Below are 54,777 nucleotides of genomic sequence, written 5' to 3'. Positions count from 1 at the left end.
CCGCGCTGGTGGTGGGCAATACCGTGGCGGCCAAGCCGGCCGAGCAAACCCCGTTTGTGGCCCAGCGTTTTGTGGAACTGCTGTACGCCGCCGGCCTGCCGCGCAATGCCTTGATCTTGCTGCACGGCGCGGGTGAAACCGTGGGTGCCGGCCTGGTGGCCGATGCGCGCACGGCGGGTGTGTGCTTCACCGGCTCCACGCAAGTGGCGCAGATCATCAACCAAACCCTGGCGGCCAAAGAGGGTCAGGTCGTGCCCCTGATTGCCGAAACCGGTGGCCTGAACGCCATGATCGTGGACTCCACCGCCTTGCCTGAGCAGGTGGTGGACGCGGTGGTGCAAAGCGCCTTCCGCTCGGCCGGCCAGCGCTGCTCGGCCCTGCGCCTGCTGTGCGTGCACGAAAGCATTGCCGACGGAGTGATCGAAATGCTGCGCGGCGCCCTGCAAGAACTGTGGGTGGGCCAGCCTGCCGAGTTGAGCACCGATGTTGGCCCGGTGATCGACGACGAAGCCTTCCAGGGCATCGCCCAGCATGTGCAGCGCCTCAAGCGCGAGGCCAAGCTGATCGCCGAATGCCCGGTGCAAGAGGTGCTGCCGCGCCTGATCGCGCCGGTGGCTTTCGAGATCGGCAGCATCAGCGAGCTGCGCCAGGAAATCTTCGGCCCGGTGCTGCATGTGCTGCGCTGGGGTGGTGATGTGGACGCGGTGCTGGAGCAAATCAACGCCCTGGGCTATGGCCTGACGCTGGGCATCCAGACCCGCATCGACAGCCGCGCCCTGCGCTTGGCGGAAAAGGCCCGCATCGGCAATGTCTACGTCAACCGCAATGTGATCGGTGCGGTGGTGGGCGTGCAGCCTTTCGGCGGCGAAGGCATGTCGGGCACCGGCCCCAAGGCGGGCGGTCCCAACTATCTGTACCGCTTCAGCGCCTTGCCGGCCATCGCCGTCGAGGCCAGCCTGGCCAGCCCAGCCGCTGGCACGCCGCCGGCCAGCCTGGCTGCCTCGGTGGCCGCGCTGAGCGTGGCCCATGCGCAATGGGCGGACGTGCCCCTGGCCGAGCGTGCTGCCTTGCTGCGCCGTGCGTTTGAGGGCCTGGCCAGCGCGCCAGCCCTGTCCAAGCGCCTGAGCCAAGCTCAGCAAAGCCTGGCCGAGCTGAGCCTGCCCGGCCCCACGGGTGAGAGCAATGAGCTGCGCCAGCATGGCCGTGGCGTGCTGGCCCTACTGGCCAATAGCGCTGCCGAAGATCAGCTGGCGCTGGCCCTGTGCGCCGCCCTGGTGGCCGGCAATAGCGTGGCCCTGGTGGTGACGGAGGCCACGCAAGTGCACGCCGCCGCCCTGCATCAGGCCCTGCAGCGTGCTGGCCTGGCGGCGGAAACGTTGCAGCTGCTCTCGGGTGGCGAAGCCTGCCTGCGCGCCTTGCTGGACGATGAGCGCATTGCCGGTGTGGTGTTGGCCGGCGCCGGCGCCGCGCTGGAACGCCGCCTGTGGCGCGTGATGGCGGCCGACAAGGGTGCCATTCGCCCCCTGATCACCGCGCAGGAAGTCAGCGCCGCCAGCCAGCAATACCGCTTCAGCGCTGAGCAGACGCTGACCATCAACACCGCAGCCGCTGGCGGCAATGCCGCCCTGCTGGCCGGCATGCACTGAGGCCTGGCCAGGCCGCCGCAGCGCGACCGACTAATCGGCGTTGCGGCTGAGCTGGCTTGTTGGCGCGGGCTGTAAGCGCTGAATCAATCGCTGAATCAAGCGCCGCAGCATGTGCACGACCAGCCGCCGCCAGCGCGCCTGTGCCGGGCTGCTCTGGCGCAGCGTGTACAGGCAGCTCGGGTCGCGGCTGTCCAGCCTGATCCAGCCCGGCGCTTGCGCCACCCAGACCGCGCCGGCTGTGAGCTGCTGCCTGGCTTGCCAGACGGTGTCGCTCAGGCTCAGCGCAGTTTCCAAGGCGAGAGGCAGGCGCAGCAGCAAACTGCCGCGCTGCACATGCAAGACCCAACCGACCTGAACTTGCAGCAATTGCTGGGCCCCGCTTGGCAAAGCGCGAGGGGCGGGCGGGGGCGTGTGGGCAGAGGTCATGGCGAGTGGCCCTGAGGGCGCTGGGGAAGACGGCTTCAGTGTGGCCAGGGCCGCCGCTTCGGAACAGGGACAGAAAGGGCCTTTGTGCTGCAGAACAGCGGCTTTTTTGCGCTGTTCTGCAAGGCCGCGGGCGCATCTGTATCGGCCCCGGGGCAGGCCCAGCGTCGACAATCCCACCATGCCGCTTTACCTCCAGCTCGCCAGCCATTACCGCCAAGCCATCCACAAGGGTGCCTTGCCGCCGGGTGCGCGCATGCCCTCGGTGCGCGGGCTGATGGGCTTGCATCAGGTCAGCATGTCCACCGCCTTGCAGGCCTGCCGCTGGCTGGAGGCCAAGGGCTTGTTGGAGGCGCGCGCCCGGGCCGGCTACTTTGTGCGTGCGCACAGAACGGCGGGTTTGCCGCCGGCGCATGAGCCTTCGCCCATGGCGCTGATCGATGAGGCGCGCTATGTGGGCGTGCATCAAAAAGTCTCATCCGTGCTGGCCAAGGCGCTGGCCCAGCCGGTGCGGGTGAATCTGTCGGGCGCCCAGGCGGCGCCCGAGTTGTATCCGCTGGAGCGCCTGCGCCAGTCCAGCCAGCGCGTCTTGCGTCAGCATGGCGCCTGCCTAGTGACACCGCCGCCGCCCGGCGGCGAGCCCAGCTTGCGCAGCGCCCTGGCACGGCTGGCGCTGGAGCAGCAGCAACTCCAACTCAGCCCGGACGAAATCGTCATCACCCACGGCTGCACCGAGTCGCTCACCCTGGCCTTGCGTGCCGTGACCCAGCCCGGCGATGTGGTGGCCGTGGAGTCGCCCACGTACTACGGCTTGCTGCAGATTCTGGAAAGTCTGTCGCTGCGGGCGCTGGAAATCCCGACCAGCCCGCACACCGGCATCTCGCTGCCGGCCCTGCAGGAAGCGGCGGCGCTGACGCCGGGGCTCAAGGCGGTGGCGGTGGTGCCGCATCTGCAAAACCCGCTGGGCGCCGTCATGCCGGATGCCGCCAAGCAGGCTTTGCTGGCTTGGTGCGAGCAGCAAGACCTGGCCCTGATCGAAGACGACAGCTACTCCGCCCTGTGGGATGGGCCGGCGCCGCTGCGGCCGATCAAATCGTTCGATCGCAGCGGCCGCGTCATTCTGTGTGGTTCGCTGCACAAGATTTTGGCGCCAGGCATGCGCCTGGGCTGGATGAGCGGTGGGCGCTGGCAGCAGCGGCTGGAGATGCTCAAGTACAGCCAGTCGCGCCCGAATGAGTCGCTGCCCCAGTTGGCGGTGGCGGACTATTTCAATGCCGGCCATATGCCCCGCCATCTGCGCAAGATGCGCGCCCAGCTGGCGCTGCAGCGCGAGCAAATGGCCGAGGCACTAGCCCGTTACTTACCCGCCGAATCGCGCCTGAGCGTGCCCGGTGGCGGGCTCAATTTGTGGCTGGAGTTGCCCGAGGGCGTGTCCTCCATGGCCTTGTTTGAGGCGGCCTTGGCCCAAGGCATTCGGCTTGCGCCGGGGGCGATGTTTTCCAACACCATGCGTTTTGATGCCTTTTTGCGCATCAATTGCGGCCTGCCCATCGATGAGCCGGTGCGGCAGGCGGTGCAAAGCCTGGGGCAGTTGCTGCGCGGGCGCAACTGAGGCGCGGCTGGCTTTGTACCTGTTTTCAGGGGCGAGATGGCGCGCCGCATCGCAGCGCAGGGGTCAAGCCCGAGCTGCTCTTGCGCTTTGATGCCGCTTACCTGCGCTGGCTGCGCGGGGGCGCTTGGCCACAGCAGTGGCAGGCACTTGCACCGCCGACTTGGCAGTTTCACAAAATACCGGGCTAGGCTTGCTAGGCTAGGGCTACGATGAAACGTCTTCGCCAATCACAAAAGGAGATCCTGATGCTGCGTCGAAAACTGCTGTTGACCCCCGCCGTGCTGGCCATGTCTTTGGGCCTGCTGTCGGCTTGCTCGACCAACGAGACTGCCAAGGAAACCCCGGCGCAGCAAAAAGCTGCCATCGAAGCCGGCTATGACGCCACCATGGCGACCTTGTACAAGAGCGTGCCGGGCTCCCGAGAGCTGGCCAGCAAGGCGCGCGCCATCTTGGTGTTCCCCAAGGTCTATGCCGCTGGCTTGGTGGTGGGTGGTGAGTATGGCGAAGGCGCGCTGCGCGCCGGTGGCCAGACGGTGGACTATTACAAGACCACGGCCGCCTCCTTCGGCTTCCAGGCCGGCGCCCAGTCCAAGGCGCTGATCTATTTCTTCATGACCCAAAAGGCCTATGACGACTTCCGCAAGAGCAGCGGCTGGACGGCCGGCGTTGATGGTTCCGTGGCCCTGATTCAGGTGGGCGCCAATGGCGGCATCGACACCAAGAGCTATGACAACGCCGTCAACGCCTTCGCCCTCACCAACGGTGGCCTGATGGCCGCCGCTAAGGTGGCGGGCAGCAAGATTGCCAAGCTGGAGTTCTGAGCCAGGCCTGGCATAACTTCTCATCTCACTGGTAATAAAGAGGGGCTCCGCAGGGAGCCCCTTTTGTTTTGCTTCAGTCTGGATATCTCCGCACTTGAATCGGCAGCCCAAAAAAAAGAGCCCCAAGGCACCGACCCAGCCTGCACGCTCTCCCCATGCAGACTGAGTCGGGCCCGGGACCCGAGGCGGCGCGGCGCAAAGGTGGCGCCCGCCAAAACTTGCTTAGAAAGCCAGTGACTAGGGCACTGGCTGCGCTACTGCGTGCTTAGCGGATCACCGCCAGCGATTCGCGGTTGCCGGCCTTGTAGGTGTACAGGGTCAGGGCACCGTTCTTGATGTCACCCTTGGCATCGAAGCTGATATTGCCCGTCACGCCCTTGTAGCCCTCGGTCTTGGCCAGCACCGGCAGGTACTTGGCGGGATCAGCCGAGCCGGCCTTGACCATGGCGGCGACCAGCACGCCAACGGCGTCGTAGGAGTAAGGCGCGTAGACCTGCACGTCGAGCTTGGTGGTGTTGCGGAAGCGGGCGCGGAAGTCGTCCATGGCTTGCTTCTGCGCAGCGTCAACACCGCCGGCTTCGGCGCAGTAGACCTGGTTGTCGTCGATGGTGCCGGCGGCCAGCTTGGGCAGCTCGCTGGTGCAGATGCCGTCGCCGCCGACGAACTTGGCGGAAATGCCCAGCTGCTTCATCTGGCGCAGCATCGGGCCGGCCACGGCGTCCATGCCGCCGAAGAAGATCACATCGGGCTTCTTGGACTTCAAGCTGGTCAGGATGGCGCTGAAATCGGTGGCCTTGTCATTGGTGAATTCGCGGCCAATGATCTTGCCGCCGTTGGCCTTGACGCCTTTTTCGAACTCATCGGCCACGCCTTGGCCGTAGGCCGTGCGGTCGTCGATGACGGCGATGGACTTGCCTTTCAGATCCTTGGCGGCGTAGCGGCCCAGGGTGCCGCCCAGATGCACGTCATCGGCCACCACGCGGAAGGTGGTCTTGTAGCCGCTGCGTGTGAACTTGGGGTTAGTGCTGGAAGGCGAGATTTGCGGCACGCCGGCTTCCGAGTAGATCTTGGCGGCGGGGATCGAGGTGCCCGAGTTCAGGTGACCGACCACGCCGTTGACCTTGGAGTCCACCAGCTTTTGCGCGGCTTGCGTGCCTTGCTTCGGATCGCCAGCGTCGTCTTCGCCCAGCAGTTCGAGCTTGACCTTCTTGCCGCCGATCACCACGCCCTTGGCGTTGAGTTCGTCGATGGCCATGCGGGCGCCGAGTTCATTGTCCTTGCCCAGGTGGGCGATGGCGCCGCTGGTCGGGCCAACGTGGCCGATCTTCACAACTTCTTGTGCCAGGGCGGCGGTCGAGGCCAGGCCCAGCAGGCTCAGCGCAGCGCAAGCAATGGCGTTCATCTTCTTTTGCATCAGTGAAAAATCTCCGTGAGTGGGAGCCGTGCGTTAGGTTGGCTCAGGGTGTGGACAATGAGAGGAGCCACTGGGCGATCAGCTCGGCCTCGGCCTCGCTGATCTGCACATTGGCCGGCATGCGGGCGACACCCCAGCGCCCGCTGCTGCCTTCGAGAATGCTTTTCTTGAGCTGCTTCGCTGCCAGAGCGGGGTCCCGAATGCCGCGGTAACGCGCGGCAATCTCCCGGAAGGCCGGCCCGGCCTGCGCCTCCTCCAGGCTGTGGCAATAGATGCAATGTCTGGCCCAGGCTGGCGGCTCTTGTGCCGACAACTCTTTGGGGCTGGACAGGGCAGCAATGGCGCACAGCAAGCAGGCAAGCAGCGGGCGTTTCATGGGTCGGCGCATTCCGGAGGCAGGCGAGTTGCTTCAGATCACTTCTTCAGGTCGAACTTCGGTGCGCCCAGCAAGGAGCTGGACACCGCGTAGCCGCCGTGATTGGTGAAGACCCAGATGATGTTGCGGTCCCATTCAATGAAGACGCCGTGAGTCTGGTCACCGAAGTGCTGGTTCACCTTGGGGTCCACTGTGGGCGGCACAAAGTAGCCGGCGATCTTGGGCTTGGCGGGGTTGCTGACGTCGAAGATCTGCGCACCAGCGTTGTAGAACGCGTAGATCAGGTACTTGTCGCTCGGCGTGCCGGGCTGATGCCAATAGCCACTGCGCTTAGGCCCGAAGCTGCCGCGGCGCTGGCAGTAGTCGGTGAACGGTGCGCCCTTGGGTGGTGTGGGGCGGGGCAGGGTGGCCAAGACCTTGGGCTGAGTCGGGTCCTTCACGTCGACGGCGTAGATGTCCTTGTAGGGCTCGTAGCAGTCTTCGTTGAGGGGGTAGCCGCTATAGTAGATGACGCCGGTCTTCTCGACCTTGGTGACGTCGATGTTGTCGCCTTCGGTGCCGGCTTGGCTGACGGGCATGTCCAGCTTACCAACACGCTTCATCTTGGCCGGGTCCGACACGTCGATCACGTGCAGGCCCATGCCGCCCATGGCCGCATAGCCGTACTTGCCGCCCTTCTCGGGGTCTTTGGGAATGAACAGGGGCATGCGCGCGCCCATCCATGAAGTCTTCTTGCCGACGCGCGGGTTCTTCTTGTATTCCTCTTCCTCACCCAGGCGCGAGCCGGGCACCCACCAAGTGCTCAGGCGCTTGGGGTTGTGCGGGTCGGACAAGTCAAATGCCATCTGGGCCTGGTTGTAGAGGAAGTTGGCGTACTCCTGGTTGGCGAAGGTGTCGTCCGGTGCGCCCGACACGAACAGGTACTTGCCACCCCAATACACCGGCACATCACCGCAGCCCGAACCTTGTTGCGGGTACTTGTCGGGTGAGCTGTAGGCGTCTAGCGGCAACTCGGAGATCTTCTTCCATTGCGCCGGATCGGGGCTGTCCACCTCGAAGACGCGGAAGCCGCGCAGCAGCGGCTGCTTGCGGATCACATCGACCTTGGCCTGGTCAGCCGGGTCGTACTTATTGCTCAGAATGCCGAAGCGGGTGACTTCGTAGCACTGCACGGCGATGTTCTTCTTGAGCTTCTCGTTGTACTGGATCGTCAGCGGCCCGAAGGGATGCTCGCTGCTGCCCCAGCCCCACTTCTTGTTGGCGATCAACTCGACCTTGCGGGGGTCGGTGATGTCGAACACTTTGTAGAAGGACTTCTCATGCACCACCATGTAACGGTGGCCGTTCATGTCCACCGTGGTCTGCCAAGAGTGGTATGGGCTGCCCAGCATCTCGGGGTGCTGGCCTTCGACCTTGGTGTTGAGCTGGTACTGGTTCAGGTCCAGATGGTCGAGGCTGCCTTTGAAGGGGTGGGTGCCGCCAATGCTGGGCGTTTCGGCCGGGTGTTTGTAGACGCCGGTGACCGGGTCCAGGCCGAAGCTGGCCGCATCGGGGCGAGCCGGCTGGCCCGCAATGGCTTTGGGTTCTTCCCGGTCTTCTTTGACCGGCAAGCGCGCCGCGCCGGGTGCCGGCGGGGTGATGGTTTGTGCCGCGGCCAGCTGGTTCAGGCCGGTGGCGATCAGAAGTGCAGTCAGTGCAAGTTTCATATTATGTTTCCCTCAGGCTCAGAACTTGTGGCGCAGGCCGATTTGCAGGCCGCTGGGGTTTTCGTTGGAAAGGGGCGAGGCATGGTTGAAGCTGACCGGGAAGCGCATCTCTGAGGCGCGTGCATGCTTGACCGAGCCATAGACGGTGTACAGGTCAGTGCGCTTGGAGAAGCCGTACAGATAGCCCAATGTCCAGCTGGTGGCATCGGACAGCGCGGTTTCATCCTTGTCGTCCTTGTGCACCACGCTGGCGAAGATCCGGTGAGTCGGGTTGATCTCGTAGCGCAGGCCCAGTTGCAGATCCGTGCCTTTGGCATTGAAATCGGCGTAGGGCGGGTAGGCGTAATAGCCGCTGTAGCGGTGGTACAGCGCCGTCAGATCCAGGTTGCCCAGGGTCAGCACGCCGCCGACGTAGATGTCGGTGGACTTACCAAACTGCTTGGAGTCGGACAGGGTGCGGCGATGCTGCTGGTCCACGCCGGCCATCAGGTAGAAATCGTTGCCGTAGTAGTCCAGCGCGGCGCTTTGCACCTTCGCGTCCTTGCTGCCATCTTCGCGGCCAGCCGTCATAGCCACGCGTGCCTGCACATTGGCGACTCGGGGGCTGGTGTAGAACACACCGTTGCTTTCGCGCCAGGGCGCGTAGTACACGACGGTGTTGCTGATCGGGCTGTAGTCAGCGTTGAACGTGGGGTCGATGTAGCCATACATCTCGGCGGTGGGGGTGTCGCGACGGCCGGCGCTGAGTTCGCCCCATTGCTTGGACGCCAGCTGGATGTAGGTGTGACGCGGCGATCCCATTTGACCGCTGTCCGCCTTGAAGGCCAGTTCATGCACGCCCGTGACGCTCAGGCCCTGCCCCAAGTCTTCATGGGCCTTGAACTGGAGCCGTGATGTGTTCATCCCGCCCGAGCTCATGCCCTTGACGGTCTTGCCGCCGGACTTGGCGAGCTCCAAATTGACATCGAAATAGCCGCTCAAAGTGACTTGTGCCAGTGCTGGCGTGCAGGCCATCAGCGCAGCAACGGTCAGAGTCAGGGGTTTGCAAAGCTTGGACAGGTTCTCTCGCACGGGGAATCTCCTTGGAAGGATGGGAACGTGGGGGCTGCCGGGGGAGCGGTAGTGGACTAGGGAAAAGGGGGGAGTGAAAGCAAGCGAAAGCAAGCGGCTGCGCGGGCGGGCGGGCGCAGCAGCGGGCCTCAGGTCACGGCCTTCTTGGCCATGAACTCGGGGCTGGACCAAATGCCGCTGGCCATCACGTCTTTCAGAATCGCGACCGCCTGCCAGACATCGGCATGGCTGAGGTAGAGCGCGGCGAAACCGAAGCGCAGGATGTCGGGGGCGCGGAAGTCGCCGATCACGCCGCGTGCGATCAAGGCCTGCACGATGGCGTAGCCCTGTTCATGCGTCAGCGAAACCTGGCTGCCGCGCAGCGCGTCTTCACGCGGCGTGGCCAGGCCGAAGCCGTAGCCGGCCAGTTCCTGATCGACCAGGCGGATGAACAGCGAGGTCAGCGACAGGCTCTTGGCGCGCAGCTGCTGCATGTCAACGCCGTCGAACACGGTCAGCGCCGCTTCCAGCGCGAACAAGCCCATCTGCGGCGCGGTGCCGACCAGCATGCGGTCGATGCCGGGCGCTGGCACATAGGTCTGGGTGAACTCGAAAGGCTTGGCGTGGCCGTGCCAGCCGGTGATGGGCTGACGCAGGGCCTCTTGGTGGCGGCTGGCCACAAAGGCGAAGGAGGGGGCGCCGGGGCCGCCGTTGAGGTATTTGTAGCCGCAGCCGACTGCGAAGTCCGCCTCGCAGCCGTTCAGATCGCAAGGCATGGCGCCGGCCGTGTGGGCCAGATCCCAGATCACCAGGGCGCCTACTTCATGCGCACGGCGGGTGATGGCTGCCATGTCATAGACCTGGCCGCTCTTGTAGTTGACATGGGTCAGCGTCAGCACGGCCACGTCGTCGTTCAGGGCGGTCATCACATCGGCGGGCGCCACGGCGCGGTGCTGGGCGCCGGTCAGCTCGGCCACGCCGGAGGCCACATAGGCGTCGGTGGGGAAGTTGCCGTTCTCGCCCAAGATGATCTTGCGGCCGGGGCGCATGCGCAGGGCGGCGACCAGCAACTTGAACAGATTCACCGAGGTGGAATCGGCCACGATCACTTCATTGCCTTGTGCGCCAATCAGGCTGGAGATGCGCGCACCCACCCGCTGCGGGGCGGGGTACCAGTCGGCATCGTTCCAGCTGCGGATCAGGCCAACGGCCCATTCCTGCTCAATGGCCTGCTTCATGCGGGCCGGCACCGCGGCGGGCATGGCGCCCAGCGAATTGCCGTCCAGATAGATCACACCCTCTGGGATGGTGAACAGGGCGCGGCGCGCGGCCAGCGGGTCTTGGGCGTCCAGCGCCAGGCAATGCGCCTCGCTCAGTGCCAGGGCTTGCGTTTCGATCGGAGGGTGGGAACTCATTTTGGGGACTTCTGTCTGTATATGGTCACGTGTATATGTATACACAGAGGTCACTCTATGTTCTGTGTGACGCATTTGTTACCTTGCTAACCCTACCCACCGCGATTTGGGGTAAATTCAACCCGCAAACATTTGAAAAACGGATTTACTTATGCAAATCGAGATCGACGCGACCGATCGGCAGTTGCTCAAAGCCCTACAAGACAACGCACGCCTCACCACCGGCGAGTTGGCTGCGCTGGTGGGCATGTCGCAATCGCCCTGCTGGCGGCGGGTCAAACGCCTGGAAGATGCCGGCTTGATCGTGGGTTATCAGGCCCGCTTGGATCGCCGTGCTTTGGGTTACGGCGTGATGGCTTTCGTGACCATCAGCATCGACAGCCAGAACGAAGACCACTCGCTGGAATTCGAGCGCGCGGTGCGCGACATCCCCGAGGTGGTGATGTGCCACGGCGTCTCCGGCCCCGAGGACTTTGTGCTGGTGGTGGTGTCCCAAGACCTGGACAGTTATTCGCAGCTGATGCAAACCAAGCTGCGCCGCCTGCCGGGCGTGAAGATGATGCGCACCAGCTTCTCGATGCAAGAAGTCAAGGGCCTGGACGGCATGCCCATGCCGGGCTGAGCGCTGCCCGGCCCCGGCGCCTTAGTGCTCGGCCCTGAACACCCCGATGGCTTCGGCCAGGCGCTGGGCCTGCTCCCGCAGCGATTGCGCAGCGGCCGCTGATTCCTCCACCAGCGCCGCGTTCTGCTGCGTCATCTGATCCAGCTGCGTGACCGCACCGTTGACCTGCGAAATGCCGTCGCGCTGCTCCAGCGCGCCCGCGGCGATCTCCGCAATCAAGTCGTTGACACTGCGCACGCTGCCGACGATGTCTTGCATCGCCGCCCCGGTTTGCGCCACCAACTGCGCGCCGGTTTCGACCCGCTCCACCGAGACGCCGATCAGTGCCTTGATCTCACGCGCCGCGCCCGCACTGCGCTGGGCCAGCGCCCGAACTTCGGAGGCCACCACCGCAAAGCCACGCCCCTGCTCGCCAGCGCGGGCCGCTTCCACGGCCGCATTCAGGGCCAGGATATTGGTCTGGAAGGCGATGCTGTCGATCACGCCGATGATGTCGCCGATCTTGCGCGAGCTCTCGGTGATCTGGCTCATATTGCCCTCCACCTGCGCCACCACCTCGCCGCCACGCGTGGCCGCTGCCACCGCCGATGTGGCGAGCTGATTGGCCGCGCGCGCCGTGTCGGCGGAGTGGCCGACGGTGGCGGTCAGCTCTTCCATTGAGCTGGCGGTTTGCTGCAGATTGGAGGCCGTCTGCTCGGTGCGGGCGCTCAAGTCATGGTTGCCGGTCGCAATCTGGCTGGAGGCGGTGGCCACCGATTCGATGCCTTGCTTGACCTCGCCCACTACGCCGCGTAACTGCAGCACCATGCGGTCCATCGCGCCCAGCAAGAGGCCGAACTCGTCACGCCGCCGCGACTGCGCCCGCGCGCTCAGGTTGCCGCCGGCAATCTGCTCGGCCACCGCCATGGCCTGCGCCAGGGGGCGCTGGATGGAACGAATCAAGACCAGCGCGCCGCCCACCAAGGCCAGCACATTCAGCGCCACAAACAGCCACACCAGGCGGGTCATGGTTTTGTGCTGCGCGGCTTCAACGGCTTGCGTTTCACGCTTGGCGCTGGCCTGCTGTTCGGCAAATGCGCGCAGCGACTTCATGTACACGGCCACGGCGGGGCTGAAGCCCTCCGTCATCTCCTGCCGCGCCGCATCCGCATCCGTGCGCTTGAGGGCGCGCAGCTTGGCCAGTGAGTCCAGCATGGTCTTGCGCGTGGCGGCCACCTCGGCCAGCAGGCGGCGGTCTTGCTCATTCAGCGGCATCGCGTCGATGCTCTTTTTGACCTCGATCACTTCGGCCGTGACGCTGGCGATCTCGTCTTTGAACAAAGCCTCCAGCGCGGGCTCGCTGCTGGCTGCGCTGGCCTGGATGCGCACCACATTGGCGGCGGTCAGCGTGAGCCAGCGGTTAGCGGCCGCCTGCTTGGCGTCCATCAGCGCGGTGGCTTCGTCCGAGGCGGCTTGCAGCTGAGCGCTGCGCAGGGCGGAAAAACCGGTCGAGGCCAACAAGGCCAGGATGGTGGCCGCCACGGCGGCCCACAGCCGGAAGGCCACGCTGTGGCGGCCTAGCTTGGCAGTCAGGGGGAGGTCAGAAGAGGTCATGGATGGATTTGTATTTGTATCCGAAGTGCAATATATGCATACATGAGCATAGTTCATGTTTATGTGTGGAAGCGTCGGCCTGAAGCGCTGGAGCCCGGCCGAGCGGGGACGCACAGCGTGAAGTGGCCGCTTTCCGGTAATCCTGCGCAGACCGATGGCCGCGCTCCCGCGCGGCTGTTGCCAAATCTGCCTCAGGGTAAGTACGTGGCGCAGCAGCAGTAGTTGCCGCCGCTGCTGCCGCGCCCGCTGGCGCTCAGGCCAGCAAGCTCCACAGCATGCGCAGGCCCAGGCCCAGCAGCAGCAGGGCGAACACCTGCTTGAGCCGCGCCACCGGCAAGGCATGCGCCAGCTTGGCGCCCAGCGGCGCGGTCAGCACGCTGGCACCCGCCAGGCCCAGCAGCGCGGGCAGGTAGACGTAGCCCAGGCTGAACGGAGGCAAGACCTGACCCTGCTGCGCCGCATGCAGGCCGTTGAGGATGTAGCCCGCGCTGCCCGCCAGGGCGATCGGAAAGCCCAGCGCTGCCGAGGTGGCGATGGCGCGGTGGATGGGCACCGAGCACCAGCTCATGAAGGGCACGGCGACCGAGCCGCCGCCTATGCCCACCAAGCTGGAAAACACGCCGATGGCACCGCCGGCCGCATGCAGGCCGGCTGGCCCGGGCAGCTCACGGCTGGCCTTGGGGCGTGCGTTCAGCAGCATTTGCACACCCACGTAGAGGCTGAAGGCGACGAACACCGCCTTCAGCGCCGGGGTGGACAAGCGGCTCGCCACCACGGTGCCGGCCAAGGTACCCAGCAGCAAACCCGGTGCCATGCGCCGCACCAGCGCCCAGTCGACGGCGCCCCGCAGATGGTGAGCGCGCACGCTGGAAATCGAGGTGAACACGATGCTGGCCAAAGATGTGCCCAGCGCCAAGTGCGCCAGATGCGCCGCACTGGCCCCCTGCGCGCCGCCCCAGGGCAGGGTGGGAAACACCAGCAGCAAGAGTGGCACGATGACGATGCCGCCGCCCACGCCCAGCAGCCCAGCCAGTACGCCGGCGCCGGCACCCATTGCAAGATAGAGGGCGAGTTCCATCACAACACCTGGCAGGCTTCGGCGAAGTTGAGGCGCGGCAGGCGTTCGAACACGCCGGCGGGGTCGCCGTAACCCAGATTGCAGATGAAGTTCACCGTCACGTCTTCGTCGGCAAAAGCGGCTTGCTTGGCGAAGAATTCGGCGCTCACCGCCGCCGCGTTGAAGCCCGACATGGGCCCCACATCCAGTCCCAGGCCGCGCGCTGCCAGCATCAGGTAGGCGCCTTGCAAGGTGGCATTGCGTTGCGCGGTGCTGGCGGTCAGATCCGCATCGGCATCAAACATATTGCGGGCCTCGGGGCGGTGGGGAAAGAGCTGGGGCAGGCGCGCCTGAAAGCGCTGCGCCGTGCCGATCAGCACCGTCACCGGCGCGCTGCGGGTCTTGTCCACATTGCCGGGGGAGAGCAGGGGCAGCAGGCGCGCACGCGCTGGCTCGCTGCACACAAACACCAGCCGTGCGGGCGAGCAATTCATGCTGGTCGGGCCCATCTTCATCAGCTCGTAGAGCTGCGTAAGCAGAGTCGGCGCCACCGGCTTGTCCAGCCAGCGGTTCTGGCTGCGTGCCTGGCGCAGCAGCAGGTCCCAGGCATCGTCATTCAAGGTAGGGCGGCTTGTCGTCTGATTCATAGCGCAGCTCCCAAGCAAGCAGTGGCGGTGATCTCAACGCGCATATGCGGGTGCGGCAACTGGTGCACGGCCACGGTCGTGCGGGCCGGGCCGCTGCGGGCGTCGAAGAACTCGGCATAAGCGGCGTTGTAGGCGGCGAAGTCGCGCATATCGGTGAGGTAGCACGTCAGGCTGACGCAGTCCCGCAAGCTAGCGCCCTGGCTGAGCAGGGCAGCGCGAATCTTCTCGATCACGACGCGGGTTTGCAGGGCCACGTCAATTTGCAACTCGCCATCGCCCGAGCGTGTGACGCCGGCGCAGCTGCCGTCGGCCTGGCGGGCGCTCATGCCGGAGACAAACAGCCAGTCGCCATGGCGGCGCAGCATTGGGTAGGCGCCCAGCGGCGCCAGCGGCTCGGCCTGGGCTTGTCCTTGCTCGGTGGACATGGTGGGCGTGCTCATGCCAGCTTGAAGTCAATCGCCTGCAGCGCCGCATGCAGGGCGCTGGACTGTTCGGCGCTGAGACCCGTCAGCGGCGGGCGCACGCGTTGCCAGGCCGGGTCGTCCAAGTCTTTGGCGATCACTTCCTTGAGTGCCGCAATCATCGGGAAGCCTTGCACGATCTTGCGCAGCTGGTCCACTTCCGCTTGCAGGGCGGGGCCTTCGGCGCTGCTCCAGGCCTGTACCAGCTGGCTGATGCGGGCCGGGTTGATATTGACCGTGGCGGAGATGCAGCCGCGTGCGCCCAGCGGCCGGGTGCGGGAGATGAAGCTTTCGGAGGCCGGGAAGATTTCCAGCTCCGGGAAGCGTTCCAGCATGGCGGCCAGATTGTCCCAATCGCCCGAGCTGTCCTTGATGCCGACCACGGTGCCGGGGAAGTCCTTCAGCAAGCGGGCGATCACGCCATGGGTGATGGGCACGCCGCTCAGCGCGGGGATGTGATACAGATAAACCTTCAGGCGCGCGTCGCCCACGCGCGCAATCACATCGGCATACCAGGCGTAGAGCCCCTCGTCGCTGATGCCTTTGTAGAAGAAGGGCGGCAGCATCAACACGCCGGCGCAACCGAGCTCCACCGCATGGCGGCTGAGTTCGGCGGCCTCGCCGGCCGAGCAGGCGCCGGTGCCGGGCAAGAGCTTGGCGGGCGGAATGCCAGCGGCCACCAAGGCCTCCAGCAGCGCGCGGCGCTCGGCCAGGGTCAGGGAATTGGCCTCGCTATTGGTGCCGAAGGGTGCCAGGCCTGCGCCTTGGGCGACCAGCCAGCGCGCATGGGCGATGAAGCGGGTGGTGTCGGGGCTGCCGTCGGCAGCGAATGGGGTAACGACAGGCGCAAACGCGCCGGTCAAGCCGGTGGTGACCATAGTGACTCCTGAGAGTGGTGGGATGTGTGGGGGCGGCTGCAGTGGCCCTAGCCACTCAGCGCCGCGCGCCTTTCTTGGCGCGCAAGACGTCGCTAGGACGGCCTGGGCTGCGCCGGTGAGAGCCGGCGGGCAAAGTCCAGCAATTGCTGGCCAAAGCGCTCGTCATCGCTGCCGCTGTCGATGTGGGCAACGATGGAGGTGTGGTTGTGCGCGGGCACGCAAATCAGCGGCGGGATGCGGCCATGCGCCTGGCCCACGCGGTGGCAGAACTCGGCGGCGTAGACGTCCAGCCAGGGGTTCTCGAACTCCGCCACGGCCAGCAGCGTGGGCACATCCAGGCGTGCCGCATGGCTGACGGGCGACTGCGCCTCCAGCGTGGCCGCGTCCTCGCCGAAATAGGCGCGCACGCCGTGGGCATTGGGGTTGTCGGCCCGGGTGTCGGCGCGCAGGCGGGCGCTGATTAGCACGGCCGCGGCCACCGGCGGGCGTTGGCCTTGCAGGCGCGGGTCACACAGCAGGCTGGCCACATGCGATCCGCCGGCGGAATGGCCGATCAGCAAGAGGCGCTGCGGGTCGGCCTGCCAGTCCGCGGCCAGTGCATGCACCTGGCGCAGCGCTGCGGCCACGTCTTCGGCGCCGCCGGGAAAGGGTGCTTCGGGGGCCAGGCGGTATTCCACATTGACGCCCACAAAACCATGGCGGGCGAAGAAGCGCAGCACATTGCCGTAGACCTGCTCATTGCTATTCATCTGCCCGCGCACAAAGGCGCCGCCATGCACGAAGACCACGATGGGCCGCAACGCAGTGCTCGCGTCAGACGACAGATCAGGCGGCAGGTACACATCCATCACCTGGCGCGGGTGTGGGCCGTAAGCGATGGCGCGCTCAATCTGCAGGCCGGGCAGCGGCCGGGCCGCCAGCAGCGGGGTGTAGCAGCGCACGACGGCGTCGCGGTGGGCATTGATGTCCTCGGCCCAGCGCGGGCCGATGCGGCGCAGCAGCTCGGCCGCGGAGAGGCCCTCAGTGATCATCTTTGAAGACCCCCATCAGGCTGGACAGCTCGGCGATGTACTCGCCGTAGCGGGGGTTCTCTTTGATCGACTCGGGGCGGCGCGGGCGTGGCAGGTCGATGGTCAACTCCTTCACCACGCGCCCGGGCCGGCCCGACATCACCAGCACCCGGTCCGACAGAAACACCGCCTCGGCGATCGAATGCGTCACCAGCAGCACGGTCTGGCGCTGCTCTTGCCAGATGCGCAGCAGCTCGACGTTAAGGCGGTCGCGGGTCAGCGCATCCAGCGCGCCGAAGGGCTCGTCCATCAGCAGGATTTCGGGGTCCAGGGCCAGGATCTGGCCGATGGCCGCGCGCTGGCGCATGCCGCCGGAAAGCTGGTGGGGGTGGTTCTGCTCAAAGCCCTTGAGCCCCAGCATGCCGATCAGCTGGGCCAGCTTGGGCGCCCACACCGACTCCGGCACTTTGCGCAACTTGGCGCCCAGCGCCATATTGTCTTGAACCGTGAGCCAGGGCAGCATATTGCTGCTTTGGAACACCACGCCGATCTCCGGGCTGGGCCCTTGCACTGCGCGGCCGTTGACGGCTACCGTGCCGCCTTGGTAAGGCGTTAGGCCGGCGACGATGCGCAGCAAAGTGCTCTTGCCGCAGCCGCTGGGGCCGAGGATGGAGACGAACTCATGCGCGCCGATGCTGAGGTCCACCGCTTCCAACGCCTTGACCTCGTGCTTGCCGGCAAAGGTCTTGAGTACCTGGCGGACTTCTATGACCGCACTTGACGAATCCTTGGACATGACAACCCTGTGTTGAAGCGTTCAGTAGGAAATGCCGCGCCACCAGACGGCGCGCGCCAGCCGCTCGACCATGCCGTAGAGGAACACCGACAGCGCGGTGATCACCAGAATGGCGGCGAACATCAAATCAGTTTGGGCATTGGCCGTGGCCAGGGTGATCAGATGGCCCAGGCCCGCTTCGGCGCCGATGAACTCACCCACGATGGCGCCGATCACGGCCAGCGGCATGGCGATCTTGATGCCGTCAACAAAAGCGGGCAGGGCTGAGGGCATTTGCAAGCGCCAGAAGCGGTCCCAGCGCGAGGCGCCGAGGGCATGGAAATGCTCATCCAGATGGATGGGCACATTCGACATGCCGCCCAGCGTGGCCACCACCACCGGGAAGAAGGCGAACAGAAACGTCGCCGCCACCTTGGAGCCCAGGCCGTAGCCGAACCAGACGATCATCAGCGGCGCCAGTGCGATCTTGGGCATGCTTTGCAGCGCCGTGATCAGTGGGTAGAGCGTGCGGCGGGCCAGCGCGCTGAGGTGAATCAACACGCCCAGCAAGATGCCACCCACCACCGCCAGGCTGAAGCCCAGCAGCACCTCGACCATGGTGACCCAGGTCTCGGCCAGCAGCATCTGCCTGGCCTCCCAGCCGGCGGCCAGCACGGCCGACAGCGGCGGTAGCAAGTAGCGACGCACGCCCAGGGCGCTGACGCCGTATTCCCAGAACGCGGCCAGCAGGCCCCAGAAGATCAAGGACTCGAGTGCGCGCTTCATCTCACTCGCCGTCCTTTTTCTTGCTATCGGCGCTGGCGCCTTGCTTGGCGGCGACCACGGCGGCCGGCGGCGGCACCACGAAGCGGGCGAAGCGCCATTGGTCGAAGGAGTCGATATTGCGCTCCCACACCTTGGCCTCGTAGGGCTGGCTGGGGCTGATTTGGGTCATCTCGCAATACAGCTCGACGTTATTGCCGTCCGGGTCTTTGAAGACCAGGAACAGGTTCTCGCCCGGGCCATGCTTGCCGATGCCGCGCACGATCTCCACGCCATGGGCTTGCAGCACCTTCACGGCGCGTTCCATCTCGGCCAGGTCATCGACCAGGTAGGAGAAATGCTCCATGCCGGGCCGGTCATAGCGCGGCGCTTCGTTCATGCCGGCCGAGCCGGCGGGGATCTGTGCCAGCGCCAGATCATGGTGATCGCTGCCGGCGCGCAAAAAGACCATCTGGTCGCTGATCCAGTCAGACACCTCCAGGCCCAGGATCTCGGTGTAGAAGTGCACGGACTTGTGGATGTTCCGCACCATCAACACCAGGTGCCCGAGCTTGCGCGGTTTGATCTTCTCGATTGTGTTCATTGCTGCTCCTGCGGGGCGCCGACTCAGTCGACGATGAAGCGGTTGGTGTAGACCTCGCCGCCACGCACGGCGGCGGTGACGTTGAAGGCCTTTTTGGAGAATTCGATGGTGGCGTGCATGCGGTCGGCGCGGATGTAGCCGAGCTTCGCGTTGTCGGCCGCGGGGTCGCTGATGATCTCCAGCGTCTCTTTGATCTGCTGCAACAAGATCGGTTTGGCGATCAGCTTGTTGCTGGCGGCGATCAAGTCGACGGCCTCCTCGGGGTTCTTGCGCATGTAGTCGTAGCCTCGGTAAGTGGCCGTGACGAAGCGCTTGACCAGATCCGGGTTGCTCTGCACCAACTGCTCGCTGGTGACGATGCCGTTGCCGTAGATGTTCAGATTGAAATCACGGTAACGCAGGGCGGCGAGTTGCTTGCCTTCGCGCCGCACCAGGGCTTCCAGCAAGGGCTTGTTGGCACCTTCCCAGCATTCGGCCAGGTCAACCTTGCCTTCCAGAAAGCTGGGGTTGATGACCGCCGGGTCCAGGCGCAAGAGCTTGAGGTGCGTGGCGGGCAGGCCGTTGGCCTGCAGCCAGGCGGGCACCAGGTTTTGCAGCGGCGAAGAAGCGCCGCCGCCCACGCTCATGCCTTTGATGTCAGCCAGCTTAGGCGTCTTGCTGAGCTTGCCCGGCACATAGCAAAGTGCGCCCGGCCACTGGGTGTTGATGGCGCCCACCATCACCGTCTTGCCGCCGTTGGCGCGGTTGAGCATCACGCTGATCGGGTCGCCGTAGCCGAACTCGAACAAGCCCTGGTCAATCTCATTGACCGTGCGCTGGCCGCCGTAGCCGCGCTGGGTTTGCACCTCCAGGCCGGCCTCGGCGTAAAAGCCCTTGGCGGCGGCTACCAGCACCCCGCCGGTGCTGCCTTGCGGCAGCCAGGCGAGGTTGAACTTGACCTTGTCCAGGGCATGCGCGGCATTGCCGCCCAAGGCCGCACAAAACACGGCAGCGGTGGCCGCGAGGCGGCGCCAGAGAATCTTGGCCATGGTCGATAAGCTCCTGAAACGAGGGTTGGATCAGCCCGCTACCACCCGGTTGCGGATGCTGCCGATCTGGTCAATGCTGGCCTGCATCACATCGCCGGCCTGCAGAAAGCGGCCGCGCGCCATGCCCACGCCGGTGGGGGTGCCGGTGGCGATCAAGTCGCCGGGCTTGAGCGTCAGCATCGAGGAGAGGTAGGCGATCTGCTCTGCGATATTGAAAATCATCCCCTCGGTGCTGTCGTCTTGCATGGTCTCCTCGTTCACGGTCAGCCGCATGCGCAGCTTCTGCGGCTCGGCGATGCATTCTCGCGGCACCAGCCAGGGACCCATGGGACCGAAGGTGTCGAAGCTCTTGCCGCGGAACCAGTCGTGGGTGAAGGGGAAGTCGCTGCGGCGGTTCAAATCGCGGGCGCTGATGTCGTTGAAGACGGTGTAGCCGGCGATGACCTCATAGGCCTGCTCGACGCTGACATGACGGCATTCCTTGCCGATCACCACGCCCAGCTCAACCTCCCAGTCCAGCTTCTCGGTATTGGCGGGCTTGACCACATCTTCCTCAGTGGCCACCACGCTGGTATCGGCCTTCATGAAGACATAGGGCGCGCTTTCGCTGCGCGGGGCCAGCTTGGTGCCCATCTCTTTGGCGTGCTCGGCGTAATTGGAAGCGGCACCGAAGATGCGGCCGGGCCGGTAAGGGGTGCACAGGCGATAGCTCTGCTCCGCCAGGGGCTTGATCTCGCCGCTGGCGGCCAAGCTCAGTGCCTTGGCGGCCAGCGCGGCAATGGCGGGGGCGCTTTGGGGCCAGTCCGCAATGGCGGCTTGCGTGCCAGTCAGAAAAGGCTTGAGTTCAGGCGCCTCACTGAGGCCGCTGGCTTGGGCCACCACGGTGGCATCAAAAAGCCGGTCATTCAGCACCAGGGCCGGGCGTGGGCCGTGGCCGTTGTCATAGGAAGCAAGGGCGTACCAGGTCACAGGGATTCCTTTGTCATTTGACTGCAGCCAGCGAGGTGTTTGCTAAGCTATGTGCATACAATATCACCATCATGTATACATAACAAGTGATCCAGGGTAAGTCCTCGGATGCACTGTTTGTTCACCCCGGAGCGCCAAGCCATGACCGCGTCAACCCCGCCTCTGCGTCCTCATCTTCTGGTCTTGATTCCGCTGCCGCCGGCCTTTGTGCAGCGCCTGGCCGAGCAGTACGAACTCAGCTATGAGCCCAAGGGCCTCAGCAGCGCGCGCTGGGAAGAATTGGCGCAGCGCCACACGCCTGCCGTGCTGACCAATGGCAGCACCGGCTTGAGCGGGGCGCAGATGCGCGCGCTGCCGGGCTTGGGCCTGGTGTGCTCCTTTGGCGCAGGCTATGAGTCCATTGATCTGGCCGCAGCCAAGGCCCTGGGCCTGGCCGTGACGCATGCGCCGGGCGTCAACAACGCCACCGTGGCCGACCACGCCCTGGCCTTGATGTTGGCCCTGGCGCGCGGCCTGGCGCCGCTGGACCGGGCCGTCAAGGCGGGCCTGTGGGAGCAAAGCCGGGCTGAGCGGCCCACGCTCAACCGTGGCCGCTTGGGCCTGGTCGGCATCGGCAATATCGGCCAACAAATCGCCCGCCGCGCAGCGGCCTTTGATATGCAGATCGGCTATCACAGCCGTCAACCTCGGCCTGAACTGCCGTACCGCCACTTTGCTGATGTGCAAAGCCTGGCCGCTGAGTCCGACTTCCTGGTTCTGGCCTGCCCGGGCGGCGCCGCCACGCGCCATCTGGTCAATCGCACTGTGCTGCGCGCGCTCGGGCCCCAGGGCTTTGTGGTCAATGTGGCGCGCGGGAGTGTGCTGCACACGGGGGATTTGATCGAGGCCTTGCGTGCCGGCGAAATCGCCGGTGCCGGACTCGATGTGCTGGAAGGCGAACCGCAGGTGCCCGAGGCCCTGCTCACCCTGGATCAGGTGCTGCTGAGCCCGCACATCTCGGGCCGCTCACCCGACGCGCAGCGCGCGCAGATGGCTGGCCTAACAGCTAATCTCGACGCCTTCTTTGCGGGCCAGCCTTTGCCCACGCCGGTGCCGGAAATGACCCGCTAGGGCAAGGCAAATGCCAGGGCCGGTCATACCGGCTACGCAGGCCACGCAGGCCAATTCATTCAAGCGCTGGCCTCATAAATCACAAAGCGCTTGCAGGAGGTCTCAATCACCTCCCAGCTGCCCACAAATCCGCGCGGCATCACAAAGCTATCGCCCGCCTTGACGGTGACGCTGTGGCCCTCATCGCTGCTGATCACGCTCACGCCTTCGAGCATGTGGCAGTACTCTTCCTCGGTGTAGCTGACCCGCCATTTGCCCGGCTCGCTGCGCCAAATTCCGGCCATGAATTGCCGGCTCGGGTCGGTGTACTGCAGCCACACCGTTTGCTTGGGGTTGCCGGCAATCAGCTTCTCGGGCGCGAGGTAATACTCTTCAGCCTTCGTATCGGCCGGGGCGCTGGTGTTGTCGAGCTTGAGGACTTGGGGCTTGGACATGATGGCTTAGCGAGCGTAATCGATGAATCAGTGGAATCCGTTTGAATGCGGATTTAGGCCGCAGGTTCACGCAGCTGGAACACATTGCCTTCGGGGTCGAAGCCGTCGCAGGCCCTGAAACCCCGCGCCGTCCATTCCTGCGCGGCTGGCCCCAGCTGGCCGCCGAGCGCCGCGGCCTTCGCGCGTGCTTCTGCAAGGCTGGTGACCGGCAGGCAGATCTTGATGGGGGTTTGGTCCCTGATCTCAGGCGGCTGGCTGATCGTGAAGCTCTCGGCAATGGATTGGGGGATGCCGTGAATGACGAGCTGAAAGCCCGCTTCGTCCAGCACCACATGGGCGGCGTCGCGGTGCACTTCCCTCATCGCCACCACTTCGCGGTAGAAGCGCGTCATGGCTTCAACATCTTTGGCGAAGACGACGGCACTGGGTTTCGGGCGTGTGTTCATGAGGGTATGGTCTGAAAGAGAGGGTGGCTGAGCACGAGGGCCTCAAGGCTTGTCTGCATCAGCTTTCGCCTTGGCTTTTGAATCAACAAAGGCCGAGGCGCCGAAATAAAAGGCCACCACCACGCTGGTCACGGTGGTGAAACTGCTGAGCATGGTCTCGGTGATCGGCGGCAGCTTCTCGACGCTGTTGATAAAAAAGGCCACCAGGCCGACCAGCACGAGGTACTGAACAATCACGGCAGCGGCGATGGCCTGGCGCAGGCGCTCGTTGTAATCCCCGGCCGCGCCGGCCAATCCACTGCGCCTGTCGGTGAGCAGCGCAAAGAATGTGATCACGCCCGCCGCTGGCGTGCAAAATGCCAGCGGCGCGGGGTTGCCGAGATAACGCACCAAGGCCAGGGACCCCACGATCATGATCAGAATGATCGACGCGACGATGTAGTTCCGGTGCAGCTTCATGGCGACTCCTGAGGGGCATGGCAGGCCGAGCGTGACCGCGCCGCGATGAGCGCGGGGCTAGCGACGCGACGCGTCCTAGCCATCACAGACACCCGATAGTATCGGCAGCCCAAAGTCGCGGTCCACTTGGGTGAGTGCCAAGGCATTGGCAAGCCGCTTGAATGCATGATGAGCCTGCATCCTCACAATGCTAGGACAGTGACTCGCGGCCAGCGCTCCTTGTAGCGCTTTTCCTGCACCCTGGCGCGATAGGTCTCCAGGCTCACGCGCCTGGGATTGCGTTGCACGCGCATCGCGAACAAATCATCCAGGCCGTGCGGCGCGATGATTTGAATTTGGTCATCAGCGTCCAGGCTGACGCCGACTGATGTGGCGAACTCTGGCCACGTCGCGATCGCGTCTTCCAGCGAATTCAGCGGCTCGACGGCATGGCCAAAATAGGCCTCGAACCAGGTGTGGACGAAGGCTTGGTTGGTCACCTCCCAGGGCAGGCCCGGCGCAAGCTCCAGCTGTAGCTGGCCTTGCAGTTCTTGGTCCAGGCCAGGGGCGGCCTCTGGGTCGAAGAAGGCTAAGTCGATATCGGCGAGGGCCGAGGGATTTTGGTAGCCATGCAAGTCATCCCAGACCAAATTTCTGATCGCCCCCGCACCGATGCACCAGGATTCAAGCCCGAGTCCGCGCGCCGCCATCAAGGCGGGCATCAGCCAATTGGATTGGGCGACGATGCGCAGCAGGGTCTGATGGTGTTGTGATGGCGGCGTTGTTGCGGGCATGCGAAGCGAAGACAAAGGAATGCTGAGTGGACGGTCTGCCTGCCTGCCCGCCATGCCGGCAAGGCCCTGCAGTGCTCAGCCCGGAATCTCAGGCTCCACCAGGCTTGCCAGCTGCGCCAAAGACTCCTGCCAGCCGAGGTAGCACATCTCCAGCGGGATCATGGCCGGGATGCCACTCTGCGCGATGCTCAGTTCGGTGCCGCACATCACGGGCTTGAGCGTGACCAGCACCTCCATGACGCCAGGCATGTTCGGGTCGTCAAATTTGTCGGTGTACCGGATCCGTTCGTGCGGCACCAGTTCCAAATACTCGCCGCCAAAGGCGTGCCCGCTGCCGTTTGAGAAATTCTGGAAGGACATCCGGAATGTGCCGCCCACGCGCGCATCCATGTGGTGCACCGTGCAGGTGAAGCCGTAAGGCGGCAGCCATTTGGCCATGGCGCCGGCTTCGAGGAAGGCGCGGTAGACCTTCTCGGGCTTGGCGCGCAGTACCCGGTGAAGGCGCACGGTTTGCTCGGACATCTGAAAACTCCTTGGTGCTTAGTGTGGCTCGTTGTTTCTGTGCGCTCTATGGCTGAGCATCAGGCTGATGTTATGCCCGCTACACAGGGCGCTTTGGCCCACTTTGTAGCATCGGCTGCCGAATGATTGTTTTCCAATTCTTCGGGTCTGCGCGACGAATATCGCTCAGGTAGATCTCATGGTGTTTGCCACTTCGGCCCGAACGTTCATCGATGTAGGCATGCAGCCGTTCGATGCTGGGGCCTTCCTCCGTGAAGGGGCCGATGTGCAGCAATTGCGCGCAAACGCCTTCGGTGAAGCGGGCAACTCGCAGGCGCTCGATGGCCGGCAGGGCTTTCTTCTGGCGCACTTGTTCCATGGCCTCTGCAAGCACGTCCTTGGTGACGAACTCGGGCTGCATGATCATCATGGTCCACTCCCAGCGGGCTCGATCGTTTGTGCTGAACGCCGCCATGTCATCGGCCCACCAAAGCCCTTCAAGTGGCATGACCGCATAGTCAATGGCTTGTGGCCCCTTCTTGAGCATGAACTTCGCGGTGTAGGACACGGTGAACAGAGCCTCCACCGCTTGCGCATAGCCTGGCGAAGCATTCGGGTCGCCCTGACCGTCGACCATGAGGTAGTTGAACGCAGGGACATCAAGCTCAACGATGGCCTTGGCCGATGCTTGGTAAAGCTGCTTGAGCTCCGGGCTCTTCTTCAGATCGATTTTCACCATGGCGCCGGTTGTCCAACTAATGAGTGGCGGCGTGATCTTATGCCGGCATGATGACGAAAAACCCAGCCGCGAACGTCACCGACAAGAGCCCGATGCTGCCCAGCGCAAGCAAGAGGCATGAAGAAAGCCACAGCTCAGGCCAAGTGCCAATCTTCGCCTTCGGACCTTGTCCCGCTTGCTCGACTAAAAGCACTGGCACAACTTGTTCTAGCGCCGGCGGGGAGCTTGAAGCAATGGCAACAGCGCTGCGCAGATCCACGAGCTGGCCTGTCGCAAGCGTGAACTCAATGCGGTAGTAGCGCATTGAACGGCCGTAACGGCGGTAGCGCCATTCGCTGACGACGCGGCCCGGAACGCGTTTCGCGCGCCAGACAAAAGCGAGTTGCCGGGCGGCTGACAGCAGCCCCACCAAGAGCACAGAAAGTGCGAGCAGAGCGAGGCTGATGAGGACTGCGTGGGCCATCGCGCCGCGCTTCTATTTCTTGCTTGAACTTGCTGCCGTGCGAACGAGTCGAACATGGTTTGTGTTCTCGTCGTCCGTGGTGGCCCACGCGTCACTGGTGCCAATGGCAGATACGAGCGAGACGCCCTTGGCTTCCGGGGTGGAGGTCCAGAACGCACCGTCGGAGCTCCACGCGGGTTTGCTTGGAAACACCGCCAAGTTGAGCGAGGGGTTGTAGCAATTCGGCTCCCGCAGCGAGAGCAGCTCTTTCCGCGTGGGAATTCGCCAGCGTTCCTCGCTGGTGGACTTGCTCTTGGCGAGCGTCTTCGCTTGCTGATAGCTCAGTCTCGGGCCCGGGTTGACCGCGTCTGGATCATTGGCAACGCAGGTCGAACCGTTCCAGCTTTGATCCTCGATGCAGCGCATCCAGATCAGCTGGGTGCGTTTGTCGACGACCTGTGAACCGTCGCCGATGGCCGAGAAATCAGCGGCATCTCGCTTGGGCGGGCCTTCGCATTGCTGGGAGGCCAGGGCGGGCAAGCCGCTCAATGCGGCGCAGGCAAGCACGAGAGTGAAGGAACGAAGCAATGAAGTCTCCTGTGAGGGCGAAGCTTGAAATTGAGCCGAGTGCGGCGGCCTTAAGCCGCATTGCGAGTGGCAATAGGCCGATCCGGGCGTTTCCAAATAGGGGGCACGATCTTGCCGCGCTTGACCGCCATGACCAACATCACGATGCCGGTCGAGGTGCACAGCAGCAGCGCAAGCACCGAGGACTCAAGGCCGAAGTTGCCGCCGGTCAGCCAGTTGGGGCCGTTCACGGTGGATCTGATCAGACCCTGTTGTGCGTCGTTGCCGGAGACGATGCCCGAGAAGATGGCCGACTGCGTGTAGTTCCACGCCATATGAAAGCCGATGCTCACCCACAGCCGGCGCGTCAGCATATAGGCCGTCGCCAGCAAGGTTCCGGCCTCGACGGCGATGAATAGCGCGCCCTCAATCGTGCCCTGCGGGTTGATCAAGTGGGTCAGGCCGAAGATGAGTGAAGACACCACAAGGGCCGCCCAACTACCAAACCATTGTTCGACCGCGCCGAACAGCACACCCCGGAACAACAGCTCCTCGTAGACGCTCGAACTGAGTGCCATGGCAATCGCCGGAACCATATAGCTCCAGGGATTCAAGCCCACGATGCGGTAGATGCCTAAAGCCATCAGGATCATTTCGCAGGCCGCGTACAAGCCGGCACCGATGAGCAGGCCGATGCCAAATTGCCGCCCCATGCCCGGCAAGCCGAGTTCCGTTAGGGTGCGCTTCTCAATGAAGTAGCCGTAGCCCACATACACGGCGAAGCCGGCAATGGCCAAGGCGATGATGTGTCGAACCGCTTTGACTGGCTCTCCTGCGTAGCTGGTCATCACATCGGTGTTGAGCGTCATGAACAACACCAAGATGAACCCGAGCAACAGGACGCGCGCTGGCGGTGAGCGGAGGATGCGCAGAGCTAGGTTTGGCTGCGGGTTCGCGGGTGTTGTCGTCATTGCGTTCACCGTCAGGGCTGGGTTGCAAGCATCGTGGACTGTAGGCGGAGCTTAACGAGCTTTTGGGTGAGCAGCCTTGACGATGAATGATGCGATCTAAGGCCGCGAGCTTAGTGAGCGGCGGCAGTCTGAAGAATGTCCTTGGTCGGTATAAATGCACTGCGTCCCGAAGGCTCCTGGCGTGGTGCCGGGCTGTTGGCGTACCGCTTCAGAGAAGGCTTAGACCGCGTGTCGCTCTTCTGCCAAGGCCTTGAGCCGAGCAAGTGTGACTGGAAGCCCAGTGTTCAATTGCCGTGAAAGCATGGGCCCCAGCACGACAGACAGCAGCCCGGAGAACGTGACTCTGTGGACCACATCAGTGGCGTCTGGCAGTTGAATCAACTCGTGTTCGAAGAGCATACGAAACAGCGGAATCTTTGACTCAACTGTGAAACAGCGACCTGGCACCACCTGTGTCAGCAGCATCGGTACCGTGTTGCCCTTCGTCGGCGTCAGTCGACCCCTGCTGCCCACCGCGAATGGGCCCTCCAGACTGGCTTGCTTCGTGTCCGGATCCCAGGTGTGCCAGTTCTGCACGTCCTGATAGATATGAAAGATCGTTTCAGGTGAAGCGGCCACGGTGATGCGATGTTCGACTTGCATTGGCATTTGTGAGCGGCGAAGGGGGAGGTGGGCGAACAGCGTTGAAGCTGAGCGGGCGGCGGCCTACTCAAGCGCAGGCTTGGGCCGCATTCTCAGCGAAGCTCCTTACGAAGCACCAACTTCAGCCCTGACCAAACCTCCGTGACGGCACAGACCTTGATATCGACGAACCCAAGCGGCAAGGCCAACTCGCGGATGGTGTCCTCTGTGATCGTGGTTGGAACCTTGGCTGACTTCTTCGGCCAAGAGATCCATAGCGCTGCATCGGGTTTCAGCTTCTTGCGCAAGTGGCTCAGCATCTTTGCAAGGTCTTCTCTTTGGGTCACAAAGGCGTGAGCGATATCGACCGTTGAATCGGCTTGGGCAACAAACACCACGCCCGGTGGGAGTGGGGCCAGCAGGCTTTCGTACTCAGTCGGAACGTCAAGAGGCAGTACGCGATGTGCCTCTTTGATGCCGAGCTTCTTGAAGAGCGGCGTTCCAGAGTACCCGGCGGTGCCTGACGTTTTCATCCGGACTAACGTTGAGGCTGCGCCGTCTCTGTGGCGCAAGCGGACAGGCCCTGAAGTCTGCGCGGGAGAGCATCAATTGGAATCCAGCCTGTCCGCCCAGCGCGTGACCGCACCTCCGCGATATCCGACTTGCACGAGACAGACCCCACTAACTCAATGTCGGATTCAACCGGCATCGCTACCGGCACTGCGCCGAATTGACCTGCCGCAACCGCCCGAGCATCCTCTCTCGAAGCGTAGAACGGATAGACAAGGTCATACCCCACAGGACTCACAGGTGGAGCTGCTTGGCATCCGGCAAGGGCCGCCACAGCTAGACAGAGGATCGGTCGCAGATGGATCGGCTTCATTTGGATCGAGTATTGCAAAGACGGCTGGCATTCTTGCGAAATAGGACTTGCATCTGCGATGGCTAAGGTTCGAGTTAACCGGCCCGAAGGTGGCATGCCGTTGCGGGTCCAGTTGAGCGATGGCTTATGCCAATTCTCCGCCTGAAGAAAACTATTCACTTGGAGAGCTTGCTAACGTGCAATGCAAACAGCCTGCAGGATGAACCGAGCTCGGAGGAGGCTTGGAACTCATAGCGTTCCCCACTTCCAGTAGTTGCGACCGCCCAACTACCGTCAAACTTGTGATTTGAAGGAAGCGAAGCAACTGCAACGGATTTCCGAATGTAGGTGCCATCAGTTTGACGGGAAAGCGGCAACACCGCCTCGATAGGACCGACATAACTTGCCAACTGCACGAGGCCACGAGCGACATCCTCACCTGGCGCTGTAAACATAGACGAAAGCTCGGAGAGCTTACCCTGCGACATCAGGCGAGTGGCTTGAACTGCACACGAGTCGACTGCGTGCGAGGCGCCCGAAACAGCCAATCCGGAAAGTAGAAGTAAAAAACGAATCATTGCTTTTCCTCTGGCCCCAGGGGCTTACCGTTTGAGGTTAACCGCGCACGGAAGCCGAAGGCCGGAGTGCGGCGGCTTGATCGAATGGTTATGCATCGATTGCTTCAAACAATCTTGTCGAACCTACTGTCCATGCACACGCTAAGGTCGGTGGTCACGAATTTTCCGTCGATGAAGAGACTGAAAATTGTTGCGGGCGTAGGGGAAGACTGAGCCTGCTCTAAAGTTTCCAGCTTGACTATCTTCAGCGGTAATCCTCGCTTCTTTGCCGTTTCGGGTAGCGAGGTGTTCACGTGGTATTCCGAATAGGGGCAACGGGTCGAGTAGTAAGCCACCAGTCCTTGTTTATGAGGGCATTGACCGCTGCGGGCAGATTCATTGAATTGAGGCAGGTGCTTGGGGTTCGCGAAAGAGAGCGATAGCAGGCTAAACCCTGCGGGCGTTGTGTCGACGACCTCGAACCCCTGCCCGAGCAGCCATTTGGTATCGCTCATGAAGTGGAACTTCTTCGTTCCCGCTACAGCAATGAGGCCCAGCTTCTTGTTCTTCTTTGCATCGAGGATCGCCTCTTGCAACAGCGCCTTTCCGTGCCCCTGCCCCTTGTACTGGCCAGACACCCAGAAGCAGCCGAGCATCGTGTACCCGGGGGCGGAAACGGGAACCCAAGCACTCTCGGCAGGGCCGTATTCGATGAAGACTTTCGCGCGTTCATCCAAGCGACGGAAGACGTAGCCGTTCTCAAACTCACGTGCCAACCATTGCTTCTTGAGCTCGTAGCCCTCCGTGCACTTTTTGTCGGAGAAGGCGCAGCAGATGTGTTCAGACAGGATGCTGTTAGGTGTCAAGGTGATGTAGGTCACTTGGCTGCCTTCCGTGATGCATAACGCTGAAGCTGAGGGTACAGAACCAGCTGGCCTCGCGGAGCGAAGATCAGCTGCCGAGCGTAGCGCGGCCAGATGGCGGAGGTCCGCTCCAGCGACCGGTTAGGTATCGCGGGCGCGGTAGTCATAGACGTCCTTGAACGCCAGCATCGCGGCCAGTCGCGTTTCGGATGAGCCAGGGAATCCGCATCGATCTGCAAACTCTGGCGCTTCTTTGAAGGTGCCGAACATTCTGTCCCAGATGGTCAGATCGCCAAAGTTGTAGTTGTGTACTCCAACTTGGTGATGAACTGAATGGTGCTCCGGCCTCTGGATGAACCAGCCCAGCCACTGTGGCGTGCGGATGTTGGAGTGGTAAAAGTATTCACCGGCCGCTCCGAAGAAGGATGTCCATGCGCCTGCAAGCGCCGATCCACCAAAGACGCAATATATGAAGAAGCCCGCGATGATCGAGTCGGCCGCTATCTCAAGCGGATGCTTGTAGAACGAGGTGAGCACCTCAATGCGGCTAGGGCTATGGTGGATCTGATGAAAGATCAGCCAAAAGCCTTTGGCGTGCCTGAGCCGATGCCACCAGTAGAAGATGAATGTGCCAACGAACCAGTAGAAGAAGCCTTCGAGGACTGGGTTCGACCAGTGTCCGAGTTGCAATAAGGCGTGCTCTCGGAAGTAGCGGTTCCAAACGATCCCGCCCGCTCCAATAAGGGCAACCTGCATGACATTCATGCACACGGCTCGGAGATACCAGCCTCTAACGTGTGGAAGTGTTCGACCCGGGCGTAACCGCTCCAGGACCAGGAACCCGACGCTGACTAGGCATATCAGCGCCATCGGCAATGCCTGTTCAATGACCTGAGGAGGTATCACGGGCTGCAATTGCGACGCCTAAGGTTGAAGCTGAGGGACCGGAGCCAACAGGCCGCGCGGAGCAAAAAATATACAGGCAGCGTAGCGCGGCCGGCTGGCGGAGGTCCATTCGAACGACTGGCTAGACCTCACTTGCTGCCTTGTGCGCAAGCAAAAGGTACTCTGCAAGTTTCTTGTTCTTGACTTCTGCAATGGACCTGATCTTCAAGTGACGGCGACCTTTGCCTGACCCTTCAAGAAAACCAAATTCATCAGTGATCTTGGCGCCCGCTCCGAATTCGACGGATACATGTTCCTTGTAGGCGAACACACCGCAGAACTGCACTCCTGAAGAGAACAGGATTCCTCCGTACTTGACCTCTTCGGACGTGGACTTGAATGTCTTCTTGACCAAGGCGCGCACGGCTTCAACGATCTCGTGATTTGTCTCACTGATAAGTCGGATGTCTTCGATCAGCGACTGAACAGACTTTGTGGCCATTTTGAATGAAGTCCTTTTTGAAACCGGCCCAGGCCGGGCTTACGGCGCTGGCCGTAGCGGGTCCGGTTGAACCAGTTGTTAGGCCTCACTCGGCGCGGCGAGGCTCGTCTTGCACATACTCTAGCTGGAACCACTCTTGCCCGGGCGGGGCACGGTTGGACACAAGTTTGATGCGGAACGTTGCGCTGGAGCGAAGGACAGGTTGAGGCCTCTGGTTGCCTGTGAAGTCGCCGTTCCTGCGCCAATGATGCTCGGTGTGGACGACCTTCGACTTGTGCCGGAAGACCAGGAAGTATTCATGTTCGTCGATCGAGGAGGGCAGCGTCATCTGGCACGAGAGCCAGCTCAACTGCAAGGACTGGCAGTTACTCTCTCGGATGGAGTACGGGCCAAAAGCATATAGCTCATCCCATTCGACGGAAAGAAACTTGGCGAGATTGACTTCCGTGGCGCGTCCTGTGCGTTGACCTGCAGCAGCGCAGCAGTGTTGTGTTTCGCTGCGCTGCCTGCTTGTTTGCCTACCCGCCTCAGAGCCCTTCGCGGTTTGCCTTCAAGTCGGGGTGGCGCAAGGCCGGGGCCTCGTTGCTGACGCCGACCACGTCTTTGGCGGCGCCGCCCCAGCCGCGGTCGGTCATGTCGATCATCACGCCGTTGGGGTCGAAGTACTTGACCTCGTAAAAGCTATTGCCCTTGACCGGCACTTCACCGAGGAAGTATTTGCCGCCGGCGGCTTCGCAGTCCTTGCGGGATTCGGCAATGTCGTCGACCCAGAAGCCGATGTGGTGCAGGCCCACATGCTCGCGGCCGAGCGGGCCGGCGTGGGCGTCGTTCTTGAAGTTGAGCAAGGCCAGGCAGATCACGCCATCGCTCAGGTAGACGCCGCGGGCGAGCGAAGAGTCGGTCTCGCCGACCTTCTTCATGCCGAAGGATTGTTCGTAGAAGGGGGCCACGGCCCAGGGATCAGGAACGGAAATGGCGATATGACGCAGTTTGCCAGCCATGGGGAACTCCAAAGTTTGCGCAGGGGGTTAAGGGAAGCGGCGATGTTTGCAGATGAATTTCTGCAATGCCGTATGTATACATGAAATAGAATAAGTATGCAAAGGTGTTGAGGCGGCGTGCAGCGCCGCCGCCTTCGCTAGAATCCACCGCGCCACTACTCCCCGTCTGGACCAGTCATGGGTAATGCTTCATCCGCCATCTGCCGCAGCCTCACCGAAGACATCGTCAGTGGCCGACTCGCGCCTGGCCTGAAACTGGAGGAGCTGGTGCTGGCCGAGCGCTTCCAGGTCTCACGCACGCCGATCCGCGAGGCCTTGCGCGAGCTGCATGCGCGCGGGCTGATTGACCTGCAGCCGCGCAAGGGCGGCATCGTCCGCAGCATCGGGCTGGATGATTTGTCCGACATGCTGGAGGCCATGGTCGAGCTGGACGCGCTGTGCTGCCGCATCAGTGCCGAGCGCATGAGCGCGGTGCAGAAAAAGCAGCTGCAAATGGTGCAGCAGCAGAGCGAAGACTGCGTGGCGCGCGGTGATGAGGCGGGCTATTTGCAGCTCAACCACCAGTTCCATCAATTGATTTGTGCCGGCGCGCAGAACCGCAGCCTGGCCGCGATGTTGAGCAATCTGCGCGAGCGGCTGGCGCCTTTCCGCGCCGCGCAGACCCATGTGGAGCGGCGCCTGCCGGTGTCCAATGACGAGCATCAGGCGATTCTGAAAGCCATCCTGGCCTCGGACGCCGAAGCCTCCTATGAGGCCATGCGCAACCACACGGCGCGCTTGAGCATCAATGTGCTGGACCTATTGAAAACGCAGCAAGCCGGTGCCAAGGGGGCGCCTGCGGCGAAGGCGCCCAGCACACCGGCTACTAAAGCGGCGACGAAATCGACGACCAAAGCGGCGACCAAAGCGGCCGCCAAACCACGCGCGCCAGCCGCCAAGCCCCAGCCCGCTGCCAAGGCCGCAGTGAAGAAGGTCGCCAAAGCGCCCGCTAGCGCCCCGGCCAAGCCAGCCGGCCGCGCCAAGTCGCAGGCCTGAACCTGGGCTTGAGCGGCGCCTTCAACAGGCGCCGTTCAGGCTCGGCGTGCTTTGCTCAGAACTTATGCGTCATGCCTAGGCCCCAGGCATAGGGATCTTGGCCGGGCTTGAGGTTGGGGATGCCGTTGGCCGACAGGTTGTAGCTGCTGTTGGCGCCGTTGCTCAGGCGCGTCCAGCCACCCCACAGCTCGGTGCGAGCCGACAGCGTGTGGCCATAGCCCAGGGCGATCTGATGCGCGGCGCTGTCGGTGCCCGGTGCGCCGATGCTGCCAAGGCCCTTGCTGGCATTGCCGGTGGAGGCCTCGCCCTGCACCCAACTGGCGCGCAGCTGGCCGCTGCCGATGTTGTGCGTCACCGCCACTTGCCAGGCATTGCGTTTGAGCTGGGTGCCTGGGCCGGGCTGGTAGCGCAGCTGTTCCCAGGTGGCGCGCAAGCGCGTGGGGCCGAAGCTGTAGGCCGCGGCCAAGCGGTCGGCTGTGTCCAGGCTGCCGGCGCGCAAATAGTCGCGGTGGCGTTCATGGCCCCAGGCCAGGTAGAGCGGGCCGGCCTGGTAGCTCAGCAGCGTTGAGAGCAGATCGGGCGAGGTGCTGGCGGTCTTTTCTTCCGGCACGGCGTAAGCAATGCGTGCCGACACGCCTTGCAGCACCGGGCTTGACCATTGAATCAGATTGGGCTGGCGGCGGTCGAAGGAGGCGGGCGAGACGCCGTTGGCGGCGGTAGCAAAGCCATTGCCCAGAATGCTGTTGGATGCAAAGACGCTGGCGGTGAAAGGGTCGATGGCATAGACCGAGACAAAGCGCAGCGGTGTTTCCCACTGGCCCAACAAAATCTCGCCCGCCGAGCCGCGCAGGCCAATGCCGGTGTTGCGGCCACCCCAGGGGCCATCACCGGTGTCGACTTTCACATTGCTTTCAATCTGCGCCCAGGCTTGCAAGCCATCGCCCAAGGCCTCCACGGCGCGAAAGCCCAGCACCGACTGGTTATTGGACAAGCGCCGCAGCGGCCCGCTCATGCCGCTGGCGCCGACCTGCTCGACGTTGACCTTCAGAAAGCCGTAGACCGTCAGCGCACTGGTGCCGGCGGCATTGGCCGTCGTCTGGCCGATGGCGGGGCTGCTGCACAGGGCGGCCAGGCATGCGGAAAAGCAGGCGGCCCGCTGGATGACACCTTGAGTGGAGGGACTTTGCACGGCTTCTCCTTGTGTATTGATAAGAAATTCTATGTATACATGTGACTTTGTGTGCATCCAAATTTGTGAGAGTGTGGCGCCGATGCGAATTTGCCGGCTTGGGCGCAGCGGCCAATCTCAGCGGCACGGCACTGTGGCTGCCTGCGCGAGGGCCAGAAACGACAACGCCCGAACAGCTGCCTGTTCGGGCGCAAGGGCGGGCGAGGTGGCCGGCGGCTCAGGCCGGCTCACTCACAGCGCAGGGAAGTTTTAGCCCTGGCGACGACGGCGCGCCGTGGCGGCAACAACGCCCAGGCCGGCCAGCAGCAAGGCGTAGGTGCTCGGTTCGGGCACGGGGTTGGCCAGGTGGATCATCAGGAACTCGGTCTTGTCAGAGCCGGCGTCGCGGCCACCGGTGCCGGGGTAATTGTTGTCATTGGCGACCAGCAAGGTGTTGGCGTCGAGCACCAGCACGCTTTCGATGGTCACGTAGGGGAAGGTGAAGCTGGTCTTGCCGTCGCCATTCAGATCATGCGGGTCGGCGATATTCATCAGGTCCACCACCTCGGACTTGCTGACATAGCCATCGGCGTCCACCTTGTTCAGGTCGATGCGGAAGATCTTCTTGAACGGTGTGCCGCCGCCGGTGGCTGTGGCGTTATTGCGTTCGATGATGATGAACTCGTGATCGTTCAGCGCGGTCATGTCGCCGATATTGGTGCCGGCCGCGTCGAGCTTGTACTTCCAGCGCTCGCCGGTGTATGCCTCTTGGTCAACGCTGAAGGCGTTGATGCGCAGGCTGTTCGGCGCGTCGCCGGTGACGCTGCCTTCCAGCAAGGTGTAGAGCTTGTCGCCGTTCGGATTGATGGCCATGCCCTCGAAACCGCGTGAGCCGCCCAGCGTGGGCGTGCCGCCGTTCAGGTAGGGGTTCTGCGGCGACTTCACGCCGTCCATGCCGACTTCGCTGCGCAAGACCTTGCCGCTGGCATCGGTCTTCACCAGGAAGGGGCCGAACTCTTCGCCGAACCACAGATTGCCGTTCTTGTCCTTGCGCACGGCTTCGATGTCGAAGTCAGCGCCGGTCAGCAAGCGGCCAGCGCGGATGCTGGCGTCCACTGCTGGGTTGGTGGCCTTGTTGTAGTAGTTGCTGTAGTCGGCCTGGATCTTGAAGCCGAGCTTGCGGTCCGGGTCGGCCAGGGTGATCTGGCTGGGCTTGGTGAAGCCGGCGAGCTGGGCGCCGCTGTTGTAGTCCACAGCCGAGATGCTGCCGCTGCCGCCGTTCACCGTCTTGAAGTCGGGCCGCAGGGCGTACATGCGCAGCAAAGCATCGGCCGAGTTGCCTTGGGTGCCAAAGCCGTTATCGGGCATGTACAGATAAGTGCCGGCCACCGGGCCATTCAACACGGCGGAGAAGCCTTGCACCGATTGCTTGTTGATCAGGGGCAGCGGGTTGCCACCGGCGCCGGAGGCGAACTGGCCGGTGGTCGGGCCATCGGCAAAGGTGTTGGCGGGCATCATGGCCCAGCCGATCAGGCTGTTGGTGTCGGCCATGGCCGGCAAGGCTGTCAAGCCACAAGACAGGGCGGCCGCAGCGGCCAGGGTGCGCAACGTCAATCGCGTCGTTTTCATTTGAAGCATTCCTTGTGCGCAGAACCGTCTGCGTTTGGGCGCCATTGTTCGGCGGCAAGGTGACCTGCGAGTGACGAGCAGGGCAGGGTGCATGCGCCGCATGGCGCATGGCCTATGCCTTGCAGCTTGATGTTGGCACTCTCTGCGGCGAGTGATCAATTCATTGAGTAAGTCGCATAATTCATTCGAATAATGCGTTTGCATCGAATTGAAGTCCTGGGTCCAATGGCCCCCATGGCAAGCAATTCACACTCACTCTCAGGCCGGCAGCAGCCCGATCTGCTGCGCAGCGAAGACGCCCGGCTGCTGCGCGGTCAAGGCGGCTTTGTCGCGAACCAGGCGGTGCCGGGCCTGGCGCATGCCGTGTTTGTGCGCAGCCCCTACGCCCATGCCCGCATCAGCGAGGTTCAGCTGCTGGATGCACAGGCTCAGCCCGGCGTGCTGGCCGTGCTGGGGCCGGCAGACTTCGCCGGGCTCCAGCAGCCGCGGGTGAATGGCTTGCTGCCCGGGATGCATTTGCCCCAGGCCGAATTGGTGCCCACCGACCGCGTATTGGCCGTGGGTGCGCCGGTGGCCTTGGTGTTGGCCGAAACCCTGCACGAAGCGCAGGCGGCCGCCGAGCTGGTGTGGATTGACTATCAAGACCTGAGCCCCACGGCGGACTTCGCCACCGGCGCCGACGCGCTGTACGCCGCCGTGCCAGGCAACCGCGCCCTGCACAGCGAAGTCAAAGTGGGCGCGCTGCCGCCGGGCGCCTGCACGGCCGAGGCCGCCGTCGAGTTGCCCCGCGTGGCCGCTTCGCCGCTGGAGCCACGCGCGGCGCTGATGCAGTGGAACGAGGCGCAGCAAAGCCTCAAAGCTCATTTGTCCACCCAAACGCCCAGCCGGGCGCGGGAAGACATTGCCCTTGCGCTGGGCTTGAGCCCGGAGCAGGTGCAGGTGATCGCCACCGATGTGGGCGGCGCCTTCGGCGGCAAGGCCTCGGTCTTTGCCGAAGATTTGATGCTGGCCTTGGCGGCGCGCCGCGTGCAGCGCCCGCTGCGCTGGCTGGCCTCGCGCGGCGAGGATTTGCTGGCCGGCACCCATGGCCGCGCCTCGCGCCTGCAGGGCCGCCTGTGGGTCGACCCACAAGGCCAGATGCAGGCCCTGGACGCCCAGCTGCAATTCGCCCTGGGCCACTGGCTGCCTTTCAGTGCCGCCGCGCCGCTGCGCAATACCTGCCGCATCCTGCCCGGCCCTTACCGCATGGACAACTGGCAGGTGCAGGGCGAAGGTCGCCTGAGCCATGCCGCCGCCGTGGGCATCTACCGCGGTGCCGGTCGCCCCGAGGCTTGCATCTTGATGGAACGCCTGGTGGACGCCGCCGCGCATGAGCGTGGCATCGACCCACTGGCCCTGCGCCTGGCCAATGTCTGGTCGGCCGCTGAGTTGCCGCGCCGCCTGGCCAGCGAGGTGTGGCTGGACCGTTGCGATCTGCCCGCACTCTTGCAACGCGCCGCTTGCTTGTTCGATTACGAGGCCCGGCGCGCCGCGCAGCAGGCGAGCCGCAGCAAGCCGGATGATGAGTTCCTCACCGGCATCGGCATCGGCCTCTACGTGGAGCCCTGCGGCCAAGGCGGCGAAAGCGCCCGCCTGACGGCCTTGGCCGATGGCCGCTATCTGCTGGCCACCGGCGCCACCGCCCAAGGCCAGGGGCGCGAAACCGCCTACGCCCTCATCCTCGCGCAAGCCCTAGGCTGCCCTACGCATCACATTGAAGTGCGCCATGGCGACACGGCGCTTTGCCCGCCCGGCATCGGTGCCCTGGCCAGCCGCAGCACCGCCATCGGTGGCTCGGCCGTACTCAAGGCCGCGCAGGCTTTGCAGCAGCGCTTGCAAGATGGTGCGGCCTTGCCCTGCACGGTGGAGCTCTTCCACCAAACCGCCGAAGAAGCCTGGGCTTCCGGCTGCGTGATGGTGGAAATGAAGATCGAGCGCGCCACCGGCATCAGCAAGCTCACCGAGCTGGTCTGGGTGGACGACGCCGGCGTGTTGGTCTCGCCTGAGATGGTGCATGGCCAGCTGATTGGCGGCCTGGCCCAAGGCCTGGGCCAGGCGCTGATGGAGCGCTTGGTCTATGACGACAACGGCCAGTTGCTGACCGGCTCGCTGATGGACTACGCCTTGCCGCGCGCCGAAGACATGCCCACGGTCACGCTGGAAAGCCTGCCTACGCGCAGCGCTGCCAATGAACTTGGCGCCAAGGGCGTGGGCGAGGCCGGTTGCATCGGCCTGCCCGCCGCGCTTTTGAACGCCGCACACGACGCCCTGCGCCCACTGGGCGTGCAGCAACTCGACTTTCCCCTGAGTGCCGCCAATTTGTGGCGTGCCATGCGCCAGGTCGGCGCGGTCTGATTTCACTGAATGACAAGTTGAAGGAAACCAAGATGGACTACAGCAAACAAGACGCCAAGGCCTACGCCAAGGCCCATTTCACCGGCGTTTGGGCCGCCATGCTGACCCCGTTCAAGGCCGATGGCTCGATGGACGAAGCCGCATTCCGCGCCAATGTGGCGCACTGGACCGGCACGCTCAAGCTGGGCGGCCTGTTCGTCAGCGGCAAGCAGGGTGAGTTTTTCTCGATGTCGCTGGACGAGCGCAAGCGCAGCTTCACGCTGGCCGCGGAAGTGGCCAAGGCGCATGGTTCGCGCACGGTGATGTCTTGCTCAGACACCAATCTGGACACGGTGCTGGAACTCGGCCGCCACGCGCAAGACTGCGGCGCCGACTGGATCGTGGTGCACAGCCCGGTGCTGCATTTCGGCGCCGACACGGACGAGACGATTTACGAGTACTACCGCTACATCAGCGAACAGCTCGACATCGGCATCGCCATGTGGAACCACCCGGACTGCGGCTACTTGATGAGCCCCGAGCTGTGCGCCCGCATCGCCGAGCTGCCCAATATCGTCGCCATCAAGTACAGCGTGCCGCGCGAGATGTACGTCGAGTTGAGCCGTTTGGTCGGCGACAAGATTCAGGTCAGCACCGCCTCCGAAGAAGAGTGGCTGGACAATATCGAAGAGCTGGGCTGGCGCCTGTATCTGTGCTCCACGCCTCCGCTGCTGCTGCAAACCGCGGTGGATCAGCGCATCAACGACTACACCCGCCTGGCGTTTGAGGGCAAGTTCGCCGAGGCCCGCGTGGTGCGCGACAGCCTAGAGCCCGCCCGCCAAGCCTTCAAGGCCAGCAAGCCCAAGGGCAAGCCGCAGGCGCACAGCAAGTACTGGCTGGAGTTGCTGGGCCAGGCCGGTGGCCAGGTGCGCCGCCCCTTGCTGCAGCTGACCGAGGCCGAGAAGGCCCTGATCCGCGAACAGTTCGCCCTGAGCGGCCTGAAGCTGGGCTGAGCATCATGGAGCTGCGTGTCAACGGGCAGACCTGCCTGATCCAGCCGCTGCGCAATGCCACCTTGTTGATGGAGGCGCTGCGCGGGCCCTTGGGCCTGACCGGCACCCATCAGGGTTGCGACACCGCGCAATGCGGGGCGTGCACGGTCTTGCTCAATGGCCGCGCAGTGAAGAGCTGCAATGTGCTGGCCGTTCAAGCCGAAGGCGCCGAGGTGCAAACCATCGAAGGCATGGCCTCTCCGGGTGAATGGCACGCGCTGCAATTGGCCTTCTCGCGTCACCATGCTTTGCAATGCGGCTTTTGCACGCCGGGCATGTTGATGCGCGCCAGCGCCATGAAGGCCGAGGGCGTGCCGCCCGAGCCGGACGCGGTGCGCCGCGCCCTGGCCGGCAATATCTGCCGCTGCACCGGCTACGAAGGCATCGTCGCGGCGATATGCGAATGGTTGGAGGGCGGCGATGCAGGACTTTGAATACTGCCGCGCGGCCTCCGTCGAGCAGGTGCAAGCCTGGCTGCGTGACGGCGTTGACAGCAAGCTGCTGGCCGGTGGGCAAAGCCTGCTCGGCGCGATGAAGCTGGGCCTGATGTCGACCGAACGTCTGATCGACTTGCAAGATGTGGCCGCGCTGCGCGGCTGCAGCGCGCCGGCCCGTGGTGAGCTGGTGCTGGGCGCCATGCAAAGCCACGCCAGCCTGGCACGCCATGAGGTGTTGAAGCAGTTCGCCCCCGGCCTGGCCTATTTGGCCAGCCACATCGCGGACGAACAAGTGCGCAGCCAGGGCACCTTGGGTGGTTCCTTGGCCAATGCCGACCCCGCCGCCTGCTGGCCCGCCGGTATGCTGGCGCTGAACGCCACGCTGGCGACGGACCGACGGGAAATCGCTGCGGACGACTTTTTCACCGGCTTCTTCGGCACCGCGCTGGAGCCCGATGAGCTGCTGTGCCGGGTGCAGCTGCGCCGGCCGCGCCGCTTTGCTTACGCCAAGTTTGAGCAGGCCGCCTCGCGTTTCGCTCTGGTGGGTGTGGCCGTGGCGCAGTGGGATGACGGCTCGGTGCGCGTGGCCCTGACCGGCAGCGCCAACGGCGTGCTGCGCCTCCCCGAATTCGAGCAGGCGCTGAACTGTGAGTTCAGCCCGCAAGCCCTGCGCGGCCTCAGCGTGGACGAGGCGCTGATGTCCAGCGACGTGCATGGCGAGGCCGACTATCGCGCCCATCTGGCCGGCGTGCTCGCCGCCCGCGTGGTGCAACAAGCATTGGAGATGAAACATGACGACTAAGCACATGGATGGCCAGCCCCTGCGGGTGGCCTTGATCGGCCTGGGCGCAATTGGCCGCGTCATCGCGCGTGAGCTGATTGCGCGCAGTGCCGAAGGTGTGCAGCTGGTGGGCGCGCTATGCCAACACGCCAGCGAAGGCGAGGGCCTGGGCGTGCCGGTGCTGACTCAGCTGGACGCGCTGCTGGCCCTGCAGCCCGACCTGGTGGTGGAGGCTGCCGGCCACGGGGCCGTCAAGGCCTACGGCCCGGCCGTGCTGCGCGCTGGGCATGATTTGTTGCTGGTCTCGGTGGGCGTGCTGTCTGACGCTGACTTGCTGGAAGGCTTGGAGCAGGCCGCACGCGACTCCGGCCGCCAACTGCTGCTGCCCTCGGGCGCCTTGGCCGGTTTGGACTATTTGCAAGCCGCCAAGCTGGCGGGCTTGAGCCACGTCTGCCTGCGCTCGCGCAAGCCGCCGCTGGCCTGGCGCGATACGCCGGCTGAGCAATTGCTGGATCTGGCCAGCATCACCGAGCCGGTGGTCTTCTTCCGTGGCACGGCGCGTGACGCCGCGCGCACCTACCCCAAGAACGCCAATGTGGCCGCCACCCTGGCCCTGTGCACCTTGGGGCTGGACGAAACCTCGGTGGAGTTGGTGGCCGACCCCACAATCAAGGGCAATGTGCATGAGATCGAGGCGCAAGGCGCCGTGGGTGATTTGCATCTGACGCTGCGCAATGCCGCTTCGCCAGACAACCCCAAAACCTCCCTGGTCACGCCCTACAGCGTGCTGCGCAGCATCATGGCGCGACGCGCCGTGTTGAGCGTTTAGTAGCAGGGGACTTTGCGCGATGCCTTGCCTGAGCCACGGCCAGATGTTGGCGCAGATGCTCGGCCATGCCGAGTGCGGCGGGCGAGAGCGAGCGCTGCTGCAGATGCGCCAGCGAGACCTCGCGCACCACGGCCGGCTCGGTCAGCGGCACGCCCACCAGATTGGCCAGGGCCGAAACCTTGAGCGCGTAGGACGGCAGGATGGCCACGCCCAGGCCCGCAGCGGCCATGGCCATGGCGGTGGCGATATGCGTCACCTCCAGCGCCGGCTTGGGGCAGCCGCCCAGGGGTTCGAAGTGGCGCTCCACCAGGGCGCGCAGGCCGCTGCCTTCGCGCAGCAGCAGCAGGGGCTGGTCGAGCAGATCTTCCCAGCGCAAGGCCTTGGCCTGCGCCAGCGCATGGTTGGCGGTGCAGATGGCCACCATGGCGTCGTGCAGCAGGGGCTCGGCGCTGATATCGGGTTCGCTAACGTCAAAGGTCGCCAGCGCCAGGTCCAGCTCACCCTTGCGCAGCTTGGCCAGCAGCTGATCGGCGCTGGCGTCGAAGAGGCTCAGCTCGATCTCGGGGTAAGCCTCGACAAAGCTGCGCAGCAGCTCCGGCATCAGGCTGGTGGCCAGCAGCGGTGTGGTGCCCAGGCGCACATGGCCGCGTTTGCGTTCGGCCACATCGCGCAGGTCGCCGGCCACGCGGTCCAGGTCGGCCAGCAAGCGCTCCACCGCCGGCACCAGTTCGCGGCCGGCCTCGGTCAGCTCAAGTCGGCGGGTCGTGCGGTCCAGCAGGCGCAGGCCCAGCTCGGACTCCAGCCCGCGAATCAGCGAGGACAGGGCCGACTGGCTCAAAAACAGCTGCTGCGCGGCGCGGGTGAAGCTGCCCTCAAGCGCCACGGCGGCAAAGCCTCGCAGCTGTTTCAAAGACACATTGACGGGCCGGGTATGCGGCTTGCGCGCGAGTGGCAAGGGCACAGGCAACGGCAACAAATCTTCTTTCGGTGCGCTCGAATTCTTGGTCATGGGCGGGCGCATCTTATCAACCACAATCCCAGCCCTTGCGAAGGAACAACATCATGCTGAGTTACGGACGCCCCCTCAACTTTGCCCAGTGGATTGCCGATCACGCCGCCGAGCTCAAGCCGCCGGTGGGCAATCAGCAGATCTGGCAGAACGCCGACTTCATCTGCACGGTGGTCGGTGGTCCCAATCACCGCACCGACTTTCATGATGATCCGCATGAGGAGTTCTTCCACCAGCTCAAGGGCAATGCGCATCTGATCTTGTGGGACCGCGGCCAGTTCGAGCGGGTGGACCTGCGCGAGGGCGATATCTTCCTGCTGCCCGCCCATGTGCAGCACTCACCCCAGCGCCCCGAGCCGGGCAGCTTGTGCACGGTGATTGAACGCCAGCGCGCCGAAGGTGTGCAAGACGCTTTCCAGTGGTACTGCGCCCATTGCGGCGGCCTGATCCAGCGACACGAGGTGCAGCTGCAAAGCATCGTGGGTGACCTGCCGCCGCTGTATCAGAAGTATTACGCCAGCTCCGAGGCCGAACGCACCTGCGGCAGCTGCGGCGAGGTCCACCCGGGCCGAAACTGGCGCAGCTGGCATGCCGTGCTGGCCGCCAAACATGGCCATGCGGCCGTGCCTGTGGCGCCGCAGGAGGCCTGAGGCATGCGCATCGAGAATCAACGCGAGCTGCCTTGCTCGCAGGCGCTAGCCTGGGCGGCGCTGAACGACGACGCCATGCTGCAGGCCTGCATCCCGGGCTGCGAATCGCTGCAACGCGTGAGCGTCAGCGAAGGTGAGGGCAATGGCGAGGGTGCAGGCCTAGTCCAGACCGAACAGCTGCAAGTGGTGGTGATGGCCGCCGTTGGCCCGGTGCGGGCACGCTTCAAGGGTCAGCTGACCATGGAAGATGTGCAGGCGCCGCAGTCTTACGCCATGCGCTTCGAAGGACAGGGCGGCGTGGCCGGTTTCGGCAAAGGCCGCGCCGAGGTCAAGCTCACGCCGCTGGACGGGAACCGCTGCATGCTCGACTACTGCGCCGAGGTGCAGATTGGCGGCAAGCTCGCGCAGATCGGTTCGCGCGTGGTGGATGCCGCCGCCAACAAAATCATTGGCGACTTCTTTGCCCGCTTTGAGGCGGAGTTGCAGCTGCGTCAGCAAGCGCAGCAGGTTCAGCCCGCCGAATCGGCCGTGCCTGCATCAGCGGCGGCGGCAGAACCGGCCGCCGGCGTGGCAGCGCTCGCGCCTATGGTGGCCGCGGCCGCCGCGCCGCTGCCCTGGACGGCACGCCTCTCGCTGTGGCTGCGCCATTGCTTAGGCTTTGGCCCGGCCGGCAGCTGGTCGCAAATGCAAGGCCTGGTCGATGCCTCGGCGCAGCTGCAATCACTGCTGCAAGAGTGCCGCACAGCCAACGACAACGCGGCCAAAAGCATTGCAGCCGAGATCGCCCGCAGCCAGGACAGCCAGCAGCGCTTCGAGGCCGCCTTCAACACCATCCGCTACGAGTTGCTGGCGCGGCTTGATCAGCTGCAAGGGCGGGTGGAGGCGGTGGCCAGCACGGGTGACAGCTCGGTCAATGATCTGGAGCCGGCCTTCGCGCAAATCGCCGGCGCCATTCGCTCGGCGGGTGACCGCCAGGCCGAGGTGCTGGAGCAGCTGGCCGGGCTGGTCAAAAAGCTGGGTGACGATGAGATCGGCACCATGCGCCGCGAGCTGGTCGCCGTCAGCGAGCAGCTGAAGGAGCAGACCAAGGTGCTGGAGGTCTTGAGCGGGAAGAGCTTGCTCGCCGCCTGAGCGCCTTCGTTCGCCTCTCCTGAGCCATGTCTTTGGGGATGGCCGCCGGTCAGGATTTGGGTTAGCTTTGCGCCCATCCTGACTGCCCGAGGCGCCCATGAACTGGCTCACTCCTTACTTGACCCAGCATCCCGAGCTGGCGGTCTTTCTGGCCATCGGCTTGGGTTACTGGATTGGTCAGTTCAAGTTCAAGGGCGTGGGCTTCGGCCCCGTCACCGGCTCGCTGATTGCCGGCCTCTTGATCGGCTACTTCTTCCATGTGCCGGTGGCGGACACGGCCAAGCAGCTGCTGTTCTTGCTCTTTATGTTCGGCATCGGCTACTCGGCCGGGCCGGGCTTTATTCGGGGCATTCAAGACGGCGGCTGGCGCTGGGCCGCGCTGGGCCTGTTGATTCCGCTGACCGGCTTGCTGACGGCAGTGGCCGTGGCCAAGCTGCTGAATCTGGAGATGGGTTATGCGGCCGGCATGATGTCGGGCGCGTTGACCGAGTCGCCCGTGATCGGCACGGCCAGCGAGGCGATCCGCAGCCTGCCCATCAGCGATGAAGAGAAGTCGCGGCTGATCTCGCAGATCCCGGTGGCCGATGCGCTGACCTACATCTTCGGCACCTTCGGCGTGATCTTCTTTTGCAGCTATATCGGGCCCTGGATCTTGCGCCTGGACATGAAGGCCGAGGCCATCAAGCTGGAGGCCGAGATGGGCATGGCGCGCAGCCAGCCCGGCATCAGCTCGGCCTGGCGCATGTATGAGCTGCGGGCCTATTTGCTCGATGCCAGCCAGCCCCTGGTGGGCCGCACGGTGGCGCAAGCCGAAAGCGCGGTGGCGCCCGAGCGCTTGTTCATCGAGCGCATCCGGCGCGGCACGGAGCTTTTCACGCCTCAGCCCGACACGGTCTTGCAGGCCGGCGATGTGCTGGCCATCTTCGGCCCGCACGAGGCTTTGCTGCGGGTGGTGGAGAGCCGTGCTGATGAGGTCTTCGACCGTGAACTGCTCGATGTGCCGCAAGCCAGCTTTGATGTAGAGGTGAATAGCCGCGACATCGCCGGCCGCCGCCTAGCCGATTTGCGCAGCAACGAAGCCATCATCCGCGGCGTGTTTTTGAAGACCATTCAACGCGGCCAAGAGCAGTTGCCGGTGGCGCCGGGCACGGTGATTCAGCGCGGTGACCTGCTCACCATCCACGGCCTGGTGCCGGCGGTGGAGCGGGTGGCGGCCCTGGTGGGCAATATCTCCCGCCCCACGCTCAATACCGACTTTGTCACCCTGGGCCTGGCCATTTTTGTGGGCGCCCTGGCCGGCATGGCCCTGAGCCTGCCGCTGGGCGGCTTGCACATCGCCCTGGGCAGCAGCGTGGCGGTCTTGCTGGTGGGCCTGGCCATCGGCTGGCGCAATTCGCGCCGGCCCTTGTTTGCCTATATTCCGCCGGGCGCGGTGGAGTTCATGAAGTCGATTGGCCTGGCGGCTTTTGTGGCCATGATTGGCCTCAAGGCCGGCCCGGTGTTTGTGGACGCGGTGCGCGCCATCGGCCTGCAGGTGTTTCTGGGCGGCATGGTGGTGACCCTGACGCCGATGTTCGTGGGCCTGTTGGTGGGGCGTTATGTGCTGGGCCTGAACCCCTTGCTGCTGCTGGGCGCCCTGGCCGGCGCGCAAACCATGACGGCCGGCCTGGCGGCGATTCAAGAACGCTCGGAAAGCCCGGTGGCGGTGATTGGATACTCCAGCACGGTGGCCTTCGGCCATATCCTCATTTCCATCGGCGGTACCGCGCTGATCTGGTTTTTGCACTGACGCCGCTTTCCCATATTTCGCATGCAGCTTCATCCATTGCTCCGTTGGCCGCTCCGGCTGTTCTTGCTCTTGCTGGCTCTTTTGCTGGCGCTGGTGCTGGGTTTTTCGATGTATGCCGTGCTGGCCCTGCCGGTGCTGCAGCCCTGGCATACCGAGCGGCTGACGCAGGAGTTCCGCGCCGAGGCCCATGCCGGGCTGGACTTTGACGGCTATCTGCAGCGCGAGGCCTTGTTGTTTGAGGAACTCAAAACCCGCCAAGCCGCCTGGCATGCGCAGGAGCACAGCGCGGAAAGAGGTGAATGGGGCGAATGGGCCGACAGCCGCTTCAACCCCAAAAGCCAGGTCAGCCGCCTGGCCGAGGGCGCGCCTTTCAATCGCTCGATGCGCCTGGGCGTCAAGCAGGCGCGCGGCCAGGCCTTGCTGATCCACGGCCTGACCGATTCGCCCTATGCCATGAAGGCCATGGCCGACACCCTGCGCGCCCAGGGCATGGCGGTGACGCTGCTGCGCCTGCCGGGCCATGGCACTTTGCCCTCCATGATGTTGGAGATGGACTTGCGCGACTGGCGCGCCGCCGTGCGCATTGCTGCGGCCGATGTGGCGAAGCGCGCTGGGCCGGATCAGCTCTTCTACATCGGCGGCTTTTCCACCGGCGGCGCGCTGGCCCTGCTGCACAGCCTGGATACCTTGCAGGACCCCGCACTGCGTCGCCCTGACCGGGTGCTGCTGGCCGCACCGGCCATTGAGCTGCCGCCGGTGGCCGCCGTGTCCAACGTGGTGGATGTGCTGCATTACTTGCCGATCCAGCTGCTGCAAAAAACGCGCTGGCAGGAACTGATCGCCGAGTACGACCCTTACAAATACAACTCCTTCCCCATCAATGCCGCTCGCCAGGTCTTCCACGCCACCCAGGCCTTGCAGCAGGGTTTGAGCGAAGCGGCCGCGGCCGGGCGCCTGGCGCAAATGCCGCCGGTGCTCACCTACCAGTCGGTGGTGGACGCCACCGTCGGCGCCAGCGGCGCGCTGGACACTCTGTACGCGCGCCTGCCCGGCGCCCAGCACCGCCTGGTGCTGTTTGATATCAACCGTCAGCAGCATTTGCGCAGCATCGTCAGCCCTGCCTCGCAAGCCTTGCTGGACCGCGTGTTGGCCAGCCCGCGTGGCTACACGCTGGAGATCGTCAGCAATCTGGACCCGCAAAGCGCCGCCGTGGCCGCGCAGCGCTGGGCGCCGGGGGCGAGCGAGGCCAGCGCTGATCCCGTCAGCGCGGCGCTGCAACCCGCGCCGCAATGGCCTTTTGATCAAGTCTCGCTGGGCCATGTGTCCTTGCTGTGGCCGCCCAATGACCCGATCTACGGCTATTTGCCGGGTAGCGGCCGGCATGGCGTGCCCGCCATCGGCTCTTGGCTGTTGCGCGGCGAGAGCGGCGCCACCAACTTGGCCCTGGGTTCGCTGACGCGACTGCGCAGCAATCCCTTTTGGTCCTTGTTAGAAGCGGACTTGAGGGCCACACTGCTTGCAGACCTGAACGCCAGGGCTGGGGAGGCTAAGCCTCATCCTTGAACGTTTGCTTGAACTTTTTCATGAAGTTCTGCCCTGGCCGCCTGGGTCGCCAACCCTGAGGACTTTTGCCATGCTCAAGCTTCGTCATCACCGCACCCTCGCTGCCCTGTGCGCCAGCAGCCTTCTGCCACTGCTGTTCCTGGCGCCCCTGGCCGCCCACGCGGCGGACGTCGCCTTCAAGGTGCCGGATGAGGCCAGCATGCCGGGCGGCCCGGAGGGCGAGGCCATCAAGCTGGGCAAACTCTTGGTCACCGAGACCGGCAAGTCCCTGCCTGCCCATGTGGGCAATGGCCTCAACTGCAGCAACTGCCATCTGGGCGCGGGCACTACGCCGGGCGCGGCGCCCTATGTGGGCCTGTGGGGCGTGTTCCCTGAATACCGCTCGCGTGGCGGCCGCATCAACTCCTTGCAGGAGCGGGTCAATGACTGCTTCGAGCGCAGCATGAACGGCAAGGCCCTGGCCTTTGATGGCAAGGAGATGAATGCCATCCTCATGTACATCAAGTGGCTGTCCAGCGGCGTGCCGGTGGGCAGCAATGTGGTGGGCCGGGGCATGGGCAAGGTGGACACCAATTTGAAGCCTGATCCGGTCAAAGGGCGGCAGGTCTATGCCGACAAATGCCTCAGCTGCCACGCCGCCCAAGGCGAGGGCATGAAGAACCCGGCCGGTGGCTATTTGTTCCCGCCGCTGTGGGGCGAAGCCTCTTTCAATATTGGCGCCGGCCTGGCGCGCACCTACACGGCGGCCGGCTTCATCAAACACAATATGCCGCTGGCCCAGGGCGGCACGCTCAGCGATCAAGAAGCGGTGGATGTGGCGGAGTTCATGACCCATCAGCCCCGGCCCGCGTTCGCAGGCGCCAAGAACGACTACGCCAAGGGCAATAAGCCTAAGGATGCTCGTAACTGAGACCGCTTGGTCCGCGCTGGGATGAGCTGAGATCGAAGCCGCCGCAAGCGGGTGACGGGGCAGGTCTTACACTGCCTGCTCCCCCTCATTTCCAGCCCAATTCATGAGCAGCAGCATTGCATTCATCGGCGGTGGCAATATGGCCAGCGCCATCATCGGCGGGCTGATTCGCGCCGGCCGCGCGCCGCAGTCCATCCTGGTGGTCGAACCTTTCGAGGCGACGCGGGAGCAATTGCGTCAGAACTTCGGCGTGCGCACCTTCGCCGCGGCCGACGCTGCCTTGAACACGGCGGACTTGCTGGTCTGGGCTGTCAAGCCGCAGTATTTCGCCGAGGCCGCAGCGCCCTGTGCGGGCTTGGTGAGCCAGGCCCTGCAACTCTCGGTGATGGCCGGCATCCGCAGCGAGGCCATCGTGCGGCTCAGCGGCGGTGCTGAGCGGGTGGTGCGCAGCATGCCCAACACGCCGGCGCTGATTGGCCAGGGCATTGCCGGCCTGTATGCGCGCCCGGCGGTGTCTGCGGCGGATCGTGCCTTGGTGGAAGAAGTCTTGGCGCCGACCGGCCGCACGCTCTGGGTTGAGCAGGAAGACGATCTGGACGCGGTGACTGCGCTGTCAGGTTCCGGCCCGGCTTATTTCTTCTACATCGTCGAAGCCATGATGGCCGCGGCGGTGGAGATGGGCTTGAGCGCCGAGCAAGGCCGCGTGCTGGCCCTGGCCACCTGCTCTGGGGCGGCCCAACTGGCCCTGCAATCCAGCGAAAGCCCGGCCGTTTTGCGCAGCCGGGTGACCTCAAAAGGCGGCACCACCCATGCGGCGATCAGCAGCCTGGAGCAAGACGGCGTGGCCGCCGCGATGCAGCGCGCTGTGCTGGCCGCGCAGCTGCGGGCCCGCGAGATGGGGCGTGAATTCGGTGCCTGAGATCGCCTGAGATTGCTGGACACATGGGTATTGCGAGTCGAGACACATTGCGCGATTGGTTGCGCGCGCCGGGTTCACTGAGCCGTCGGCTGGCCCAGTTAGGGCAGAAATTTGAAGTTCAGGTCTTGCGCCAGGGCACAACGCCGCTGCGTGCGCCGGAGTTGCAAGCCCTGGGTTTGCCGCGCCATGGCTGCACCTTTGTGCGTGAGGTGATTCTGCGGGTCGATGGGCAGCCGCTGGTGTGGGCGCGCTCATCCCTGCACGCCACCGCGCTGGCTGGGCCTTGGCGGGCACTCAAAGGCCTGGGTTCCAAGCCACTGGCTAATTTGCTTTATGCCGACCCGCGCGTCAAACGTAGCGAACTCAGCCCCAAGCGCATCGCCCGCCACGGCCACACCCGCCGCCAGATGCAACGCCAGTGGTTGGCCGCCACGGGCAGCCTGCCATCCGCACAAATGCTCTGGTCACGTAATTCAGTATTTCGTCGGGGCGGGGCAGAATTGCGCGTGATGGAGCTGTTTGTGCCTGATTTAGCACGCCATTCACCTAAACATAGGGGGGGGAGCTTGCGCGTTAGGCCCGGTGCTGGCCCTAAACTGTGAACTCCCAGGGAGGTTCATCACACGTTGAGGAATCTCATGAAAACTCGAGATATTGTCATTTTTAGTGGCCAGCAGTTTGCTGTGCCGCAATGTATCCAGCGCATCGACCACCAATCGACCCATGGTTGGCAGTTGCGCTACGGCGGCACCAAGCTGTTCTCTGACCATTCGCAAGATGGCAGTGGCGCAGCGGCGGCGCTGGCTCTCGCGACCAAAGAGTTGCTGAGCCGAATTGCCAAGTTGCCGGCGCCGTCACGCCTGCAACGCCGCCCCAGCGGCAACAAGGGCAGTGGTTTGCCGGTCGGTATTTCCGGCCCTATCGTGCGGCAACGCGCCAGTAGCCGGGTTCGCGATTGCAGCTTTGCTGTGTCGCTGCCGCGCTTTGGCAGCACGCCGCATGGCCGCAGCGTGTACATCGGTACCGAAAACACCTACACGGTGGAGAAGTACCAGGCCGCGCTGGCCAAGGCGGTGGAGCTGCGCGAGAAGGCCGAAGAGGCTTACCAACGCGCGGCCACCAAGGCCAAACGTGGCGAGGCCAAGGCCCTGAAGGCGGCGCTGAAGGCCGCGGCTTGATCCGGTGCCTGCGCTAAGCCGGCGCCGCGCTGAGCCCTGCGGGTTCAGCGGCGCCTGCCTTTGCCTTTGCGTCTGCGCCTGCGCCTGCAGCGGCGTTCCCGTTCGCATCCGTCTTAAGCCGGAGGCGCGGGCATGAGCCGCTTTCGCTGGGGCCTGATTGGCCCTGGGCGCATCGCCGGCACATTTGCGCAAGCCGTGGCCGGCATGCCGGGCTCATGCTTGCACGCCGTGTGGGCGCGTGATCTGGCCAAAGCCCAGGCCTTTGCCGAGCAATGGTCGGTGCCAAACGTGGCGGCTGTGCGGGCCAGCAGTGAGCTCGACGCCTTCTTGCGCGATCCCGCGGTGGACGGCATCTACATCGCTACCCCTCATGCCCAGCATGGCGAGTTCATCGCGGCCAGCCTGGCCGCTGGCAAGCCGGTGCTGTGTGAGAAGCCGCTGGTACCCAATCTGGCGCAGGGCCAGGCCTTGGTGGCCTTGGCGCAGCAGCGTCAATGCTTTTTGATGGAGGCGGTGTGGACGCGCTTTCTGCCGGTTTACGCCCAGGTCGGTGAGTGGCTGCGGGCGCAGCGCATTGGGCCTGTGCGCGCCATGCAGTCGAGCTTTTGTTTTTCAATTCCGTTTGACGAAAGCAATCGCTGCTTTGCCCCCGCACTGGCCGGCGGCGCCTTGCTGGACATCGGCATCTACAACCTCACCATGACCCGCTGGGTCATGCAGCAAGCCTTGGGTGAATGCCCCGAGCCATTGAGCATCCAGGCCCAGGGCGTGCTGGCCCCCAGCGGGGTTGACCAGCGCCTGGCGGCCACCCTGCAGTTTCCGGGCGGTGTGAGCTCGCAATTCGTCTGCGCCTTCGACAGCCAGGCGGAAAACGCCCTGCACATCTACGGCGAGCGCGGGCGGATCAGCGTCAGCGCGCCCTTCTGGGGCGCCAGCGAAGCGACCCTGGTGCTGGGCGATGCCGCGCCACTGCGCGTGCAATTGCCGCCCGCCATCAACGGTTTCGAAGGCGAAATTGAGGAGGCCCAGCGCTGTATTCGCGCCGGCCTAATCGAAAGCCCGCACATCAGCCATGCCGACAGCTTGGCCACGCTGGGCTGGATGGACGAGATCCGCCGCCAGCTGAGCGTGCGCTACCCCTTTGAATGAGTGAACCGGCTTGCGGGCGCTTAGCCGCGCAGCGCCAGGTCTAGCACCGTGCCGGCAAACACCGCCAGGCCCAGCCAGTGGTTTTCGCGGAAGGCCTTGAAGCAGCCCTCGCGGCTGCGATCCTTGATCAGGGTGTAGTGCCAGACCACTTGGGCCGCCGCCACCGCGATGCCCAGCAGGAAGTAGCGGCCTAGGCCAAGGCGCAGGCCCAAAGCCGTCCAGGCGCCGAGGTAGATGGCATAGAAGGCCATCACGCCGATGACGTCAAAGCGGCCCAGCGTCAGGGCCGAGGTCTTGATGCCGATGCGGATATCGTCATCCCGGTCCACCATCGCGTACTCGGTGTCGTAGGCCAGCACCCAGAACAAATTGGCCAGCAGCAGGCCCCAGGCCGATAGCGGCACGGCGGCCTGCACCGCGGCCCAGCTCCACTCAGTTCCGCCCAAGGCGGCTGAGAAGGCCATCGGAATGCCGAAGCTGAAAGCCACGCCCAAGACTGCCTGCGGCATATTGACCACTCGCTTGGCATAGGGGTAGAGCAGGGTCACCGCCAGCGCGGCAAAGCTGAGCAAAATCGTCGGCGCATTGGTGCTGAGCACCAGGCCGAAGGACAGCAGCGCCAAACCGGCGCCCAGCAGCAAGGCCTCTTTGACGCTCAGCGCGCCGCTGGTGACGGGCCGGTTGGCGGTGCGTTTGACATGCTTGTCGAACTCGCGATCGGCCACATCGTTGACGCAGCAACCGGCCGAGCGCATCAGCACCGTGCCCAGGGTGAACACCAGCAGCAAATGCCAGCCCGGCCAGCCGTCCGCCGCGATCCACAAAGCGGCCAGGGTGGGCCACAAGAGCAGCAACCAACCGGCAGGGCGATCCCAGCGGATCAGCTGCAGGTAGAGGCTCAGGCGGGTGGGCGGGGTGGAAGGCGAGGGAGAAGAAGCAGTGCTCATGGGCGTGATTGTCGCGCCCGGATTTCGCGCTTCACCCGCTTCCGCACCCGGTGTTGGAAATTGCCCTCGTCACACTGCTGCCGAGCCGGCGACGGGCGTGAAAAAGGCTGCGGGCATACCCGCGCGCTGGGGCGGCGGGCCCGCTCCTATCATGGGGCACATCCATCTCGGGAGCGGCCCTCATGTTTACCGAACGCGTCAACAGTCTTCTGGCCGAAATTCGTCAGCATGACGATGCTCGCTATCAGCTCGTCAAGGCTTTGCGCGAGATGGTGCTGGGCCTAGGCAAGGGCCTCAGCGAGGAGTTCAAGTTCGGCGGCATTCACTTCAGCGCCGGCCAGCCGGCCCAGGTGTTCTGCGGCCTGACCTCATGCGCCAAGCATGTGGAGCTGGACTTCGATCACGGCGCGGCGCTGGCCGATCCCTTCGGGCACCTTGAGGGCACCGGCCCGCAGCGCCGCCATATCAAGCTGGCCAGCCTGGATGAGGTGGCTGACAAGCATGTGCTGGACTACCTCAAGCTGGCGCTGCAAGAGGCCAGCACCAAACACCACAAGCCCTTCAAAAAACACCACTGAATGAATCAGCCGGGCCGGCGCGCCAACTCCACCCGGTTGCGCCCGCCTTGCTTGGCGCGGTAGAGCGCTTGGTCGGCGTCGCTGATCAGCTCGCTGGCCAGCACGGCCGCGTCGATCCCCGCGTTATCGTTGTTCAGCATGGCCAGGCCGATGCTGGCCGTGACCGACAGAACCTGCGACTGCCCGCTGCTGCCACCGGCAGCCACAAAACGCTGTTGGGCCAAGCTGGCACGGATGCGCTCGGCGATCTCGCGCGCGAAGGGCTCGGCGGTTTGCGGCAGCAGCAGCACGAACTCCTCGCCGCCGTAGCGGGCGATGGTGTCACCAGCGCGCAGCTGGCCTTGCACCAAATGACCCACGCCGCGCAGCACCTCGTCGCCGACCGGGTGACCGTGTTGGTCGTTGATGCTCTTGAAGTGATCCAGGTCGAAGAACAAGCAGGCCAGGGGGTGGCGGTAACGCCGCGCCTGGGCGATCTCGATCAAGCAGCGGTGTTCGAAATAACGCCGGTTGTGCACGCCGGTCAGCACATCGGTCAGGCCGGTCAGCTTGAGCCGCTCCTGGTTGATGGCGCTCTCCAGGCACACCGCCACGATCAGGCTCAGGCGCTCCAGCAATTGGGTGCCGGTGGCGGGGTCGTAACGCTGCGGATCCACGCTGCCGAAATGCAGGCCGCCGATCAACTGGCCATGGCGGGCCAGCGGCAGCAGCGCCACCGAGCCCAAGCCCGCTGAGGCCGCCTCACCACCCAGCAAAGCGGCGTGCGTGGCGGCGTCGAAACGGCCCAGCACCGGCTTGCTGTGCGGGCCGTAAAGCGCTTGCAGTTGAAGGGCCGAGGGCAGCAGTTGCAGACCCGGCAGGGTTTCGTTGAGGTGTTCGCGGCTGCCGGCGTTGGCCTGCAGCAGGCGGCTGATTTCGCGTTCGCTATCGACCAGAACCAGGCTGACCCGGTCGATGGCAAAGGCCTGGGCATAGGCCTGAAGCAGCAAGCTCAGCAGGGCTTGCAAAGATTCGGCGGCGATCAGCTGATGCTCCAGCCGCTCGAAGC

At 64.3% G+C, this 54,777-nt stretch carries 59 protein-coding genes and 1 pseudogene (2 of these 60 running past the window's edge); 22 read left to right on the top strand and 38 right to left on the bottom strand.

Annotation, left to right across the window (positions count from 1 at the left end; all coding sequences use genetic code 11):
* Both AABB87_RS10855 and AABB87_RS10850 read left to right on the top strand, forming a co-directional pair.
* A pseudogene (locus AABB87_RS10855) lies at window positions 1–1,001 on the top strand (L-glutamate gamma-semialdehyde dehydrogenase); its annotated part reaches 1,966 nt to the left of the window's first position; the annotation flags it as partial.
* Between the two features lie 3 nt (window positions 1,002–1,004).
* Window positions 1,005–1,646, top strand: coding sequence for an aldehyde dehydrogenase family protein (locus tag AABB87_RS10850; protein WP_341971273.1), 642 nt, complete (start codon window positions 1,005–1,007; stop codon window positions 1,644–1,646).
* A 30-nt stretch (window positions 1,647–1,676) separates the two neighbouring features.
* Here the strand turns inward: AABB87_RS10850 and AABB87_RS10845 are convergent, their stop codons facing one another.
* Window positions 1,677–2,072, bottom strand: a complete 396-nt coding sequence (locus AABB87_RS10845) for a hypothetical protein (protein WP_341971251.1) — start codon at window positions 2,070–2,072, stop codon at window positions 1,677–1,679.
* A gap of 178 nt (window positions 2,073–2,250) precedes the next feature.
* On the opposite strand from AABB87_RS10845, the gene AABB87_RS10840 reads away from it, so the two are divergent.
* The gene (locus AABB87_RS10840; protein WP_341971250.1) at window positions 2,251–3,681 is read left to right on the top strand and encodes an aminotransferase-like domain-containing protein; all 1,431 of its coding nucleotides are present in this window, start codon (window positions 2,251–2,253) and stop codon (window positions 3,679–3,681) included.
* Window positions 3,682–3,926: 245 nt separating this feature from the next.
* The gene (locus AABB87_RS10835; protein ID WP_341971249.1) at window positions 3,927–4,502 is read left to right on the top strand and encodes a BPSL1445 family SYLF domain-containing lipoprotein; all 576 of its coding nucleotides are present in this window, start codon (window positions 3,927–3,929) and stop codon (window positions 4,500–4,502) included.
* Window positions 4,503–4,767: 265 nt separating this feature from the next.
* On the opposite strand, the gene AABB87_RS10830 is transcribed toward AABB87_RS10835, so the two are convergent.
* The 5 genes from AABB87_RS10830 to kynU all read right to left on the bottom strand — a co-directional run bounded on the left by AABB87_RS10830 (window position 4,768) and on the right by kynU (window position 10,463).
* A complete protein-coding gene (locus tag AABB87_RS10830; RefSeq protein WP_341971248.1) occupies window positions 4,768–5,916 on the bottom strand; it encodes a branched-chain amino acid ABC transporter substrate-binding protein in 1,149 nt (382 codons plus the stop codon).
* Window positions 5,917–5,959: 43 nt separating this feature from the next.
* Complete coding sequence (locus tag AABB87_RS10825) at window positions 5,960–6,292, bottom strand: c-type cytochrome (RefSeq protein ID WP_341971247.1); 333 nt, start codon at window positions 6,290–6,292, stop codon at window positions 5,960–5,962.
* Between the two features lie 38 nt (window positions 6,293–6,330).
* Window positions 6,331–7,998 carry an LVIVD repeat-containing protein gene (locus tag AABB87_RS10820; protein ID WP_341971246.1) on the bottom strand — a complete coding sequence of 556 codons (1,668 nt, stop codon included), beginning with the start codon at window positions 7,996–7,998 and terminating at the stop codon, window positions 6,331–6,333.
* An 18-nt stretch (window positions 7,999–8,016) separates the two neighbouring features.
* Entirely contained in the window at window positions 8,017–9,069 is a 1,053-nt protein-coding gene (locus tag AABB87_RS10815) for a porin (protein ID WP_341971245.1), read from the bottom strand.
* Between the two features lie 128 nt (window positions 9,070–9,197).
* Entirely contained in the window at window positions 9,198–10,463 is a 1,266-nt protein-coding gene (gene kynU / locus AABB87_RS10810; protein WP_341971244.1) for a kynureninase, read from the bottom strand.
* Between the two features lie 151 nt (window positions 10,464–10,614).
* Between kynU and AABB87_RS10805 the strand changes: the two genes are divergently transcribed.
* Window positions 10,615–11,085 carry an Lrp/AsnC family transcriptional regulator gene (locus AABB87_RS10805; RefSeq protein ID WP_295078777.1) on the top strand — a complete coding sequence of 157 codons (471 nt, stop codon included), beginning with the start codon at window positions 10,615–10,617 and terminating at the stop codon, window positions 11,083–11,085.
* Between the two features lie 21 nt (window positions 11,086–11,106).
* On the opposite strand, the gene AABB87_RS10800 is transcribed toward AABB87_RS10805, so the two are convergent.
* The 11 genes from AABB87_RS10800 to AABB87_RS10750 form a co-directional block, all read right to left on the bottom strand.
* Window positions 11,107–12,678: a methyl-accepting chemotaxis protein gene (locus AABB87_RS10800; RefSeq protein WP_341971242.1), complete on the bottom strand. Its 1,572-nt coding sequence runs from the start codon at window positions 12,676–12,678 to the stop codon at window positions 11,107–11,109.
* A gap of 253 nt (window positions 12,679–12,931) precedes the next feature.
* Complete coding sequence (locus AABB87_RS10795; protein ID WP_341971241.1) at window positions 12,932–13,756, bottom strand: sulfite exporter TauE/SafE family protein; 825 nt, start codon at window positions 13,754–13,756, stop codon at window positions 12,932–12,934.
* Window positions 13,756–14,382, bottom strand: a complete 627-nt coding sequence (locus tag AABB87_RS10790; RefSeq protein ID WP_341971240.1) for a malonic semialdehyde reductase — start codon at window positions 14,380–14,382, stop codon at window positions 13,756–13,758. Before AABB87_RS10790 ends, AABB87_RS10795 begins: the two co-directional genes overlap by 1 nt.
* A complete protein-coding gene (locus AABB87_RS10785) occupies window positions 14,379–14,822 on the bottom strand; it encodes a RidA family protein (protein WP_341971239.1) in 444 nt (147 codons plus the stop codon). Before AABB87_RS10785 ends, AABB87_RS10790 begins: the two co-directional genes overlap by 4 nt.
* Window positions 14,819–15,721 carry a dihydrodipicolinate synthase family protein gene (locus tag AABB87_RS10780; RefSeq protein WP_341971238.1) on the bottom strand — a complete coding sequence of 301 codons (903 nt, stop codon included), beginning with the start codon at window positions 15,719–15,721 and terminating at the stop codon, window positions 14,819–14,821. The genes AABB87_RS10785 and AABB87_RS10780 overlap by 4 nt, the downstream gene beginning before the upstream one ends.
* Before the next feature lie 92 nt (window positions 15,722–15,813).
* The gene (locus tag AABB87_RS10775) at window positions 15,814–16,752 is read right to left on the bottom strand and encodes an alpha/beta hydrolase (RefSeq protein WP_341971237.1); all 939 of its coding nucleotides are present in this window, start codon (window positions 16,750–16,752) and stop codon (window positions 15,814–15,816) included.
* Window positions 16,742–17,527, bottom strand: a complete 786-nt coding sequence (locus AABB87_RS10770) for an ABC transporter ATP-binding protein (RefSeq protein WP_341971235.1) — start codon at window positions 17,525–17,527, stop codon at window positions 16,742–16,744. Before AABB87_RS10770 ends, AABB87_RS10775 begins: the two co-directional genes overlap by 11 nt.
* A 21-nt stretch (window positions 17,528–17,548) precedes the next feature.
* Entirely contained in the window at window positions 17,549–18,292 is a 744-nt protein-coding gene (locus AABB87_RS10765) for an ABC transporter permease (protein ID WP_341971234.1), read from the bottom strand.
* Between the two features lies 1 nt (window position 18,293).
* Entirely contained in the window at window positions 18,294–18,872 is a 579-nt protein-coding gene (locus AABB87_RS10760) for a VOC family protein (protein WP_341971233.1), read from the bottom strand.
* A gap of 23 nt (window positions 18,873–18,895) precedes the next feature.
* Window positions 18,896–19,900 (bottom strand): ABC transporter substrate-binding protein, encoded by a 1,005-nt coding sequence (locus AABB87_RS10755; protein ID WP_341971232.1) that lies wholly within the window; start codon window positions 19,898–19,900, stop codon window positions 18,896–18,898.
* Between the two features lie 30 nt (window positions 19,901–19,930).
* The gene (locus tag AABB87_RS10750) at window positions 19,931–20,869 is read right to left on the bottom strand and encodes a fumarylacetoacetate hydrolase family protein (protein ID WP_341971230.1); all 939 of its coding nucleotides are present in this window, start codon (window positions 20,867–20,869) and stop codon (window positions 19,931–19,933) included.
* 141 nt (window positions 20,870–21,010) lie between these two features.
* Here AABB87_RS10750 and AABB87_RS10745 point away from each other — a divergent pair, with 141 nt between their 5' ends.
* Window positions 21,011–21,979: a 2-hydroxyacid dehydrogenase gene (locus AABB87_RS10745; protein ID WP_341971229.1), complete on the top strand. Its 969-nt coding sequence runs from the start codon at window positions 21,011–21,013 to the stop codon at window positions 21,977–21,979.
* 59 nt (window positions 21,980–22,038) lie between these two features.
* Here the strand turns inward: AABB87_RS10745 and AABB87_RS10740 are convergent, their stop codons facing one another.
* From AABB87_RS10740 to AABB87_RS10665, 16 genes are all read right to left on the bottom strand, one after another.
* Window positions 22,039–22,413, bottom strand: coding sequence for a cupin domain-containing protein (locus AABB87_RS10740; RefSeq protein ID WP_341971228.1), 375 nt, complete (start codon window positions 22,411–22,413; stop codon window positions 22,039–22,041).
* A 53-nt stretch (window positions 22,414–22,466) separates the two neighbouring features.
* Entirely contained in the window at window positions 22,467–22,859 is a 393-nt protein-coding gene (locus AABB87_RS10735) for a VOC family protein (RefSeq protein ID WP_341971227.1), read from the bottom strand.
* 42 nt (window positions 22,860–22,901) lie between these two features.
* On the bottom strand, window positions 22,902–23,318 hold the full coding sequence (locus AABB87_RS10730; RefSeq protein ID WP_341971226.1) for a hypothetical protein: 417 nt from the start codon (window positions 23,316–23,318) through the stop codon (window positions 22,902–22,904).
* Window positions 23,319–23,500: 182 nt separating this feature from the next.
* Window positions 23,501–24,091, bottom strand: coding sequence for a nucleotidyltransferase family protein (locus AABB87_RS10725; protein ID WP_341971225.1), 591 nt, complete (start codon window positions 24,089–24,091; stop codon window positions 23,501–23,503).
* A 75-nt stretch (window positions 24,092–24,166) separates the two neighbouring features.
* Window positions 24,167–24,613, bottom strand: a complete 447-nt coding sequence (locus AABB87_RS10720) for an SRPBCC family protein (RefSeq protein ID WP_341971224.1) — start codon at window positions 24,611–24,613, stop codon at window positions 24,167–24,169.
* Window positions 24,614–24,692: 79 nt separating this feature from the next.
* Entirely contained in the window at window positions 24,693–25,331 is a 639-nt protein-coding gene (locus AABB87_RS10715) for a GyrI-like domain-containing protein (RefSeq protein WP_341971223.1), read from the bottom strand.
* A gap of 37 nt (window positions 25,332–25,368) precedes the next feature.
* Window positions 25,369–25,794: a hypothetical protein gene (locus AABB87_RS10710; protein WP_341971222.1), complete on the bottom strand. Its 426-nt coding sequence runs from the start codon at window positions 25,792–25,794 to the stop codon at window positions 25,369–25,371.
* A gap of 12 nt (window positions 25,795–25,806) precedes the next feature.
* Complete coding sequence (locus AABB87_RS10705; RefSeq protein WP_341971221.1) at window positions 25,807–26,361, bottom strand: Lcl C-terminal domain-containing protein; 555 nt, start codon at window positions 26,359–26,361, stop codon at window positions 25,807–25,809.
* Between the two features lie 50 nt (window positions 26,362–26,411).
* Window positions 26,412–27,311, bottom strand: coding sequence for a CPBP family intramembrane glutamic endopeptidase (locus tag AABB87_RS10700; RefSeq protein ID WP_341971272.1), 900 nt, complete (start codon window positions 27,309–27,311; stop codon window positions 26,412–26,414).
* Window positions 27,312–27,530: 219 nt separating this feature from the next.
* Window positions 27,531–27,953 (bottom strand): SRPBCC family protein, encoded by a 423-nt coding sequence (locus tag AABB87_RS10695; RefSeq protein ID WP_341971220.1) that lies wholly within the window; start codon window positions 27,951–27,953, stop codon window positions 27,531–27,533.
* 92 nt (window positions 27,954–28,045) lie between these two features.
* The gene (locus AABB87_RS10690; protein WP_341971219.1) at window positions 28,046–28,465 is read right to left on the bottom strand and encodes a DUF3052 domain-containing protein; all 420 of its coding nucleotides are present in this window, start codon (window positions 28,463–28,465) and stop codon (window positions 28,046–28,048) included.
* Between the two features lie 505 nt (window positions 28,466–28,970).
* On the bottom strand, window positions 28,971–29,372 hold the full coding sequence (locus AABB87_RS10685) for a hypothetical protein (RefSeq protein ID WP_341971218.1): 402 nt from the start codon (window positions 29,370–29,372) through the stop codon (window positions 28,971–28,973).
* A 104-nt stretch (window positions 29,373–29,476) separates the two neighbouring features.
* The gene (locus AABB87_RS10680) at window positions 29,477–30,232 is read right to left on the bottom strand and encodes an N-acetyltransferase (protein WP_341971217.1); all 756 of its coding nucleotides are present in this window, start codon (window positions 30,230–30,232) and stop codon (window positions 29,477–29,479) included.
* Between the two features lie 123 nt (window positions 30,233–30,355).
* Entirely contained in the window at window positions 30,356–30,979 is a 624-nt protein-coding gene (locus AABB87_RS10675) for a sterol desaturase family protein (RefSeq protein WP_341971216.1), read from the bottom strand.
* Between the two features lie 262 nt (window positions 30,980–31,241).
* Window positions 31,242–31,601, bottom strand: a complete 360-nt coding sequence (locus tag AABB87_RS10670; RefSeq protein WP_341971215.1) for a DUF1801 domain-containing protein — start codon at window positions 31,599–31,601, stop codon at window positions 31,242–31,244.
* A gap of 527 nt (window positions 31,602–32,128) precedes the next feature.
* Window positions 32,129–32,602 (bottom strand): VOC family protein, encoded by a 474-nt coding sequence (locus AABB87_RS10665; RefSeq protein ID WP_058721442.1) that lies wholly within the window; start codon window positions 32,600–32,602, stop codon window positions 32,129–32,131.
* A 177-nt stretch (window positions 32,603–32,779) separates the two neighbouring features.
* Between AABB87_RS10665 and AABB87_RS10660 the strand changes: the two genes are divergently transcribed.
* Window positions 32,780–33,637, top strand: a complete 858-nt coding sequence (locus AABB87_RS10660) for a GntR family transcriptional regulator (RefSeq protein ID WP_341971214.1) — start codon at window positions 32,780–32,782, stop codon at window positions 33,635–33,637.
* A 55-nt stretch (window positions 33,638–33,692) separates the two neighbouring features.
* On the opposite strand, the gene AABB87_RS10655 is transcribed toward AABB87_RS10660, so the two are convergent.
* A complete protein-coding gene (locus tag AABB87_RS10655) occupies window positions 33,693–34,826 on the bottom strand; it encodes a porin (protein ID WP_341971213.1) in 1,134 nt (377 codons plus the stop codon).
* A gap of 249 nt (window positions 34,827–35,075) precedes the next feature.
* The gene (locus AABB87_RS10650) at window positions 35,076–36,434 is read right to left on the bottom strand and encodes an esterase-like activity of phytase family protein (protein ID WP_341971212.1); all 1,359 of its coding nucleotides are present in this window, start codon (window positions 36,432–36,434) and stop codon (window positions 35,076–35,078) included.
* A 234-nt stretch (window positions 36,435–36,668) separates the two neighbouring features.
* On the opposite strand from AABB87_RS10650, the gene AABB87_RS10645 reads away from it, so the two are divergent.
* From AABB87_RS10645 to AABB87_RS10625, 5 genes are read left to right on the top strand one after another with little or no spacing between them, the layout of a single operon-like run.
* Window positions 36,669–38,828 (top strand): xanthine dehydrogenase family protein molybdopterin-binding subunit, encoded by a 2,160-nt coding sequence (locus tag AABB87_RS10645; RefSeq protein ID WP_341971211.1) that lies wholly within the window; start codon window positions 36,669–36,671, stop codon window positions 38,826–38,828.
* Window positions 38,829–38,860: 32 nt separating this feature from the next.
* On the top strand, window positions 38,861–39,820 hold the full coding sequence (locus AABB87_RS10640; protein WP_341971210.1) for a dihydrodipicolinate synthase family protein: 960 nt from the start codon (window positions 38,861–38,863) through the stop codon (window positions 39,818–39,820).
* Window positions 39,821–39,825: 5 nt separating this feature from the next.
* A complete protein-coding gene (locus tag AABB87_RS10635) occupies window positions 39,826–40,293 on the top strand; it encodes a (2Fe-2S)-binding protein (RefSeq protein ID WP_341971209.1) in 468 nt (155 codons plus the stop codon).
* Window positions 40,280–41,098 carry an FAD binding domain-containing protein gene (locus tag AABB87_RS10630; protein ID WP_341971208.1) on the top strand — a complete coding sequence of 273 codons (819 nt, stop codon included), beginning with the start codon at window positions 40,280–40,282 and terminating at the stop codon, window positions 41,096–41,098. The genes AABB87_RS10635 and AABB87_RS10630 overlap by 14 nt, the downstream gene beginning before the upstream one ends.
* Window positions 41,088–41,906 carry an aspartate dehydrogenase gene (locus tag AABB87_RS10625; protein ID WP_341971207.1) on the top strand — a complete coding sequence of 273 codons (819 nt, stop codon included), beginning with the start codon at window positions 41,088–41,090 and terminating at the stop codon, window positions 41,904–41,906. The genes AABB87_RS10630 and AABB87_RS10625 overlap by 11 nt, the downstream gene beginning before the upstream one ends.
* Here the strand turns inward: AABB87_RS10625 and AABB87_RS10620 are convergent.
* Window positions 41,875–42,915 (bottom strand): LysR family transcriptional regulator, encoded by a 1,041-nt coding sequence (locus AABB87_RS10620; protein WP_341971206.1) that lies wholly within the window; start codon window positions 42,913–42,915, stop codon window positions 41,875–41,877. The genes AABB87_RS10625 and AABB87_RS10620 overlap by 32 nt on opposite strands.
* Window positions 42,916–42,968: 53 nt before the next feature.
* Here AABB87_RS10620 and AABB87_RS10615 point away from each other — a divergent pair, with 53 nt between their 5' ends.
* The 9 genes from AABB87_RS10615 (at window position 42,969) to AABB87_RS10575 (ending at window position 52,204) form a co-directional block, all read left to right on the top strand.
* Entirely contained in the window at window positions 42,969–43,565 is a 597-nt protein-coding gene (locus AABB87_RS10615; RefSeq protein ID WP_341971205.1) for a 3-hydroxyanthranilate 3,4-dioxygenase, read from the top strand.
* 3 nt (window positions 43,566–43,568) lie between these two features.
* Entirely contained in the window at window positions 43,569–44,696 is a 1,128-nt protein-coding gene (locus tag AABB87_RS10610) for a CoxG family protein (protein WP_341971204.1), read from the top strand.
* Between the two features lie 97 nt (window positions 44,697–44,793).
* On the top strand, window positions 44,794–46,485 hold the full coding sequence (locus AABB87_RS10605) for an aspartate:alanine exchanger family transporter (RefSeq protein WP_341971203.1): 1,692 nt from the start codon (window positions 44,794–44,796) through the stop codon (window positions 46,483–46,485).
* A gap of 69 nt (window positions 46,486–46,554) precedes the next feature.
* Window positions 46,555–48,048, top strand: coding sequence for an alpha/beta hydrolase (locus AABB87_RS10600; RefSeq protein WP_341971202.1), 1,494 nt, complete (start codon window positions 46,555–46,557; stop codon window positions 48,046–48,048).
* 70 nt (window positions 48,049–48,118) lie between these two features.
* On the top strand, window positions 48,119–48,958 hold the full coding sequence (locus AABB87_RS10595; protein WP_341971201.1) for a c-type cytochrome: 840 nt from the start codon (window positions 48,119–48,121) through the stop codon (window positions 48,956–48,958).
* A gap of 103 nt (window positions 48,959–49,061) precedes the next feature.
* On the top strand, window positions 49,062–49,877 hold the full coding sequence (proC, locus tag AABB87_RS10590) for a pyrroline-5-carboxylate reductase (protein WP_341971200.1): 816 nt from the start codon (window positions 49,062–49,064) through the stop codon (window positions 49,875–49,877).
* Window positions 49,878–49,924: 47 nt separating this feature from the next.
* Window positions 49,925–50,479 (top strand): chorismate--pyruvate lyase family protein, encoded by a 555-nt coding sequence (locus AABB87_RS10585; protein ID WP_341971199.1) that lies wholly within the window; start codon window positions 49,925–49,927, stop codon window positions 50,477–50,479.
* Window positions 50,480–50,515: 36 nt separating this feature from the next.
* A complete protein-coding gene (locus AABB87_RS10580; RefSeq protein ID WP_058721455.1) occupies window positions 50,516–51,055 on the top strand; it encodes a hypothetical protein in 540 nt (179 codons plus the stop codon).
* A gap of 132 nt (window positions 51,056–51,187) precedes the next feature.
* Window positions 51,188–52,204, top strand: coding sequence for a Gfo/Idh/MocA family protein (locus AABB87_RS10575; protein WP_341971198.1), 1,017 nt, complete (start codon window positions 51,188–51,190; stop codon window positions 52,202–52,204).
* A 20-nt stretch (window positions 52,205–52,224) separates the two neighbouring features.
* On the opposite strand, the gene ubiA is transcribed toward AABB87_RS10575, so the two are convergent.
* A complete protein-coding gene (ubiA, locus tag AABB87_RS10570; RefSeq protein ID WP_341971197.1) occupies window positions 52,225–53,151 on the bottom strand; it encodes a 4-hydroxybenzoate octaprenyltransferase in 927 nt (308 codons plus the stop codon).
* Window positions 53,152–53,333: 182 nt separating this feature from the next.
* Here ubiA and AABB87_RS10565 point away from each other — a divergent pair, with 182 nt between their 5' ends.
* Complete coding sequence (locus tag AABB87_RS10565) at window positions 53,334–53,729, top strand: DUF1801 domain-containing protein (protein WP_058721458.1); 396 nt, start codon at window positions 53,334–53,336, stop codon at window positions 53,727–53,729.
* A gap of 5 nt (window positions 53,730–53,734) precedes the next feature.
* On the opposite strand, the gene AABB87_RS10560 is transcribed toward AABB87_RS10565, so the two are convergent.
* A protein-coding gene (locus AABB87_RS10560) for a GGDEF domain-containing protein (RefSeq protein ID WP_341971196.1) crosses the window boundary here: on the bottom strand, window positions 53,735–54,777 show its 3' portion. 94 nt of this gene lie beyond the right edge of the window; the window shows 1,043 of its 1,137 coding nt (coding positions 95–1,137); its start codon lies beyond the right edge, outside the window; it ends in the stop codon at window positions 53,735–53,737.

Origin of the sequence: Roseateles sp. PN1 (assembly GCF_038419725.1) — a bacterium.
Classification (GTDB): Bacteria; Pseudomonadota; Gammaproteobacteria; order Burkholderiales; family Burkholderiaceae_C; genus Paucibacter_A.
This window is presented reverse-complemented; position numbering and strand designations above follow the sequence as displayed.

Bases quoted from the DNA above. Each gene is read 5' to 3' on its own strand.
- AABB87_RS10845 (WP_341971251.1), bottom strand. From the start codon at position 2,072: ATGACCTCTGCCCACACGCCCCCGCCCGCCCCTCGCGCTTTGCCAAGC.
- AABB87_RS10840 (WP_341971250.1), top strand. From the start codon at position 2,251: ATGCCGCTTTACCTCCAGCTCGCCAGCCATTACCGCCAAGCCATCCAC.
- AABB87_RS10835 (WP_341971249.1), top strand. From the start codon at position 3,927: ATGCTGCGTCGAAAACTGCTGTTGACCCCCGCCGTGCTGGCCATGTCT.
- AABB87_RS10830 (WP_341971248.1), bottom strand. From the start codon at position 5,916: ATGCAAAAGAAGATGAACGCCATTGCTTGCGCTGCGCTGAGCCTGCTG.
- AABB87_RS10825 (WP_341971247.1), bottom strand. From the start codon at position 6,292: ATGAAACGCCCGCTGCTTGCCTGCTTGCTGTGCGCCATTGCTGCCCTG.
- AABB87_RS10820 (WP_341971246.1), bottom strand. From the start codon at position 7,998: ATGAAACTTGCACTGACTGCACTTCTGATCGCCACCGGCCTGAACCAG.
- kynU (WP_341971244.1), bottom strand. From the start codon at position 10,463: ATGAGTTCCCACCCTCCGATCGAAACGCAAGCCCTGGCACTGAGCGAG.
- AABB87_RS10805 (WP_295078777.1), top strand. From the start codon at position 10,615: ATGCAAATCGAGATCGACGCGACCGATCGGCAGTTGCTCAAAGCCCTA.
- AABB87_RS10800 (WP_341971242.1), bottom strand. From the start codon at position 12,678: ATGACCTCTTCTGACCTCCCCCTGACTGCCAAGCTAGGCCGCCACAGC.
- AABB87_RS10795 (WP_341971241.1), bottom strand. From the start codon at position 13,756: ATGGAACTCGCCCTCTATCTTGCAATGGGTGCCGGCGCCGGCGTACTG.
- AABB87_RS10790 (WP_341971240.1), bottom strand. From the start codon at position 14,382: ATGAATCAGACGACAAGCCGCCCTACCTTGAATGACGATGCCTGGGAC.
- AABB87_RS10785 (WP_341971239.1), bottom strand. From the start codon at position 14,822: ATGAGCACGCCCACCATGTCCACCGAGCAAGGACAAGCCCAGGCCGAG.
- AABB87_RS10780 (WP_341971238.1), bottom strand. From the start codon at position 15,721: ATGGTCACCACCGGCTTGACCGGCGCGTTTGCGCCTGTCGTTACCCCA.
- AABB87_RS10775 (WP_341971237.1), bottom strand. From the start codon at position 16,752: ATGATCACTGAGGGCCTCTCCGCGGCCGAGCTGCTGCGCCGCATCGGC.
- AABB87_RS10770 (WP_341971235.1), bottom strand. From the start codon at position 17,527: ATGTCCAAGGATTCGTCAAGTGCGGTCATAGAAGTCCGCCAGGTACTC.
- AABB87_RS10765 (WP_341971234.1), bottom strand. From the start codon at position 18,292: ATGAAGCGCGCACTCGAGTCCTTGATCTTCTGGGGCCTGCTGGCCGCG.
- AABB87_RS10760 (WP_341971233.1), bottom strand. From the start codon at position 18,872: ATGAACACAATCGAGAAGATCAAACCGCGCAAGCTCGGGCACCTGGTG.
- AABB87_RS10755 (WP_341971232.1), bottom strand. From the start codon at position 19,900: ATGGCCAAGATTCTCTGGCGCCGCCTCGCGGCCACCGCTGCCGTGTTT.
- AABB87_RS10745 (WP_341971229.1), top strand. From the start codon at position 21,011: ATGACCGCGTCAACCCCGCCTCTGCGTCCTCATCTTCTGGTCTTGATT.
- AABB87_RS10740 (WP_341971228.1), bottom strand. From the start codon at position 22,413: ATGTCCAAGCCCCAAGTCCTCAAGCTCGACAACACCAGCGCCCCGGCC.
- AABB87_RS10735 (WP_341971227.1), bottom strand. From the start codon at position 22,859: ATGAACACACGCCCGAAACCCAGTGCCGTCGTCTTCGCCAAAGATGTT.
- AABB87_RS10730 (WP_341971226.1), bottom strand. From the start codon at position 23,318: ATGAAGCTGCACCGGAACTACATCGTCGCGTCGATCATTCTGATCATG.
- AABB87_RS10725 (WP_341971225.1), bottom strand. From the start codon at position 24,091: ATGCCCGCAACAACGCCGCCATCACAACACCATCAGACCCTGCTGCGC.
- AABB87_RS10720 (WP_341971224.1), bottom strand. From the start codon at position 24,613: ATGTCCGAGCAAACCGTGCGCCTTCACCGGGTACTGCGCGCCAAGCCC.
- AABB87_RS10715 (WP_341971223.1), bottom strand. From the start codon at position 25,331: ATGGTGAAAATCGATCTGAAGAAGAGCCCGGAGCTCAAGCAGCTTTAC.
- AABB87_RS10710 (WP_341971222.1), bottom strand. From the start codon at position 25,794: ATGGCCCACGCAGTCCTCATCAGCCTCGCTCTGCTCGCACTTTCTGTG.
- AABB87_RS10700 (WP_341971272.1), bottom strand. From the start codon at position 27,311: ATGACGACAACACCCGCGAACCCGCAGCCAAACCTAGCTCTGCGCATC.
- AABB87_RS10695 (WP_341971220.1), bottom strand. From the start codon at position 27,953: ATGCAAGTCGAACATCGCATCACCGTGGCCGCTTCACCTGAAACGATC.
- AABB87_RS10690 (WP_341971219.1), bottom strand. From the start codon at position 28,465: ATGAAAACGTCAGGCACCGCCGGGTACTCTGGAACGCCGCTCTTCAAG.
- AABB87_RS10685 (WP_341971218.1), bottom strand. From the start codon at position 29,372: ATGATTCGTTTTTTACTTCTACTTTCCGGATTGGCTGTTTCGGGCGCC.
- AABB87_RS10675 (WP_341971216.1), bottom strand. From the start codon at position 30,979: ATGAATGTCATGCAGGTTGCCCTTATTGGAGCGGGCGGGATCGTTTGG.
- AABB87_RS10670 (WP_341971215.1), bottom strand. From the start codon at position 31,601: ATGGCCACAAAGTCTGTTCAGTCGCTGATCGAAGACATCCGACTTATC.
- AABB87_RS10665 (WP_058721442.1), bottom strand. From the start codon at position 32,602: ATGGCTGGCAAACTGCGTCATATCGCCATTTCCGTTCCTGATCCCTGG.
- AABB87_RS10660 (WP_341971214.1), top strand. From the start codon at position 32,780: ATGGGTAATGCTTCATCCGCCATCTGCCGCAGCCTCACCGAAGACATC.
- AABB87_RS10650 (WP_341971212.1), bottom strand. From the start codon at position 36,434: ATGAAAACGACGCGATTGACGTTGCGCACCCTGGCCGCTGCGGCCGCC.
- AABB87_RS10645 (WP_341971211.1), top strand. From the start codon at position 36,669: ATGGCAAGCAATTCACACTCACTCTCAGGCCGGCAGCAGCCCGATCTG.
- AABB87_RS10640 (WP_341971210.1), top strand. From the start codon at position 38,861: ATGGACTACAGCAAACAAGACGCCAAGGCCTACGCCAAGGCCCATTTC.
- AABB87_RS10635 (WP_341971209.1), top strand. From the start codon at position 39,826: ATGGAGCTGCGTGTCAACGGGCAGACCTGCCTGATCCAGCCGCTGCGC.
- AABB87_RS10630 (WP_341971208.1), top strand. From the start codon at position 40,280: ATGCAGGACTTTGAATACTGCCGCGCGGCCTCCGTCGAGCAGGTGCAA.
- AABB87_RS10625 (WP_341971207.1), top strand. From the start codon at position 41,088: ATGACGACTAAGCACATGGATGGCCAGCCCCTGCGGGTGGCCTTGATC.
- AABB87_RS10620 (WP_341971206.1), bottom strand. From the start codon at position 42,915: ATGACCAAGAATTCGAGCGCACCGAAAGAAGATTTGTTGCCGTTGCCT.
- AABB87_RS10615 (WP_341971205.1), top strand. From the start codon at position 42,969: ATGCTGAGTTACGGACGCCCCCTCAACTTTGCCCAGTGGATTGCCGAT.
- AABB87_RS10610 (WP_341971204.1), top strand. From the start codon at position 43,569: ATGCGCATCGAGAATCAACGCGAGCTGCCTTGCTCGCAGGCGCTAGCC.
- AABB87_RS10605 (WP_341971203.1), top strand. From the start codon at position 44,794: ATGAACTGGCTCACTCCTTACTTGACCCAGCATCCCGAGCTGGCGGTC.
- AABB87_RS10595 (WP_341971201.1), top strand. From the start codon at position 48,119: ATGCTCAAGCTTCGTCATCACCGCACCCTCGCTGCCCTGTGCGCCAGC.
- proC (WP_341971200.1), top strand. From the start codon at position 49,062: ATGAGCAGCAGCATTGCATTCATCGGCGGTGGCAATATGGCCAGCGCC.
- AABB87_RS10580 (WP_058721455.1), top strand. From the start codon at position 50,516: ATGAAAACTCGAGATATTGTCATTTTTAGTGGCCAGCAGTTTGCTGTG.
- AABB87_RS10575 (WP_341971198.1), top strand. From the start codon at position 51,188: ATGAGCCGCTTTCGCTGGGGCCTGATTGGCCCTGGGCGCATCGCCGGC.
- ubiA (WP_341971197.1), bottom strand. From the start codon at position 53,151: ATGAGCACTGCTTCTTCTCCCTCGCCTTCCACCCCGCCCACCCGCCTG.
- AABB87_RS10565 (WP_058721458.1), top strand. From the start codon at position 53,334: ATGTTTACCGAACGCGTCAACAGTCTTCTGGCCGAAATTCGTCAGCAT.